The organism is Allobosea sp., assembly GCF_017308015.1.
GTDB lineage: Bacteria > Pseudomonadota > Alphaproteobacteria > Rhizobiales > Beijerinckiaceae > Allobosea.
Genome location: NZ_JAFKFW010000018.1, coordinates 56,992 through 107,484, shown reverse-complemented (window position 1 = coordinate 107,484; position 50,493 = coordinate 56,992). Strand labels below are relative to the sequence as shown.

Genomic DNA, 50,493 nt, shown 5'->3' with positions numbered 1-50,493 from the left:
GCGGAGACGTCGGCGAGCATGTGCTTGCGGCACATGAAATCCATGGCCTGGAGATGGGCGAAGCCCGGGGCCTTGATCTTGCAGCGATAGGGCTTGTTGGTGCCGTCGGAGACCAGATAGACGCCGAATTCGCCCTTCGGGGCTTCGACAGCGGCATAGACCTCGCCGGCAGGCACCTTGTAGCCCTCGGTATAGAGCTTGAAATGGTGGATCAGCGCTTCCATCGAGCGCTTCATCTCGCCGCGCTTGGGCGGCACCATCTTGCCGTCGAGCGAGGAGACCGGGCCGCCGCCATCGGGCGCCAAGAGCTTGTCGCAGCACTGCTTCATGATGCGAACCGACTGGCGCATCTCTTCCATGCGGATGTGATAGCGGTCGTAGCAGTCGCCGTTCTTGCCGACGGGAATGTCGAATTCCATCTCCTCGTAGCACTCGTAAGGCTGCGACTTGCGCAGATCCCAGGGCGCGCCGGAGCCACGCACCATCACCCCCGAGAAACCCCATTTCCAGCAGGTTTCGAGATCGACCACGCCGATATCGACGTTGCGCTGCTTGAAGATGCGGTTGTCGGTGAGCAGGCCTTCGAGGTCGTCGCAGACCTTGAGGAAAGGATCGCACCACTCGGCGATGTCGTGGATCAGCGAGACCGGGATGTCCTGATGCACGCCGCCGGGCCGGACATAGGCCGCGTGCATGCGCGCGCCGCAGGCCCGCTCATAGAAGATCATCAGCTTCTCGCGCTCCTCGAAGCCCCAGAGCGGAGGCGTCAGCGCGCCGACGTCCATCGCCTGCGTGGTGACGTTCAGGAGATGCGACAGGATGCGGCCGATCTCGGAATAGAGCACGCGGATGAGCTGGCCACGGCGCGGCACGCTCACGCCGGCGAGTCGCTCGACCGCGAGCGCGAAGGCATGTTCCTGATTCATCGGCGCGACATAGTCGAGCCGATCGAAATAGGGCACGGCCTGGAGATAGGTCTTGGCCTCGATCAGCTTTTCGGTACCGCGATGCAGCAGGCCGATATGCGGATCGACGCGCTCGACGATCTCGCCGTCGAGCTCCAGCACCAGGCGCAGCACGCCGTGCGCTGCCGGATGCTGCGGGCCGAAATTGATCGAGAAATTGCGGATATTGTGCTCGGTCATGCCGTGCCGCCCTGCTTTGCCGCGACGCGGGCCAGGAACTCGTCCCCGGTCAGCCGTGGCCGCTCGCCGGCAAACGCATAGAGTGCCGGCTTTTCATCGATGAAGATCTCCGCGACGAAGTCGAAGGGCGACGGGTCGTCGAAGCTCTGGAAGGCTACGGCGACATGGCCGTTTCCGCCCTCGCGCAGGCGCCAGAACAGGCTCGACCCGCAGGTCTTGCAGAAGACCCGCTCGCCCCAGTCGGAAGACGGGTAGACGCCGAGCGCCTGCTCGTCCGCCACGGACACGTCAGTGCAAGCCACGGCCATGAAGACGCCGCCGCTCCATTTCCGGCACATGCCGCAATGGCAGACGTCCATCTCCTGCTTCTCGGGCTTCGCGGTGAACCGCACCGCGCCGCAGAGACAGCCGCCGGACAGGGGTTGGTGGCCGGACGCCATCACGCCCCCGTCGCCTTCTCGTCGCCCGGCAGCACGTAATCCGTGCCTTCCCAGGGCGAAAGGAAATCGAAGTTGCGGAATTCCTGGTTGAGCTTGACCGGCTCGTAGACGACGCGCTTCTGCTCGTCGTCGTAGCGGACCTCGACGAAGCCGGTCAGCGGGAAGTCCTTGCGCAGCGGATAGCCCTCGAAGCCGTAATCGGTGAGGATGCGGCGCAGATCCGGATGGCCGGAGAACAGGATGCCGTAGAAATCGTAGGCCTCGCGCTCGAACCAGTTCGCCGCCGGGAAGACATCGACCGCGGAGGGGACGGGCGTCGCCTCGTCGGTCTGCACCTTGACGCGGATGCGGCGGTTATGATGCGGCGCCAGCAAGTGGTAGACGACGTCGAAGCGCTTCTCGCGACCGGGATAGTCGGCGCCGGCAATGTCGGTGAAATTCACGAAGCGGAAGCGCGGATCGCTGTAGAGCGTGCGCAGCACCTCGACGATTGAAGCCGCCTCGGCATGAACAGTCAGCTCCTCGAAGGCGACGACGGCCTGCGTCACCGCGCCGGGGAGCGCCGCCTTGATCTCTTCGCCGAGTTGTACGAGCGCTTCGCTCATCGTCTCACCTTCATCGCCTGCAGCATCGACCGAAAGAGCGCTCAGCGCTCGATCGTGCCGGTGCGGCGGATCTTCTTCTGCAGCAGCAGGACACCGTAAAGCAGCGCCTCTGCCGTCGGAGGGCAGCCCGGAACATAGATGTCGATCGGGACGATGCGGTCGCAGCCGCGGACCACCGAATAGCTGTAGTGGTAGTAGCCGCCACCATTGGCGCAGGAGCCCATCGAGATGACGTAGCGCGGCTCAGGCATCTGGTCGTAGACCTTGCGCAGCGCCGGGGCCATCTTGTTGGTCAGCGTGCCCGCGACGATCATCACGTCGGACTGGCGTGGGCTAGCGCGCGGCGCGAAGCCGAAGCGCTCGACGTCGTAGCGCGGCATCGAGAGCTGCATCATCTCGACGGCGCAGCAGGCCAGGCCAAACGTCATCCACATCAGCGAGCCGGTGCGGGCCCAGTTGATCAGATCGTCGGTCGCGGTGACGAGGAAGCCCTTGTCGGCCAGCTCGTTGTTGATCTCGACGAAGAACGGATCACGCGCCCCCAACGGCTTACCGTCGGGACCGAGCAAACCCCTCGGCGCCTGCGCGAAGAGCGGATCACCACGATCGATCGCTGTGACTGCCATGACCTATCCCTTGTGAACCTTTGCCTGCCGGATCGAATGCGGAGCGCCGCCTCGCAACCCGACAGTCAGTCCCACTCCAGCGCGCCCTTGCGCCACTCGTAGATGAAACCCACGGTGAGCACGCCGAGAAAGACCATCATCGACCAGAAACCATACCAGCCGAGCCCGCCAAAGGCGACGGCCCAGGGGAACAGGAACGCGACCTCAAGATCGAAGATGATGAAGAGAATCGCGACCAGATAGAACCGGACGTCGAACTTCATGCGGGCGTCGTCGAAGGCGTTGAAGCCGCATTCATAGGCCGAGAGCTTTTCCGCATCCGGCTTGGAATAGGCGATCGCGAAGGGCGCGATCAGCAGGGCCAGGCCGATGACCGCCGAGACGCCGATGAACAGCACCAGCGGCAGATAATCGCTCAGAATGGAAGGCACCGAGGCAGCTTGCATGGTCGAACTCATTTCAGACGGCCGTGGCGCGGCTCGCTGTCCCAGTCGCTTAGACCCTCGATTAGAATGAAGCAAGACTCCGCCGCGCCGCACAATCGCCGTATCTGGGTTGAACCCAGCGCAGAATACGGCAAAATCCGGTCACGTCCCGCCATCGCCCTGCGCAGCAGTGGCGAAAATCCGGCAAAACCGCCCGCTTTCGATCTCGGGAACGGCAATCATCCGTTCACCGCGCCGAATCGTCGCCGGCTGTGCGAGCGCTTCCTTCCGAAAGGCCTTCGATGTTTCGTGATTCCTGCCCTGCTCGTCAGCCCTCCTTTTGCGGACACCTGTCGACGCGATGAGCCGGGCCTGCCTCCCGCACGCGCTGGCCATGCCGGCGCTCGCCCTGCTGCTCTCGACAGCCGCAATCTGCGCCGAGGAGGGCGAGCCGATGCGCGCGCCGCTGCCGCCACAGCGCCCATTCGATCTCGACCTCGAAGGCACGCCGAAGCTGCCCCCGATCGTGGTACCGCCGCCGACGCCACGCGCCTCTGCTGCCGACACCCCGGTGCCGGCCTCCTCGGAGGAAACACCCGCCGCGTCGCCGGCTCCGGAAACGCCGCCCGCCGCGGCCACGCCGCCCAATCCGGGCGAGCCGGATGACGACGAGGGCGTCGAATGGCCGAAGCTGACGCCCGGCCAGAAGGCGGGTGCGGAACCCGATTTCGATCCCAACGAGCGGGCGGAGCGGCCGGGCATCTCGACCGACCCTGGCACCTCGACCGCTTGCCTTCCGCCGGAGCTGAAACAGATTCTCGGCAAGATCGCGGACAAATACGGAGCGGTGAAGGTGACTTCGACCTGGCGGCCGCCCTGGCGTGCCCGGCGCGGCTCCTATCACAAGGGCTGCCAGGCGATGGATTTCCGGGTTCCCGGCGTCAGGCCGCGCGCGGTACTGGAATGGGTGCGTGCCATGCCCGAGGTTGGCGGCAACCATGTCTACTGGAACGGACTGATCCATATCGATACCGGGCCGCGCCGGCCCTGGTAGGACGAGCTGCCGTCTCGCCATCGTCGGCCTGCTCCGCGGGACGACCCGCAACCTTCACTGTTTTCGCCGGGAGTTCATGGCGCATGACGGCTCCGGCGGCGGGTCCCTCGACCTGCACAGCGTGGCAGCATCACATCCCGCGCAGGGCCGCCGCTCCGGCCTCGGCGCTGCGCGCGATCTCAACCAGGAGCAGCGCCATCTCGTCGAAGACGGTGCGGTCGCTCTCGGCCTCGGTCAGGGTGTCGAGATCGCGGAGGAAGGACAGGAGCGCCTCGATCCGGATCTTGTGGTCGCGGGCATCGGCGAGGCGTCGCCGCGCCTCCCGCCGCCGCTCCAACTGGTCGAACCGGTCGAGCGCGCCGTCCAGCGTCTCGCGGCAGGCGCAATCGAGTCCCTCGGGCTGGAGCACGCGCCGCAGCCGGCCGATCAGATCGCTTGCCGACGTAGTCCGGCCGGCCTCGTGCTGCGAGGCATCGTCGTAGCTGGCGCCCATCTCCGCCTCCCCTGCGTTCGGCCCCCGGCTGCCCCGAACCGCGGCTCAGACGCTCTTGCGGACGTGCTGATGCCCCGGAACGGCATGCAGAAAGCCGTTGGCCAGCGGTACATCCGGATAGATCGCGCCGAGCCGGCATTCTGCCTCCTCCGCATCCAGCCGCCCGTCGGCAACCTCCCGGAACAGCCCGGCGACGGCGACCATGTCGCAATCCTGCGGCGAGAGTCTGAGTGCTGCAACGCCGGCCTCGCGCAAGGCCGGAATATCGCCGAGCAGGCTGGCGCAACCATGCGACAGGGTCTGCACGCCGTTGATCGAGAGAAAGCCGGCGCCGTCCAGCGTGGCGACCGGCATGCCGTCCGGGTCCTGTTCGCAGACGAAGCGGCAGTTATCCTTGCTGAGCTTGTGCGCGCGGGCATGGTAACAGCGCGCCGAGATCGCCAGCGGCAGCCTGCCGAACGCGAAGACCTCGATCGTGACCCGGGGCAGCGCGGCGGCGATCGACGTAACCGCCGGCAATGGCAATTCAGGCGGAAGGCAGATGCGGCTGGCGCCGCGCCCGGCGAGGAAACCCGCTGCCGCCTCGTTGTAGACATTCACGAAGGGCCCGACCGAGAACGCTCGTTCGCCGAGCGAAGCGAGGCAGGTCAGGTCGTTGATCTCGACCTCCGCCTCGGCGGCCTGCATCAGTTCACGGGTCTGGCGGCGCTCGCGCGGCAGCGAAACCAGGATCAGCGAGGCATGCAGGACCCGCTTGCCTGCCGCCTCCAGCCGCTCGACCACGGCGGGGATGTGATCCTGCTTGAAGGGCGTGCGCTTGGAGCAGACGGCCTCGCCGACCACGACCGTGTCGACCGGCGCCTCGTCGGCGATCCTGAAATAGAAATCGCGCCAGCGTTCCGGCTGCCAATGATAGAGCACGGGACCAAGAGTAAGCTGCATCGTCGTCAATCCCTCAGCGCCAGCCCTTGCGATAGGCGCCGACCGTGCTCGCCTGCCCTTCCGCCATGGCGGCGAGGCCGGGAGTCTGCACCTGGCGCCCTTCGTCAAGCGCGGCGAGGATGCCGCGGAAGGAGCGGACGACGCCCGCGATATAGGCGCGCCCGCGCTGGCGGCCCTCGATCTTGAGTGCGGTGACGCCCGCTTCGCGCAGGGCCGGCAGCATCACCGCGGCATCGAGGCTGACCGGCTCCTCGAAGAGGTAGCCGGAGCTTTTTGGCGAGGCGAAGCGGCCCTTGCACAGGGTCGGATAGCCGGCCGGCTCGCCCTTGCCGAAGCTGTTGATAGTGAAGCCACCGAGCGTCGAGGTGATGCGTCCGTCGCGCTCGGCATAGGCGACATGGCTCGCCGGCGAGCAGACGCCGTTCATGTTCGGTGACTGGCCGGTGGCATAGGAGGAGAGCGAGCAGCGCCCCTCCTCCATCACGCAGAGTCCGCCGAAGACGAAGACCTCGGTCTCGCAGGCGCTTTCACGCGCGATCGAGGCGATCTCCATCACGTTGAGCACGCGCGGCAGCACGACCCGCCGGGCGCCGAAACTCTCGGCGTAGAAGCGGATCGCATCGGGATTGGCGGCGCCGGCCTGGACCGAGACATGCAGCCTCTGCGCCGGATGGCGGCGCGCGGCATAGTCGAGCGTCGCGAGATCGGCCAGGATCAGGGCGTCGGCCCCGGCGGCGGCGGCGGCGTCGATCGCCGCCTGCCAGAGCCCGAAGGAACCGGCGCGCGCGAAGGTGTTGATCGCGACCAGCACCTTGACGCCGTGGCGATGGGCGAAGGCGATGCCCTTCTTCAGTTCCTCGCGCGAAAAATTCAGGCCAGGAAAGTTGCGGGCGTTGGTCTCGTCGCGAAAGCCGCAATAAACCGCATCTGCTCCCGCCTCGACGGCGGCTTCGAGGCTCGCCGGGGTTCCGGCCGGGCAGATCAGTTCCACGAAGAGCCTCCCGCGACGGGCAAAGCCCGCATCCGCTCGCGCACGGCATCGGCGAGGCGCGCCCCCAAAGGCCCGAAGCTGCCGAGCAGAAGCTTGCCGAAATCGATGCGGGCGTCGTCGATGGCGTTGCGCAGAGCGAGCGAGGCCGCGACGTCGCCCTCGACCCGGAGCACACGCGAGAAGAACAGGGCGTCGCCGTCGAGCGTGCCCTCGGCCATGCCGATGAGCCCCGCGAGCGGGCCGTGGATGCTGGCGTCGAGTCCCCCCGGCAAGGTGCGGACGGCCCGCGCCAACGGCCGGGCCGGGCGCGGTTCCAGGACGAAGGCGAAGGGCAGATCGGTCGGATCGATGCCGAAGCGCTTTTCGGCGTGCTCGCCGAGGCGGTCATAAAGCTCCGGATGGGCGCGGCCGATGCGGGCGAGCATCAACGCCAAAGCAGGCTGCAGCGGCGCCAGCGGCAAGGGCGCGACCGCCCGCGACAGCCATGATGGGAGTCGTGGCGGCATCACCCGCAATTCTGTCGTCTCCGCTTCCGGCATCGCTCACCTCCAGCCCGGAAACTAGGCTGGTAGCCGCCGCGCTCGTTGCGCTCGCGCAAAGACGGCGGCGATCGGGGCAGGCCATGGTCCGGCAACCGGAGCCCCTGCCCTTGCCGATCCGCGACCTGCCTCGCTTCCGCGACCTCAACGCCTTTCTCGTCCATCTCGACGCCAACGGGCAGCTCCGGCGGATCGCCGAACCGGTCAGCGTCGTGCACGAAGTCACCGAGATCCATCGCCGCGTCATTGCCGATAACGGGCCGGCGCTATTGTTCGAGCGCCCGTTGCTGCCAGGCGGGACTGTTTCGTCCATCCCGCTCCTGACAAACCTGTTCGGGACGGTCGAACGCGTCGCCTGGGGGTTGGGCGTCGAGCCGGGCAATCTGCCCGCGCTCGGCTGCAAGCTCGCCGAACTGCGCGAGCCGCGGCCGCCGCGCGGATTGACGGAAGCCTGGCAGGCGCTGCCGCTGGCCCGCGCCGCTCTCTCGATGCGCCCGCGCGAATGCCGGCGGGCGCCGGTGCAGGAACTCGTCTTTCGTGGCGAGGCGGTCGACCTGACCACGCTGCCGGTGCAGCTCTGCTGGCCCGGTGAACCCGCCCCGCTGATCACCTGGCCCCTGGTCCTGACCGTGCCGCCCGCGCCTTCCCCCGGAGACGAGAGCAATCTCGGCGTCTACCGGATGCAGGTTCTCGGCCGCGATCGCGCCATCCTGCGCTGGCTGGCCCATCGCGGCGGCGCGCGCCACCATGTGCAATGGCGCCGGCTCGGCCGCGAGATGCCGGTCGCGGTGGTGATCGGCGCCGATCCCGCGACGATCCTCGCAGCCGTGCTGCCCTTGCCGGAGACGGTTCCAGAATTGCGCTTCTCGGGGTTGCTGCGCGGCGAGCGGCCGGTGCTCACACCTTGCGTCAGCGTGCCTCTCATGGTGCCGGCCGAGGCCGAGATCGTGATCGAAGGCCTGGTTTCGCCAGACGAGACCGCACCGGAAGGCCCCTATGGCGACCACACCGGCTTTTACAACTCCGTCGAACCCTTCCCGGTGATGCGGGTCACGGCCGTCACGATGCGGCGGGCGCCGCGCTATCTCTCGACCTTCACCGGCCGCGCGCCTGACGAGCCCTCGCGCATCGGCGAGGCGCTCAACGTGCTGTTCCTGCCATTGCTGCAGCGGCAATTCCCGGAGGTCGCCGATGTCTGGCTGCCGCCGGAGGCCTGCTCCTACCGGATCGCCATCGTCGCCATCGCCAAGCGCTATCCCGGCCAGGCACGGCGCCTGATGCTCGGCCTGTGGTCGCTGCTGCCGCAGTTCAGCTACACCAAGCTCGTCATCGTGGTGGACGACGATATCGACCCGCGCGACTGGGCGCAGGTGATGTGGGCGGTCGCGACGCGCGCCGATGCCAGCCGCGATCTCGTCACGCTCGCGGACACGCCGATCGACTATCTCGACTTCGCCTCGCCGAAGCCGGGCCTCGGCGGCAAGCTCGGGATCGACGCCACCAACAAAATGCCACCCGAGACCGAACGGGAATGGGGGCGGCCGATGGCAATGGACCCGGCCGTCTCCGCCCGGATCGATGCGCTCTGGTCTTCACTGGGGCTGGCGCCTGGCTCGGAGGCGGCGCGATGAGCCGGCCGCTGCGCGTCATCGTGGGGATCAGCGGCGCCTCGGGGGCCGGGATCGGGCTCAGGATACTGGAAAGACTGGCCGAGATGCGGACGATCGAAACGCATCTGGTAATCTCGCCGGCAGCGGAACGGACGCTCGCGACCGAGATCGACCACGGAGCGCCGGCACGGGCACGGAAGCTGGCGGCGCACTGTCACGATCATCGCGATATCGGCGCCAGCATCGCCAGCGGCTCGTTCCGGACGGCTGGGATGATCGTCGCTCCCTGTTCGATGCGCAGCCTCTGCGCCATCGCCTATGGCCAGCTCGGCGATCTTCTGACCCGCGCCGCCGATGTCCAGTTGAAGGAGCGGCGCCGGCTCGTGCTGGTGGCGCGGGAGAGCCCGCTGCATCTCGGCCATCTGCGGGCGATGGCGCAGGTCACGGAATACGGCGCCATCATCGCGCCACCGGTCCCCGCCTTCTACCTGAAGCCGCATGATATCGCGGCGATCATCGACCAGATTGCGCTGCGCGCCATCGGCCTTCTCGGGCTCGACCTCGACGGATTGGCGGCAACGGAATGGCCAGGCGGCGCGGCTGCTGCGGGCGAAGGCCGCGACGATCCAACGAATCGTTCTTAGCGCTCCGGCGCCTGCAAACGCGACGCCCAGCTTTCGACGGCGCGCGTCGCGAGGCGCCGCTCGGCTAGCCGGCGCCAGTTCTCCGGCAGATGCGGCAAGGCGGCCATCGCCGCGAGTTCGTCCCTGTCGAGCGTGTCGACATAAAGCACGCGCCAGAGCCGCTGCAGGGACCAGTCCGGCGTACGGCGATCGAGCAGTTCCAGCGCCGCGCCGGGCGCGACAAGCCCCTCCTCCACGATGCGATAGTACCAGCCCATCCGCCCGCTACGCTGCACGCGCAGTGCCATGTCCGGCTGGTCGAAGCGATGATTCAGCTTCCAGCAGGGCTGGCGGCCCTGCGAGACCTCGATCACCGCACCGCCAAGCCGGAAGACGTCACCGATTGCGATATCGGCCTCGGTCAGGCCGATGGTCGACAGGTTCTCGCCGAAGGCTCCGGCCCGTTCCAGCACATCACGCCGACCGATCTCCTGTCGCCAGGTCGCATAATGCTCGAACGCATAGTGATGAACGGCCTTGTCCGGCCCGCCATGATGACGGCGGTCGCCCTGCCCGTCTCCGAGAAAGCCTTCGCGTCCCAGATGAACCGCGCGGTCGACAGGCGCCTTGGCAATCCCGCTCGGCACCGCATCGGGCCCGAATGGGCGGACGGCTCCGACCAGCAACGCATGCAGCGGCACAGTCATGACGACCGGCAAGCACGCGCTGCCCGCACCAGCAAGCCGGATGCTAGCCCGGCCGATCGGAGACGTGTCATGATCTGCCGTCCTTCTCTGTTGCCTGGAGGGGGAAACGGGGCGGTCCGGCGATGGCAGTCGCCGGGCCGCCTTTTACATGAACCGTAACGCGGCTCCGGTTCCATCGCATCGTCTTCATGCGATCCCGTATCCGCTTCGCAGAAAATCCCCTAGCGCGCCGGCGCGACCTTGCCGGGCAGCGACAGGTTTCCCGACGCGACCTTGAAGACATTGCTGACGCAGAGCAGCGGCGCGTGGAGATTGCCGTCGATCCTCAGCCCGGCGGTGACGCCGTCGAAGGATGCACTCGCAAGCGTCCCGATGCCGGCGAGCGGCACGCGGACCTCGACGGCATCGCCCTTCAATTCGGTCGGATAGGCCGGGCTGTCGATCAGCAGCGGCACGCCCGGCCATGTCTCGGGCAGCCTGGGCTTCGCGCCCTGCGGGATGTCCTTGACCTTCAGCCCGCCGGGGCAGGCCTTGTCCTCGTTCAGCACCACCCAATGCGGATGCCAGACGTCGCGATTCCTGGCGCCGCGCGCGCCATCGTCGAAGTCGGGATGGAAGGTCACCGCCAGCGCGACGATTCCCTCCCCGGTATCGAAGCCGATATCGCCCGAATTGAGCGAGGTCGGCCAGACATAGGCATAGACCTCCGAGCCGGCGAAATTGCCGGTCGTCGCCGGCATCGCCTTGCCCGCATCGGCGCGGACGCGGGTGCGGAAGACGGCCTGGCCTGCTTCCGTGGTGATGCGGGTCTCGACGATGTCGAAGCTCGCGAGCACCTTGTCGTCGCTCTTCGCCTTGATCTCATGAGCCATCGCGGCCGGCGACAGGCCAAGCAGGGCCAACGCCGCGAGGCCGAAGCCTCCGGTTCCCAGTCCGTTCATGCGCATACGTCCTTTTCAGATGTCTGGCTGTGCCTGGAGGGGTGGCCGGCCGTTTTCGAAGGCGATCCAGTTGGCAGACCGGGTCGCCGGGTCGGCCGGTTCATGCTCGCCGCAATCGAGCCGGAGATCCTCCGTCCCAATGGCGGCGTTCACGAAGGCGCAATGATGCGGATGGGCCGCGCCAGGATGGGCGTTCGGCCGGAAATGGCGGCAGGTGACGCAAAGACGCTGGGCCGGAATCGCGCCCGCGAGCTGGAGGCTGCGGACGAGCTTGACCTGCGCCAGCAAGAGGCTCGCCTGCTCGGCCGGCGAGAGTTGTGCCAGCGCCAGCGCAACCTGCGAGGCTGCAGCCGCGATCGCGCGGTTCACGCGCAGTCCCTCGTCCGTCAGCCGCAGCGCGACGGCGCGCGCATCGGCCGGATCTGCCTCGCGCAGGACGAAGCCCTTGCGGTCGAGCGCGTTGAGGGTGTCGGTCACGCTGGCGGCCGAGACTCCGAGATGGGCGGCAATCTCCTTCGGACGAATGCCCGGCGGATGGGCGGCAAGGAAACCGAGCACCTGCGCCTGCGTCGGGTTGAGGCCCACCTCCCCGGCGGCGGTCCAGAGATCCGCGCGCTGGACCAGAGCGATCCGCTCGAAACCCTCGCGTAGCCGCGTAACGATATCGTCGGTCGTTTCCGCCATATCAGATAATTAGGATTCCTAATTAATTTTGTCAACCGAACCCTCGGCCGCCTGCGGGTGCGGGCACTGGCCTTGCTTTCCGGGGTTATGGCGCAGGCATTTCATCGCCGGGCCCCCTTTCGACCGCATGCGAATCGATATTCGTGAAGCGACTGCCACGCCTGCTCGTCGCTTCCGGAAGCGATACGAAGGTCCGCATCGGGCCGGAATCATGCGTGGCGAGGACACCTCACAGAGGGGCCGGCGCGAGCGGATGGCGTCGTTTGCCATGCGGAGCCGAACGGCCTAGCCGGGCCGCGAAGCCGACTATATGACGGTTTGCATGGGCCGTTACGCTGTTACGATCAGGCTTGTCTTCCTTGCTTTGCTGGCTTGCGGCTGGCCAGCCATCGGCATGGCCGAAGGACGGCGAGTCCAGATCATCACCTCGTTCCCGCCTTCCTTCTTCGAGCCTTTCCGCAGCGCCTTCCGCAATCGGCATCCCGACATCGCCGTCGAGGTGGTGCAGCGCAAGACCACCGCTGCCGTCGTAGACATCCGCACGCAGAAGCGGCCGGAAGCCGACCTGTTCTGGGCCTCCGCGCCCGACGCCTTCGAATTGCTGAAGCGGGCAAACCTGCTGGCGCCGGTGCAGCCGCGCCAAACCGGCGCGCCGGAGACCATCGCCGGCTATCCGGTCAACGATCCCGGCCATCGCTATCTCGGCTTCGCGGTCTCCGGCTACGGTCTCGTATACAACCCAGGCTATCTCGCAGCGCGCGACCTGCCTGTGCCGCGCAACTGGGCCGACCTCGCCGCGCCGGTCTATGCCGGCCATATCGGCCTGACCTCGCCCGCCCGCTCCGGAACGACCCATCTGATGGTCGAGGCCCTGCTTCAATCGCTCGGCTGGGAACGTGGCTGGGCGCTGTGGTCGGCGATCGGCGGCAATCTCGCGACGATCACGGCGCGCAGCTTCGGCGTCACCGCCGGCGTGGCCCGCGGCCGGTTCGGCATCGGCATCTCCATCGATTTCCTGACCGAGGCCCGGACGACCAACGGCGAGAGCAACCGCTTCGTGCTGCCGGGCGAGACCCTGTTCGCTCCCGCCAGCATCGCAAGGCTGGCGACCTCGCCCAATCCGAAGGAGGCCGAGCTCTTCATCGACTTCGTGCTCTCTCCGGAAGGGCAAAGGATGCTGCGCGAACCCCGGATCGGACGCCTTGCTGTTTCGCCTTCCGCCTACGGACCGGACGAGACGCCACCGCATCTGTCGGAGACCGAAGGCATCTTCAACCGGACGGGCTTCGACGCCGGCCTCTCCGCCGGACGCTACGAGCTGGTGAACCTGATCTTCGACGAGTGGATCACCCTGCGACGCACCGAACATGCCAGGCTCTGGCGCAGCCTGCAGACCATGGAGGCGGCGCTGCTCGGCCGACCCGACGAGCCGGCGGCGCGGCTGCTGACGCAGGCCCGGGCCGCTCTGACACAGCCGCCGGTCTCGGCTGCCGAACTTGAGGGAGCGGATCGCTTCCGGAACATCGTGCGGGTGCCGCGGGGCCTTGCCGTGCCCGAGCAGCAGGCGCGCCTCGAAGGCGACATCAGGAACGCGATCGTGGCCCGCGCTGCGGAGGCGAGCAACAGCCTGCAGCAGGCCGCCGAACGCCTCACCGCGCTGGGCTGGCGCGACGAGAGCCTGACCGGACCGCGGCCATGACGCCTGCCCTGCCCAGACGGCGCTTCGGCATCGGCGGCCGATTGATCGCAGCTTTCCTCGGCGTCGGCCTCTTCGCGGTCGGCGCCGGCATCGTCGGCGTCATCTCCTATGAGCGATTGAGCAAGGAGCTGGCGGCAATCGCCCGCGAGCATCTGCCGGGCCTTGCCTCAGCGGCGCGGCTGGCAGAAGCGAGCGCCCGCGTCATTGCCGGCATGCCGGAACTCGCCAATGCAGAACGGCGCGATGGCTATGACCGCGGCCGGCGGGTGGTCGGCGAGCGCTTGAGCGAACTCGACAAGGTGCTGTCGGAGCGGGCGGGCAGCGGCTTCGACGCGCCGCAGCTGACGGCCGTGGCGGCCGAGATCCGGCGCAATCTCGGCGCCATCGATGACGTCTCGGGGCGGCGCTTCACGCTGGCCGAGCGCATCCGAGGCGTCAGCGAGGAGCTGCGCTGGCTTCAGGCCGACCTGATCGACGAAATCGAGCCGCTGACCGACGATGCCCGCTTCAACATCGATACCGCGCTCGGCCAGAGCGGCGGCGAAGCGGCATCGGCCAAGCCGAACACGATCCGCGAGGAGACCCGCAAGAGCGAAGCGCTGATGACGCTCAACGCCCAGGCCAACCTGATCGTCGGCCTGTTCGGGCGGCTCGGCACGGTGCAGACCCGCGAGGACATGGAGCAGACCGGCCATGTCATCGGCGAGGCGGTCGACCAGCTCGAGGTCGAGGCCAAGGCGCTGGCGGGCTGGCCCGACACGATCACGGTCCGCCAGATCACGCAGCGCCTGATCGGACTCGCCGACACCACCACCGGCCTGCCCGGCCTCAAGCGTGCCGAGCTCGCCGCGCTCGCCGACGCGCAGCGCCTGATTTCCGAGAGCCGGCGCCTCGTCACGGAACTCGGCACGCTCGTCTCGCAGGAGGTGCAGCGAACTGAAGCAGTCGCCAAGGATGCCGCCGACCGCTCGGCCGAGGCGATCCGGCTTGGCCGCAACCTGCTGCTCGCCATCGCGGCGGCTTCGCTGCTCGGCGCGCTGCTGATCGGCTGGTTCTATGTCCGGCGCCATCTGGTGGCGCGCCTGCGCATCCTGACCGAAGCCGCGACCAGCATCGCCAGCGGCCAGTCCTCGGCCCTGCTGCCGAAAGCGGGCAATGACGAGCTCGGCGATCTCGCCCGTGCACTCGCCGTCTTCCGGCAGACGCGCGACGACCTCATCCAGGCCGCCAAGCTCGCGGCACTCGGGCAGATGGCGGCAGGTCTCAGCCACGAGCTCAACCAGCCGCTCGCCGCGATCCGCTCGCATGCCCATAACGGCGCACTGCTACTGGAGCGCGGGCGGCCGGAGGAAGCGCGGAAGGCCATCGGCCGCATCCAGGCGCTGACCACGCGCGCCGCCGACCTGATCGCGCATCTGCGCCGGTTTGCGCGCAAGCCCGGCGTGGTGTTGGCGCCGGTCGCTGTCGGCGATGTCGTCGAAACCGCGCTGTCGCTGTTCGGGCCGCGCTTCGATGCCGAGCGCGTGGCGCTCGAACGGGATCTGCCGGCGGCTCGCCTTCATGTCCATGCCGAGGAAATCCGGCTGGAACAGGTGCTGGTCAACCTCATCGCCAATGCGCTCGACGCCGTCGCGGGCGCCCGCGATGCGACGATCGCGATCGGTGCGCGGCGCGACGGCCACCGGGTCGAGATCTGGGTCGCTGATAACGGACCCGGGATAGACCGGGCGCATCTGGAGCGGATATTCGATCCGTTCTTCACGACCAAGCCGGTGGGCTCCGGGCTCGGCCTCGGCCTCTCGCTGTCCTACAACATCATCAAGGATCTCGGCGGCACGCTGGCCGTCGCCGAGACCGGCCCCGGAGGCACGCGCTTCCTGATCACGCTCGAAGGGACGACAGCCCACGTCATGGCCCCGCTGGAAATCGACGCATGAGCGCTCCCACGATCGTCCTCGTCGACGACGATGCCGAGGTTCTCGAAGCCTGGCGGCTGACGCTCGAACTCGAAGGCTTCACGGTCCTGCCCAGACGCTCCGGCGACGCGGCGCTCGCGGAACTCGGCCGCGACGCTTCCGTCGTGCTGGTCAGCGATGTCCGCATGCCCGGCCGCGACGGCTTCGGGCTGCTCTCGGCCGTCACCGCGATCGACGCGGAGATTCCGGTCGTGCTGATCACCGGCCATGCCGATGTTCCCATGGCGGTGAAGGCGATCCGCGAAGGTGCCTGGGATTTCGTCGAGAAGCCGGCCGACCCTGTTCGCCTGATCGAGACGATCCGGCGCGCCAGCGAATACCGCCGGCTGATCATCGAGAACCGTTCGCTCAAGGCCGGCGCTCATCCGGAAGACCCCTGGGCGGCGCGCGTCGTCGGGCACTCGCCGGCGGTCGCGCGTCTGCGCAGCCGGCTTGCGCTGCTGGCCGATGCCGATACCGACGTGCTGCTCTTCGGCGAGACAGGAACCGGCAAGGAGGTCGCGGCCCGCGCCCTGCACGATCTCGGCAATCGCCGCGCCGGGCGCTTCGTCGCGGTGAATTGCGGGGCAATCCCCGAGACGATGATCGAGAGCGAATTGTTCGGGCACGAGGCCGGCGCCTTCACCGGGGCGCGCGAGCGGCGGATCGGCAAGATCGAGCATGCCAGCGGCGGCACGCTCTTCCTCGACGAGATCGAGTCGATGCCGATGGCGGCGCAGGTGCGCCTGCTGCGCGCCCTGCAGGAGCGGCGGATCGAGCGGCTGGGCTCCAACAAGGAGATCGCGGTCGATATCCGCATCGTCGCGGCGACCAAGACCGATCTCGCCGCGCTCGCCAAGGCCGGCGGCTTCCGCGAGGACCTGGTCTATCGGTTGAACGTCGTGACGCTGCGCCTGCCGCCCTTGCGCGACCGTCGCGAGGATATTCCGCTATTGTTCCAGCATTTTCTCGCGCTCGCCGCCGCCCGCGTCGGCCGGTCGGCCCCGCCGCTCGGCCGCGACCTGCTGCAGCGGCTGACGCGGCAGGATTGGCCGGGAAACGTGCGAGAACTGCGCAATGCCGCCGAGCGCAGCCTGCTCGGCATGGACGAGGATTTCGAGGACGCGGATGCCAGTGCCTCGACACCCGACGGCGCGGAGCGGACGCTGGAAGAGCTGGTCGCCCTCGCCGAGGCCGATGCGATCGGCGCCGCGCTGAAGCGGCATAACGGACGGATCGGCGTGACGGCTTCGGCGCTCGGCATCACCCGCAAGACGCTCTATCTCAAGATGCGCCGCTATGGCCTGAGCGGTTCCGCGGCGCTCGCGGATTGAGCAACGATGTTACCGCGATGACCCATCCGGGCGGCTGGCAGGTTACCGCCACGCCCCCGAAATTGGATACCTGAAGACCCTGACTCCCGAATTCCGCAACGAAATCAATGCCACCGGCACTTGGCATCGCCATTGCTGAAGAAGATGGCATCGACCTCGACGTCGACCCCAAAATCTGCTTCGGGAGGAAGCCATGTTGAATCGTCGGACCGCGCTCGCGGCCACTCTCGGCCTGTCGCTGAGCGCCTCGTTCATGACCATCGCTCTGGCGCAGGCCCCGGCCGGCAAGGTCACGGTGGTGACTTCCTTCTCCAAGGACGTCACCGATCCCATCAAGAAAGCCTTCGAGAAGGCGGTTCCGGGCGTCACGCTCGAAGTGCAGAACCGCAACACCAATGCCGGCGTGAAATATGTCGAGGAGACCAAGGCCAACAACCAGGTCGACCTGTTCTGGGCGTCGGCGCCCGACGCCTTCGAAGTGTTGAAGGGCAAGAAGCTCCTCACCGCCTACAAGCCCAAGGCAACCGGCATCCCGGAGAAGATCGGCTCCTATCCGATCAACGACCCGCAGGGCTTCTATTTCGGCTTCGCCGCCTCCGGCTACGGCATCATGTGGAACGACCGCTATGCCAAGGCCAACAAGCTGCCCGAGCCCAAGGAATGGCAGGACCTCGCCAAGCCGGTCTTCTACGACCACGTCTCGATCGCGGCGCCGTCGCGCTCCGGCACCACGCATCTGACGATCGAGACGATCCTGCAGGGCGAAGGCTGGGACAAGGGCTGGCGCACCATCAAGGAGATGGCCGGCAATTTCCGCTCGATCAACGAGCGTTCCTTCGGCGTGCCGGAACAGGTCAATTCCGGACAGGTCGGCGTCGGCATCGTCATCGACTTCTTCGCTTTCTCGGCCCAGGCCTCGGGCTTTCCCGTCAAGTTCGTCTACCCGAGCGTGACGACCGTCGTCCCGGCCAATGTCGGCATCGTCGCCAACCCGCCGAACAAGGCGGCGGCCGAGGCCTTCGTCGAGTTCCTGCTGTCGCCCGCAGGCCAGGAAGTGCTGCTCGAACCCGGCATCCGCCGCCTGCCGGTCAACCCGGCGGTCTACGCCAAGGCCGGCGCTGACTATCCGAACCCCTTCACCGACCCCCGCTTCCAGAAGATGATCGGCTTCGATGTCGACAAGTCGGAAGGGCGCACCGCGGTGGTCGACACGCTGTTCGACCAATTGATCTCGTTCCAGCTCGAGGGGCTGAAGGGCGTCAACAAGGTGCTGCACGAGGTCGATGCGGCGCTGGCCAAGAAGCCGAACGACAAGGCCAAGGCGCTGGCCGAGGAAGCCCGCGTGCTGCTTGCCGCCATGCCGGTGAGCGAAGCGCAGGCCGCAAGCCCCGAGCTTCGCGGGGCCTTTATCGGCGGCAAGGAGAAAGGCGCCCGTCAGGCCGAAGTCGAGAGCAAGTGGGCGAGCTTCGCCCGCGACAACTACGCCAAGGCCAAGGCGAAGGCGGAAGAGGCGCTCAAGGCGGCGAAATAAACTCGCCTGTCGTCGTCGTCCTGCGGGTCATACCGTGCGCGCTGCAGCGTGAAACGCTGCGGCGCAGACACGGGACCGCCTGACCAGCAGGCGCCTTTTCCTGACAACGGTCCCGCGTCTGCGCTGCGGCATCTACATGCCGCAGTGCCCACGGGATGACAGCCCGGCCCGCATCCATGACAGCCATTCCGACCTCGGCACCCCGCCCCCGTCGCATCGCCGGCACGCCCGGCCAGATCGCGCTGGCGCTGGCGATCGCCGCCTTCCTCCTGATGTTCCTGGTGCTGCCGGTGGCGACGGTGATCTATGTCGCCTTCACGGAGAAGGGCACCTCGACCTTCACGCTGGTCAATTTCTACGATTTCGTCCGCACCGAGCTGTTCATGCGCTCGTTGTGGAACTCGTTCTATGTCTCTGCGATGTCGGTGGTCTGGGCCTCGGTCTTCGCCCTGCCTCTGGCCTATCTCACCACGCGCTTCGTCTTCCGCGGCGCGGCCATCGTCCAGACGCTGGGCTTCCTGCCGCTGATCATGCCGCCCTTCGTCGGCGCGGTGGCGATGCAGCTCTTCTTCGGCCGCAACGGTTCGGTGAACCTGCTGCTCGACGACTGGTTCGGCTTCAAGATCGACTTCATGGAGGGGCTGAACGGCGTCATCTTCGTCCAGTCCGTCCATTATTTCCCGTTCATCCTGATCAATCTCTCGGCGGCGCTGCGCAATGTCGACCGTGCGATGGAAGAGGCCGCACAGAATCTCGGCTCGTCGGGCTTCAGGCTGTTCCGGCGGATCGTCTTCCCGCTGGCGATGCCGGGCTATCTCGCCGGCGCCTCGCTCGTCTTCGTCAAGGTCTTCGACGATCTCGCGACACCGCTCCTGCTCAACGTCAAGGACATGCTGGCGCCGCAGGCCTATCTGCGGGTGACCTCGATCGGCATCGCCGACCCGATGGGCTATGTCATCTCGGTCGTGCTGATCGTCGCCTCTGTGCTGGCGATGTGGCTCTCGGCGCGGGCGCTCAAGGGCCGCGACTACGCCACGACGCAGCGCGGTGGCGGCGGCCTCGCCAAGCGGGTGATGACACCGATGGAAGCCGTGTTCGGCTACGGCATCGTCATCCTGATCCTGGCGCTGGTGCTGGCGCCGCATCTGGGCCTGCTGCTGCTCTCCTTCGCGACGATCTGGTCGTTCTCGCCCCTGCCCGACGCCTACACGATCGCGCATTACGGGCGCGTCTTCGGCGAGAGCTCGGTCTACATCAAGAACACGCTGATCTATGCCACCATCGCCGGCGGCATCGACGTCGTGCTCGGGGTCGCCATCGCCTATCTGGTGCTGCGCACCAAGCTCGTCGGCCGCGAATGGCTCGACTGGATGGCGACCGCCGCGCTCGCAATCCCCGGCGTCGTGCTCGGCATCGGCTATCTCAGGACCTTCTACGGCATCACCCTGCCGGACGGGACGCCGCTCGCCGCCCTCTGGATCACCATCGTGATGGCGCTCGCGATCCGGCGCCTGCCCTATGCGCTGCGCGCCTGCTACGCGGCGCTCCAGCAGATCTCGGTCTCGCTGGAGGAAGCGGCCGAGAACCTCGGAGCCACCAAGGCGCGCACGGTCCGGCGCATCGTCGTGCCCTTGATGGCGGGCGGCATCCTCGCCGGTTTCGTCACCTCGTTCTCGACGGCGGCGGTAGAGCTCTCGGCGACGCTGATGCTGGTTCAGTCCAACTCCGACGCGCCGCTGGCCTACGGGCTCTATGTCTTCATGCAGTCGGCAGCAGGGCGCGGACCCGGTGCCGCGCTCGGCGTCGTCGCGGTGATCCTCGTCGCGGCCTGCACCTTCCTCTCACATCTCATCATCGAACGCAGCCAGAAGGCCAAGGGAATGGGCCACTGATCATGAACGCAACCGTCTCCCTGACCACGCCCGCCGTCGCCGTCGATATCGAAGGCGTCAACCTCTCCTACGGCACCAACCATGTGCTCAAGGACGTCAACCTGGCGATCAAGCCCGGCGAGTTCTTCGCCTTCCTCGGCCCGTCCGGCTGCGGCAAGACCACGCTCCTGCGCCTGATCGCCGGCTTCAACCATGCCGATACCGGCGAGGTCCGGATCGGCGGCAAGCCGATCACCGACCTGCCACCCTGGAAGCGCGATGTCGGCATGGTCTTCCAGTCCTATGCGCTCTGGCCCCACATGACGGTGCGCCGGAACGTCGCCTTCGGGCTGGAGGAGCGCGGCGTGAAGCGGGCCGAGGTCGAGCGGCGCGTCGAGGCGGCACTGGGCCTGGTCGGCCTCGCCCATCTCGCCGAGCGGCGGCCCTCGCAGCTCTCGGGCGGCCAGCAGCAGCGCGTCGCGGTGGCGCGCACCGTCGCGGTCGAGCCCAAGGTGCTGCTGCTCGACGAGCCGCTCTCCAATCTCGACGCCAAGATGCGCGTGCAGGTGAGGCGCGAGTTGCGCGACCTGCAGCAGCGCCTCGGCCTGACCACGATCTTCGTCACCCACGACCAGGAGGAGGCGAACACGATCTGCGACCGGATCGCCGTGATGAACGACGGCATCGTCCAGCAGGTCGGCACGCCGATGGACCTCTACGAGCGCCCGGCGAACCTGTTCGTCGCCGGCTTCCTCGGCACCGCCAACATCCTCGGCGGGACGCTCACGGGCAGCGGGGCGGATCGCGTCTTCGAGATCGAGGGCGGGGCGCGGGTGCCCGTTCCGGCGGAAGCGACGGTTCCGGCAGGCGCCAAGCTGGTCTTCCGGCCGCAGCATGCCAGCCTCGGTGATGCCGGCGCGGCCGAGGACGGGATGCTCGCCCTGCCCTGCACCGTCGCCAATCGCGAGTTCCTCGGCGCCAGCGTGCGCTATGGCGTCCAGATCGGGACGACGGAGGTGGCGGTCGACGTGCCGTTCCAGTCCGGCAGCGGACTGTTCGAGGTCGGCAGCCGTGCGACGCTCAGGCTGTCGCCGCACGCGCTGTTGTGGCTGGCAGCCTAACGACACCGACACTCGTCATTCCGGGACTTCGCGCAACGAATACCCCGGAATGGCACACGGTTGCGCCTAGCGGCGCAGCATTGACGCCGACTCCTGTTATTCGATCTTGTCGCGCACCGTCGCCCCGGCATCACGCTTCGGGGCCGCGCCATAGCGGTCGTCGTCAGGCATGACGATCTCTACGACCTGGCCCAGTTTTACAGCGCGCGGCCTCCGTCGCAGAGGGAAATGACACCCTCGCCGGCGGCATAAGAGCCGCCCTGCCCATCGCCACCCGCGAATCTCTGGGCCGCGAGGTCAAGCGCCAGTTTGTCGATACTCACGTGCACGGAACGCCCGGCAGACGCGGCGCGGGCCCATGGCCGCCGTGCACCAGCCCTGCCTGCCCGATCCGTCGACGCAGTTCGTTGCGCGGCAGCATCAGCGTGTATCCCAGCTCCGGCACCGTGACCGGGAGAGCCGCCGTGCTTGACTCCGGCGTGAAAGCATCCCTAGCATCCCTTACTACAAGATATATTCTGCAATTATGGATTAATCTTGCAAAGAGGGGTATCGCCAATGAGCGGGACGGATGAAGGCAAGAGGCTTCTTCTGAAGGGTGGAGTAATTGGCGGCCTCGCGCTGGCTGCCGCGGCGAGCACGGCCCGCGAGGCCGCGGCACAATCGGCACCCAACAGCCTGCTGCGCACGGTTCTGGATCGCGGCAAGCTGATCGTCGGCACAGGGTCCACCAATGCGCCCTGGCATTTCGAGGACGAGAAGGGCCAGCTCGTCGGCATGGACATCACCATGGGCCGCATCCTGGCCAAGGGGCTGTTCGACGATGCCAGCAAGGTCGAGTTCGTCCGGCAGGACGCGGCCCAGCGCATCCCCAACATCAATACCGGCAAGGTCGACATCGTCATCCAGTTCATGACCATGTCGCCGGCGCGCGCGCAGCTCATCGCCTTCTCGCGCCCCTATTATGTCGAGGGCATCGCGCTGCTGACCCGGCCGGACAGCGACAAGAAAAGCTTCGACGCGCTGCTCAAGGCCGGCTCCTCGGCGCGTGTCTCGATCCTGCAGAATGTCGATGCCGAGGAATCGGTGAAGAAGGTGCTGCCGCAGGCGACGGTGATGCAGCTCGACAGCCAGGCCAACGTCATCCTGGCGCTCGATTCCAAGCGGGCGGACGCCGCCGCGGTCGATCTCTCCACCGTCTGGTGGCTCGCCAAGCGCCATCCCGACAAATATGCCGACGCCGGCAAGTCCTGGAACACGATGCTCTACGGCGCCGGCATGAAGCAGGGCGATCCCGACTGGGCGCGCTTCGTCAACACCACCTTCGAGATCGCGATCTTCGGTCACCAGAACGAGCTCTACGACGCGGCAGTGAAGGATTATTTCGGCGCCGAGCCGCCGCAGCGCCAGCCCGGCCTGCCGCGCTTCTGACCGTCCCACGCTTCGCAAGCGGAAGGGTGCCACGCGCCCTTCCGCTCCCGACGCCCGGCTGATCCTCGGCATCATGGCGAATTACCATTTCAACTTCGCGATCGTCTGGCGCTATGCCGGCAAGCTGTTCGACGGGCTGCTGCTCAGCCTCGAACTCGCGGCGGCGAGCATCGCGATCGGCATGGCGATCGGCCTCGTGCTGGCGCTGATCAGCCTGGACGGCCCGAAATGGGCGCGCCCGCTGATTGCGGCCTATGTCGAGTTCGTCCGCAACGTGCCGCTGCTGCTGCTGGTCTATCTGGTCTTCTATGGCATCCCCAGCGCCATCGACCTGCAATATGATGCGGTGACCTCCTTCGTGGCCACGCTCTCGATCTATTCCGGAGCCTATCTGGTCGAGGTCATGCGGGCAGGACTTGAGGCCGTGCCGCGCGGGCTTATCGAGGCCGGTAAGGCGATCGGGCTCACGCCGATGAAGGTGCTCTGGCATGTGCGCCTGCCGACCGCGATGCGCATCGCCTTGCCTTCGCTCTCCAACACCTATGTCTCGCTGTTCAAGGACACCTCGATCGCCTCGGCCATCGCCGTGCCGGAACTCGCCTATGGCATGCGCTGGATCGAGACCCAGACCTTCCGCACGGTAGAGGTCTATCTCCTAGCGACGCCGATCTACCTGATCACCAGCTACGCCATCCTGCTGCTGCTGCGCCTCGCCGAACGGCGCTATCGAATAGCGCGGTGACGGCATGGCGACGCTGATCCAGACCCTGCCCTTCCTCGTCGACGGCCTGCTGACGACCTTGCTGGTCTCGGCCTGCGTGATCGTGCTGTCGCTGATCGTCGGCCTGCCGCTCGGCTGCGTGCTCGCCTTCGGGCCGCTCTGGGCACGCGCGCCGATCCGGCTCTATGCTGATTTCGTGCGCGGCGTGCCGATCCTGGTCCTGCTCTATTTCGTCTATTACGGCCTGCCGGCGATCAAGGTGAACCTGCCGAGCCTGCTCGCGGCGATCGTCGCGCTGACCGCGTTCAAATCGGCGCAGATCATCGAGATCACGCGCGGCTCGTTCCAGTCGATTCCCGCCGGCCAGACCGAAGCCGCCAAGGCGATCGGGCTCACCCTGTTCGACCGCTTCACGCATGTTCTGGCGCCACAGGCCGTGCGTCGTTTCCTGCCGCCCTTCGTCAACAGCGTCGTCGACACCGTGAAAGGCTCATCGCTCGTTTCGCTGCTCGGCATCGTCGACCTGATGCTGTCGCTGCAGCAGGTGATCGGGCGCACCCATGTCGCGCTGCCGCTCTATCTCATCGGCGCGCTGATGTATTTCGCCATCAACTTCCCGCTCTCGGCGCTCAGCCGCCGGCTCGAGAAGCGCTTCGTCTGAAAGGAGGCATCCATGGCCGAGACGGATGCCCGTGCCTCCGCCGCGCAACCGGTGATCGCGATCGAGGGCCTGACCAAGTCCTTCGGCACCCATCAGGTGCTGAAGGGCGTCGATCTCCGCGTCGGCAAGGGCGAGGTCGTGGCGATCATCGGCCCCTCCGGCAGCGGCAAGACCACGCTGCTGCGCTGCATCAACTTCCTCGAAGAGTACGATGGCGGCTCGATCCGGATCGACGGCACCGAGGTCGGCTATCGCGACGGCGCCGGCGGCCGCAAGCGCCGCAGCGACCGGGAGCTGGCCGCGATCCGCGTCGATGCGGCGATGGTGTTCCAGCAGTTCAACCTGTTTCCGCATCTGACCGCGGCGCAGAACATCATGCTCGGCCTGATGAAGTCGCGCGGGCGCTCCAAGGCCGAGGCGCGCGCCATCGCCGAGAAATGGCTCGCCCGCGTCGGGCTCGCGGCCAAGGTCGATGCGATGCCCTCGCAGATGTCCGGCGGCCAGCAGCAGCGGGTCGGCATCGCGCGTGCGGTCGCGATGGAGCCGAAGGTGCTGCTGCTCGACGAGATCACCTCCGCGCTCGACCCCGAACTCGTCGGCGAGGTGCTCGCCGTGGTGCAGGAACTCGCCGCCGAGGGCCGCACCATGATCCTCGTCACCCATGAGATGGCTTTCGCACGGGACGTCGCGGATCGCGTCGTCTTCACCGACCAGGGCCGGATCGTCATCGATGCGCCGCCCGCGAAAGTCTTCGGCGAGCAGCCGCATGAGCGACTGCGCTCCTTCCTGTCACGCTTCGCCGGATTCCGCCCGAACCCGGCCTGAGGAACCCATGAACGCAGTCCTGTCCACTCTTCCCGACACGGCACCTTACAAGCGGCTGGCGGAACTCGGCCTTAAGCTTCCCGACTTGCCGCGGCCGATCGGCAATTTCGCCACCCATGTTCAGGAAGGCGGCCTGATCTACCTCTCCGGACAGGGGCCGACGCATGAGGACGGCCGGCTCCATACCGGCAAGGTCGGCCGTGACATCAGCGTCGCCGAAGCCTACGAGCATGCCCGGCTGACCGGCCTCAACCTGCTCGCCGTGCTGCATGAAGCGCTCGGCGATCTCGGCCGTGTCAGGCGCGTCGTCAAGCTGCTCGGCATGGTCAATGCCACCCCGGAATTCAGCGACCATCCGGCCGTCATCAATGGCTGTTCCGACCTCTTCGTCGCCGTTTTCGGCGAGGCCGGGAAACATGCCCGTTCGGCGGTCGGCTTCGGCTCGCTGCCCCGCCAGATCACCGTCGAGATCGAAGCGATCGTCGCCGTTTCATAACCGGGGCCTTAAGCCCCACTGCCCGCCTTTCAGGAGAACATCATGTCCGCTTCCGATATCCGCCCGTCGCTGGGCCTGCGTCCCGTCATCAATGTTTCCGGGACGATGACCTCGCTCGGCGCCTCGATCGTCGTGCCCGAGGCGATCGCCGCGATGGCGGCGATCCTGCCGCAATTCGTCGAGATCGACGATCTCCAGCGCAAGGCCAGCGCCGTGATCGCGCGGCTTTGCGGCAGCGAGGCCGGCTTCGTCACCGCCTCCTGCTCGGCCGGGATCACGCTGGCGATCGCCGGCGCCATGACGGGCGACGATCTCTTCGCCGTCGAGCAGTTGCCGGATGCCAGCGGCCTCCAGGACGAGGTCGTGATCATGATGGGCCATATGGTCGGCTATGGCGCCCCCGTCGACCAGGCGATCCGCCTCGCCGGCGCCACGCCGGTCGTCGTCGGGCAGGCCACCAGCGCCCGCGCCTACCAGCTTGCCGGGGCGATCTCGGAGCACACGGCGGCGGCGCTCTATGTCGTCTCGCATCATACGGTGCAGTACGGGCTCATGCCGCTCGACGAGTTCGCGGCTGTCTGCCACGAGCACGGCGTGCCGGTGATCGTCGACGCGGCCTCCGAATACGACCTGCGCGGCTTCCTCGAGGCCGGCGCCGATATCGTGCTCTATTCCTCGCACAAGTTCCTGGGCGGGCCGACCGGCGGCATCGTCGCCGGCCGCAAGGATATGGTCCGGGCGGCCTATATCCAGAATGGCGGCATCGGCCGCGGCATGAAGATCGGCAAGGAAAGCGTGCTCGGCACGATGGCGGCGCTGGAAGCCTGGGAGAAGCGCGACCATGCCGGCATCCGCGCGCGCGAGCAGCGCGCGCTCGACCTCTGGCTCGCACGTTTCACCGAGCGGCCCGGCGTCACCGCCGTGATCGAGCCCGACCCGACGCATAACCCGCTCGACCGGATGAAGCTCTCGATCGATCCCGAGCAGGCGCATATCACCGCCTGGGACCTCGCCGACGCGCTGGCGCGCGGCCCGCAACCGGTGGTCGTGCGCGATCACGAGGTCGAGCACGGCTATTTTTATCTCGATCCCTGCAACCTGCATCCGGGCCAGGAGGAGATCGTCGCCGAGCGTATCGTCGCCGAACTGGAAACCGCGCGGCGCAGCAACACGATCATCACCAGCCCGCTGATCGAGCGCCGCAACCGGCGCGCCGCCTCGCTGGCGAAATGGCCTGACTGAGCGTCAGCGGCATTGACATTCTCCGCCCAGCAATATTCTCTTATTGAACACTCTATTACATAATAAAAGAATGCGAGGGATTATGAAACGCCTGTTCGGATGCCTGCTCGCCTGCAGCCTGCTCACCGCCCCGTCGTCGCCTTCGCACAGGAGGCGGGCGGCATCGCCACGATCGCGACCGTCGGCGAACCGCCGACGATGGACCCGATGGTCTCGACCGCCGACCTGGTCGGGACGATCACCCAGCATGTCTTCGAGACGCTCTACACCTTCGACAAGAGCTGGAAGGTAACGCCGCTGCTCGCGGACGCGCTGCCAACGGTCAGCCCGGACGGCAAGCGTTACACCATCGCGCTCAGGGCGGGCGTGAAGTTCCATGACGGCTCGGACCTCACCGCCGAGGACGCGGTCGCCTCGCTGAAGCGCTGGATGAAGCTCGCCTCGCGCGGCAAGCAGGCAGCGGGCTTCATCGAGAGCGTCGAGACTGCCGGCCCCGCCTCGCTCACGATCACGCTGAAGGAGCCCTACGCGCCGCTCATGTCGCTGCTCGCCTTCAACAACTCCGCCGCGATCATCATTTCGGCGAAGAAGCAGGACGAGCCGATGAAGGAATTCATCGGAACCGGCCCCTACATGCTCAAGGAGCGCAAGGCCGACCAGTATATCCAGCTCGTCCGCTTCGCCGGCTACAAGCCCCGCGAGGGTGCCGGCGACGGCTATGGCGGCGCGCGGAAGCCGCTGCTGGACGAGGTCCGCTTCGTGCCGGTTCCGGATGCGAACACCCGCATCGAGGCGGCGGTGTCGGGCCAGTATTCCTACGTCGATTCGCTTCCCGTGGAATCCTTCGACCGGCTGAAGGGCGCAGCCTCCCAGCCCGTGGTGCTGAAGCCCTTCGGCTACCCCGTCTTCGTCATGAACACCGCCGAAGGCGCTGCCAAGAACCTAGCGGTTCGCAAGGCGATCCGCACGGCGCTCAACATGGAGGACATGCTGGCGGCGGCGTTCGGAACCAAGGAGTTCTATGCGCTCGACGGCAACATCTACCCGCCGGGCTATGTCTGGAATACCGATGCCGGTGTCGCCGGAAACTACAATATCGGAGACGCCGACAAGGCGAAGGCCGCGGCCAAGGCTGCCGGTTACAAGGGCGAGCCGATCCGCATCCTGACCAGCCGCCAGTACGAATTCCACTACAAGATGGCGCAGGTCGCGGCCGAGTATCTGAAGGCCGCCGGCTTCACCGTCGACCTGCAGGTGGTCGACTGGGCGACGCTGACCCAGCGGCGCACCGACAAGGCGCTCTGGGAGATCTACATCACCCATAGTCCGTTCCTGCCGGAGCCGGCGCTGATCGGCTCGCTTTCGACCAGTTCGCCCGGCTGGTGGGACACGCCGGCCCGCAAGGCCGCCGTCGATGCCTTCACCTCCGAGGCCGATCCGGCCAAGCGCGCCGCGCTCTGGGCCAATGTGCAGAAGACGATCTATGACGAGGTGCCCTTCATCAAGATCGGCGACTTCAACGCGCTCTCGGCGAAATCCGCCAAGCTCGACGGCATCGTGCCGGCGCCCTGGCCGTATTTCTGGAACGTCACCCTGAAGAAGTGATCCCCCCGCCATCCGGCTGCATGATGGCAGCCGGATGGCGGGCAACAAGACAGTCAGGTCATGGTCGGCTACATCCTTCAGCGCCTTTCCGGCATGGTCGCGGTCATGTTGCTCGTCGTCACGATCGTCTTCGTGATCGTGCGCGTCACGCCCGGTGATCCCGCCGCGGTGATGCTCGGCCCCGAGGCGACAGCACAGGACGTCGCCGATCTGCGCACGCGGCTCGGCCTCGATCGTTCGATCATCTCGCAATACGCGATCTATGTCGGGCAGCTGCTGCGCGGCGATCTCGGCCAGTCGATCTTCCTGAACATGCCGGTGACTTCGGCATTGATGGAGCGGGCGGAGCCGACCTTCTTCCTGACGTTGCTGTCGCTGGCGATCGCGAGCGTCATCGCCCTGCCGGTCGGCATCTACGCCGCCTATCGGCGCGGCTCCTTCCTCGACCAGGCGGCGACGACTCTCGCCATGCTCGGCGCCAGCATCCCGGGCTTCTGGCTCGGCCTTATCCTGATGCAGATATTCGCGGTGCGGCTGGGGCTCCTGCCGGTCTCCGGCTATGGCGGCCCCGATACCAGCCTGCTCGAGCGCATCAGGCACCTGATCCTGCCGGCAGTGGCGCTCGGGCTCGTCTCCTCGGCGCTGATCATGCGCTTCACCCGCGCCTCGATGCTCGACGTGCTCGGCGACGACTATATCCGAACGGCCCGCGCCAAGGGGTTGGGCGAGCAGCGGGTCGTCCTCAAGCATGCGCTGAAGAACGCGCTGATCCCGATCCTGACCGTACTCGGCCTCACCGCCGCCGTTCTGGTCTCGGGCGCGGTGGTGACCGAGACGGTGTTCGGCCTGCCGGGCGTCGGCAATCTCGTGGTCTCGGCCGTGCTCCGGCGCGACTATCCGGTGATCCAGGGCGCGCTGCTCGTCATCGCCGGCCTGTATGTCCTGATCAATTTCGCGATCGACATGCTCTACCTGCTGGTCGATCCGAGGGTGCGCTACTGATGACCGATCTCGCCCCCGACGCGCCGATGCCAAGCCGCGGCCGGACCTTCCTGCGCGATCTGCTGAAGCGCCGCATGGTGGCGATCGGCCTCGCGATCCTCATCGTCTTCGTGCTGCTCGCCGCGCTGGCGCCACTGCTCGCACCCTATGCGCCGGGCAAGCTCTCGATCGTCAACCGGCTGAAGCCGCCCTCCGCAACCTACTGGTTCGGCACCGACGAATTCGGCCGGGACATCTTCTCGCGCATGCTCTATGCGGGCCGGCTGTCGCTCTCGGTCGGCGCCGCCGTCGTCGTGCTGTCCTCGCTGATCGGGGTTACGCTCGGGCTGCTCGCCGGGTTCTTCAAGCGGCTGGACACGCCGATCGCACGCCTGATCGACGCGATGATGGCCTTCCCCGACATCCTGCTCGCGATCGCGCTGGTCGCGGCGCTGGGCCCGTCGCTTATGACGGTGATCATCGCGCTCTCGATCGTCTATGCGCCCAGGCTCGCGCGCATCGTTCGGGCCGCGACCCTGGTTATCCGCGAACTGCCCTATGTCGAGGCGGCGCGCGCCTTCGGCAACCCGACCTCGCGGATCATGGTCCGGAATGTCCTGCCGAACATCGTCTCGCCGATCACGGTGCAGGCCACCTTCATCTTCGCCAGCGCCATGCTGGCGGAAGCCGGCCTCTCCTTCCTCGGGCTCGGCGTCAGCCCGGATATCCCGACCTGGGGCACGATGATCTCTTCGGGCCGGCAATATATCGGACAGGCCGACTGGATGACCTATTTCCCCGGCCTTGCCATCGTACTGGCCGTGCTCTCCCTGCAGATGGTGGGCGACGGCCTGCGCGACCTGCTCGATCCGCGCCTGCGGAAGGACCTCTGACATGACACCTGCCACGCGGCAGCCGCTCCTGATCGCCAATGTGAAGCCGGTCGCCTTCGGGCCGGCGATCCCGGCTGCGGCCACTGACATCCTCGTCGGCGGCGACGGCAGGATCGCCGCGATCGGCGCAGGGCTCGCTGCCCCGGTCGATGCGGAGCGCATCGACGGCAAGGGCGCCTTCATCTCGCCGGGCTGGGTCGACCTGCACGTCCATGTCTGGCATGGCGGCACCGACATCTCGCTCCGGCCGAGCGATTGCGGGGCCGAGCGCGGCGTCACCACCATGGTCGACGCAGGCTCGGCCGGCGAAGCGAATTTCCACGGTTTCCGCGAATATGTCATCGAGCCGGCGCGCGAGCGGATCAAGGCCTTCCTCAATCTCGGCTCGATCGGGCTCGTCGCCTGCAACCGCGTGCCGGAGCTGCGCGACATCAAGGATATCGATCTCGACCGCATCATCGAATGCTATGCCGAGAACAGCGAGCACATCGTCGGCCTCAAGGTCCGCGCGAGCCATGTCATCACCGGTTCCTGGGGCGTCACGCCGGTCAAGCTCGGCAAGAAGATCGCCAAGATCCTGAAGCTGCCGATGATGGTCCATGTCGGCGAGCCCCCGGCACTCTATGACGAGGTGCTGGAGATCCTCGGGCCCGGCGACGTCGTCACCCATTGCTTCAACGGCAAGGCCGGATCGAGCATCCTGGAGGACGAGGACCTGTTCAAGCTGGCCGAGCGCTGCGCGGCGGAGGGGGTGCGCCTCGATATCGGCCATGGCGGCGCCTCCTTCTCCTTCAAGGTGGCGGAGGCCGCGATCCAGCGCGGTTTAATGCCGTTCTCGATCTCGACCGACCTGCATAACCGCTGCATGAACTTCCCGGTCTGGGACCTGGCGACGACGATGTCGAAGCTGCTGTCGGTCGGCATGCCGTTCGACGCCATCATCCAGGCGGTGACCCATGCACCGGCGTCGGTGATCAAACTCGACATGACCGACCGGCTGACCGTCGGCCAGCGCGCCGATTTCACGATCTTCGACCTGATCGACGGCGATCTCGAAGCCACCGATTCCAATGGCGACGTCTCGCGCCTGGCCCGGCTGTTCGAGCCACGCCATGCCGTGATCGGCGCGGAGCCGATCACGGCCAGTCGCTATGTGCCGCGTCCGCGCCGGCTCGTCCGGCACAGCCACGGCCTGTCCTGGCGTTGACTTGGCGTTGACTCGGCGAGCAGCAGGTATGAAAGCGCTGGTATGAGCAAGGCTCCGACGACGCAAACAGGCCAAGACGCCCCGGAACCGACCGGGCAGCGGCGCTCGCGCGTCAGCGGCATCGACCGCGCCGTGCAGATTCTTGACCATCTCCAGCAGGAAGGCCGGGCGCTGACAGCCTACGAGATCGCCCGCGCGATCGGCGCGCCGCTCTCGACCGTCTATGCCATCGTCGAGGACCTGCTCGACAAGAGCCTGCTGGCCCGTGCCGGCGACGGCGGTGTCTGGCTGGGACCGAGGCTCTATCACTATGGCCTCGCCTATGCCCGCGATCTCCAGGTCATCAACGTCGCGACGCATGAGATGCATGTGCTCTCGCGCGAAGTCGGCGAGACCGTACAGATCTGCGGCCGCGACGGCGGCATGATGGTGGTCGAGGCCATGGCAGAGGGCCCCGGCCATTTCATCATCACCTCGCGCGTCGGCACCCGCGTGCCGCTGAACTGGACGGCTTCCGGCCGGCTTCTCGTCGCCGGGCTCGACGAAACGGGGCGGAGCGCCCTCTTCCGCAAGAGTGCCAAGGCCTCGCCGACCGGACGTGCCGTCACCGATCCCGCCACCCTGCTCGCCCAATCGCGCGACGCGCTCGCAGCGGGCGTGTCGATCCAGGCCGGCGAGTCGGATTATGCGGTTGCCTGCATCGCCGCGCCCGTGCTGGACGAGACCGGCGCCTGCCCGATCACGGTCTCGATCGTGGTGCCGGAGTTCCGCGTGAACGAGGAGCATGCGAGTTTCGTCGAGGCGGTGAAGAATGCGGCCCGCCGTATCGAGGAGAAGCTCGGCTGGCGCATCGGCCATTTCAGCGCCGGCCGCAAAATCGGCTAGCCTCTCCCTTTCCGAAAGAAACCGGCCCATCTCGGTCGGCACACGGTTTCCCTGGCGCGGGCAGCACCAGGGAAACCGCCGTCCCGACCGGCCTGAGGGCGATCCTGCCGGTCGACCCGGGCAGCCTCAGGTTTCGCGGAAGGCGCGGGCCATGCTGTCCTTCAGCGGCTGCATCAGATACTCGAAAAAGGTGCGCTCGGCCGTCTGGATATACATGTCGGCCGGCATTCCCGGCGTCGGCTGGAAATCGTGCAGACCGACGAGACTGCCCGGATCGAGTCGGGCGCGGACGACGTAGAGGTCCGGTACGGCGGGATAGGCGCGCTGCTTCTCGTCGGGCAGCGCATCGGCCGAAATGTAGATGACCCGGCCGCTGACCATGGGCGTGATACGCTGGTTGAGCGCCGTCAGGCGCACCGTGGCGACCTGGCTGTGCCTGATCTTGTCGATGTCTTGCGGACGCACGCGCGCCTCGATGATGAGTTCGTCCTGCAGCGAGACGATCTCCATGATGTTCTTGCCGGCCTCGATGACGCCGCCGGAGGTGTGATAGCGCAGCTTGACCACCGTGCCCTTGACCGGCGCGGTGATGTTGGAGCGGTCGAGCACGCCCTTCACGGTGTGGATGCGCTCGCGCACATCGTTGAGATCGGCATTGATTTCCTGGAGCTGGTCGGAGGCGATCTTCTGGGCGTTCTTGCGAACACCGTCGATCTGTTCGACCGAGCGCGCGATCCGCTCGCGGGAATCCCCGATATCGCCGCTGATGCGCCCGGCCTCGCCCGCCAGATTGGCGGCCAGGCGTTGCAACGAGAGCACCTCCGGCTTGCGGATGTAGCCCCGCTGCAGCAGGGCCTGCTTGCCCTCCAGCTCTTCCTTCAGCAATTGCGACTGCTGCTGGACACCGGCGAGCTGCACCTTGCTGCCGGCGATCTTCTCCTCCAGCGCATCGATGCTCTTCTGATGAGCCGCGATCTCGCTCGCCATATTGTTCTGCCGGGCGCGGAAGGCCGTGCGCTGCGCTGCGTACAGCACGGCGATATCGGGGTCAGCCCGCTTGTCGAGCAGATGCGGCGGCCCGACGAAATCATCGAGGCCGGCGATCTCGGCCCGGAGCCGCGCCTCGATCATCTCGAGGCGATAGAGCTTGAGCTCATGGCGCCGCAATTCGGCCCGGGCGGAGGTGTCGTCGAGCTTGACCAATGGCTGGCCGGGCACGACGACATCGCCTTCTCTGACGAGAATCTCGCGGATCACACCGCCTTCCAGATGCTGGATCGTCTTGTTCTGGCCGGTGGTGACGAAGACGCCGGTGGCGATGACCGCTCCTGCGATCGGCGCGGTATTGCCCCAGACGCCGAAGCCCATCACGGTGACAGCGACGATGACGGCGCCGCCGATCGTAGCGGCGCGGGTGCTGCGCGGCACATCGCTGTACCAGGGCTGCGAGACCAATTGGACGCTCATGTGCCCACTCCCCAACCTGGCGCTATTGCGGCCGCGGCGCGGCGCCATCGATGCTGCGCTGCCCCACGATCATCGGCAGGATTTCGTCGCGGGTGCCGATGGCCTGCACGGCGCCGTCCTTGATCATCATGATCTTGTCGACACTGCGCAGCAGGGACGGCCGTTGCGTCACGGCGACCACGGTCATGCCGCGCGTCTTGGCCCGCTCGAAGGCGCGGGCGAGAGCCGCCTCGCCCAGCACGTCGAGATTGGAATTCGGCTCGTCCAGCACAACCAGCCGCGGATTGCCGTAGAAGGCCCGCGCGAGGCCGAGCCGCTGCTTCTGCCCGCCCGAGAGCGGAGCGCCATCGATGCCGATCTGCGTCTCGTAGCCGTGGGCGAACTGCGCGATCATCTCGTGGATATCGGCGATCTCGGCCGCCTCGAAGACATCGGCGTCCGACGCGTCCTCCCGCATACGGGCGATATTGGCCTTGATCGAGGCCGGGAAGAGCTGAACATCCTGCGGGAGATAGCCGACATTCTCGCCGAACTGACGCGGATCCCAGTTGCGCTGCTCCATCCGGTCAAGCCGCACCGTGCCGGCCGTCGGCGAGATCGAGCCGACGAGCATGCGCGCGAGCGTCGATTTCCCGCAGCCGGAGGCGCCGACGATTGCGAGCGAATCCCCCGGCTCGAGGCTGAAGCTGATGCCGTTCAGGATGACCTTCTTGTTCGGCGGCGGCACATAGAGGATGCGCTCGACGTCGAGGCGGCCTTTCGGGCTCGGCAGCTTCAGCCGGTCGAGATTGAGCGGCGAGGCCTGGAGCAGCGCCTTGACGCGCTGGAAGGCGGCGCGCGCGTGGATGAAGCTGCGCCAGCCCTCGATCGTGCCCTCCATCGGCGCCAGCGCGCGGCCGGCGACGACCGAGGAGGCGATGACCATGCCGCCGGTCAGTTGACCTTCGAGCGAGAGCATGGCGCCCCAGCCGAGCATCGCGACCTGCGTGCCCAGCCGGAAGAACTTGGAGGCGCCGGTCATCAGGATGTTGCGGTCCTGGGCGCTGACCTGGGCCTTTAGGGATTCAGCCGTCTCGCGGCCCCACATCAGCACGCCCTCCGGGATCATGCCCATCGCATTGATGACCTGCGCGTTGCGCGACATCGCCTCCGACTGGAGATTGGCGCGCGTCGAGAAGGCGCTGGAGCGCGCGAACGGCACGGCGGTGAACTGCTGGTTGAAATAGGCGATGACGAAGAGCACGACCGCCGCAATGGTGACGATGTAGCCAAGATGCGGATGGATCAGATAAACCGCCAGCAGGTAGATCGGGGCCGTCGGCGCATCGAGCATCGTCAGTATCACCGGGCCGGTCAGGAAGCTGCGGATCTGCTGGAGATCGGCCAGCGTCTGGAACTCGCGGTTGGAGCCGGTCTGGGCGGCTTTGGCCGCTGCCGCGAGCACGGGGCCGCCGAGCCGGCTTTCGACATCGACCGCCACCCGCATCAGCATGAAGCGGCGCACCATGTCGAGCAGAACATGCGCCCCGATCGCGACCATGACGATGAGCGACAGCATGATCAGCGTGTCCAGGCTGCGGCTGGTCAGCACGCGGTCCGACATCTGGAAGAGATAGATCGGGACGGCGAGCACCAAAGTATTCACCACGACCGAGAACACCGCCACGATCAGCAGGTTGTGCCGTGCTCCGGAAAGGCCCTGGCCGAGGACCTGCTTGAAATCCCGATCGCCGAGGCGCTGTTCGATCGGCGTGCCGTGGCCGGACCCGCCACCGCCGCCATGACCTCCGCCTCCGCCTTTGCCGCCGCGATCGCCGTCATGGGCAGTCTTCGGCGCCTCGGCATCCGCTTTCGGACGCAACGGAACGGGCTCGGGTAGCGGCTGACCATCGCCACGTGCATCGGCGCGCGGGGTGCCCGCTGCGGGAAACGGGGGCGAGGCGACAGGTGCCAGACCGATGCGGCTGTTGCTGTTGGCCGTAGCGTCGGGCGTCCCGCCCGCCAGGCCGATCGCCTGCGGCAAGCCGATCAGGCGGACCGGTGGCGACCCCGCCGAAGGCGGTCTGGCCGGCGGCAGTGCTTCGCTTTTTTCGCTCATGCCCTTCCCGTCCTGTTCTTTTGACGTCTCGTTGCTGCGCCTCAGGCCATGATGCTCGACGTCAGATGATCCTGCTGGAGATCGACGGTCTGCGCGGGCGGGCAATCGGGCTCCGGCTCCTGCACCGCGTGCTCGGCGAAGGCGACGAGTTCCGGCACCAGCGTGGTCGTGTCATGGATCGTAACCGTGTCGCTGTCGGTCACGATGTCGACCTGGATCAGCACCGCCTCTTCATAGGCCTCGCCACCCAGATAGTTGGAGGTCGAGAGGAGCCCGGGGTCGACGATATAGGCTTCGTTGAGCGCGCTGTTGCCACCTGCGGCAACCCCCTGCTCAGTGCCCGCGCTGGCACTGGCCTGGAGGCTCTGGTCGCCGTCGACCAGGAAGTTCACCTGCGTGACGACGTTGATGTCGTAGTAGTCGCCGGGCACGTAGAGGATCCTGAGCGTGCCCGAAGCACTGCCGTAGAGCTGCCAGTCGGCGTCGGGAATGAGGATGGTGGCCCCATCCGCGAGAAGCCCGAGGAGCTCGTGATGGGCGTCGAGCATCGGCTTGAACGCCGTCGCATCGTAGCTTTCGATGGTGGCCGCGTTGGTCAGGCTGTTGAAGCCTGTGGTGACGGTCGTGTCGTCCCCCTCCCCGCCCGTGCTGTAGAGCTTGGCGTAGTCGGGATCGAGCATGATGTTGTACTGGTAGATCCAGTCCGCGCGATGATAGTCGCCGCCGACGATGATGATGTCATAGTGGTCGGCACCAAAGATCTTGGTCAGATTGATCTGCTGGTTCTCGCCAGTGCCAAGATTGAAATAGGTGCCGGACTCCGCCTGGACCGTGCGGTCGTTGTCGTCGAGCCCGTTGAACTGGACGATCGACTTCACGTCGTAGAAGTCGCCGGGCATCACGTCGACGACCCAATGCGGAGTGGCCGCGGCCCCGCGAACCGCGATCGTCGATTCATGCGTGATGAATTCTGCGATGTTATGAATCTCGTTTCCCGCGGTCTTCACGATGGGAGAGAGATTGCCAGCGACGGCTATGTCGACATGATCGTTATCGGCCAGAATGTTCACCTGGACGATGCCGCGGCTGTAGAAATAATCGCCGCCGACCATCATGGAGCCGGTGGCCTCGTTGGCGTCGACGATTACGGCAGCGTTGATCTGCGTATTCAGGCCGGTTTCGGCCAGTGTCGCGACGCCTCCGGTCGGGCCGGTGAGATCCAGCTTCGCTTCATGGACGAGTTCGACCGGCGCCTCCCCCGGGCGCCAGGGCGCGATGTCGAGCAAAGTCGGCTGGTAAGGATCGGGAGCGCCGACGACCCCATCGACGATACGCCCTTCTGGCGCGGCGCCGGGCGGGCCGCCATCCGCATAGGGGCTCCCGGTCTGGACCCAGACGGCGTCACGACCCGAGATCATGGCGACGATATCCCCGGTCCCCGCCTGGAGCGCCGCCGTCATATCGGGAATGCCTATCGGGGCGACATCGTCGGCTTGTGCCAGGAGGGCGGCGAAATCACCGCCAAGCTGCAGCTCTTCGGGAACCACGAGGCTGCCATCGGCATGGCGGATCGCATCCGAGGTGATCAGATCGCGATCATCCGCGACGTTGCTTTGGCGAATCTGGATCTGGTTCTCGATACCGCCTTCCCGGTACTCGGCGGTGATGACGCGGGGCGTCGCGCGCAGGCCGATGCCATACCCCTCGGCATGGAAGACGACCGGCTTCAGCGGCAGCAGAACAGATGGCAGCGACCGGGCCAGGCCGGCGAGGCTCGCGGGCGACGAAGCATGGCCCAGGCTATCGTGCGCATTCGAAACCGACGCCTCATGGATCGGGGTCGGAATCGAGACGAGTTCGTCGAAGGCAAGGCCGCGCAGCGGCTCCGAGGCGGGATCGTAAAGCCCGGGCAATAGCGGCGGCGGCGGATCGCTCTCATAGAATTCCGGCGCGCGCGCCACGGAATCGGCGAGATGCAGATAACCGATGAAATGCCAGATGGTCTCGGTGATGCCGCCTGCCTGCATGGCACGATCCTCCGCTGCGTCCGGCTGGTGCCAGGCGGGAAAAGTCCAAACGCATGTCGCGCATGAGAAAAGGCATTCCAGAGCGAAAACCGCGCGGGACGAACCCGCGCGGTCCTCTGGATCGATCAGGACTTACAGGGAGTCGAGCGAGTCCCCGCTGCCCACCGTCAGGTCGATCGAGTTGAACTGGATGTTCGCGCCCTGCACGATCGACTGGGTAAAGGCTTCCTGGGAGAGGCTGACCGCCGCTGTGGCCGCGCCGGCGCCGCTGAAGTCGCCGTCATCGCCCGAGAGCGAACCGATATAGGCATCGGCCGTACCACCGGTCGCAGTCGCGGTCATCGAGAAGTCGCCGACCGAGTTCGCATCGGCGCCGCACGGATCGCAGCACGCATCGGCGAGACCGCCAGCGGTGTAGCTCACCGACGGGTTGTTCAGCGTATCGTTGTCGGTCAGGTTGTTGACCTGGTCGATGTTGAAGTTGTTGCCGCAATCGACAGTCTGGCTGACCACGTCCGGCATGATGATCGATTCCTCGATCCCGCAGATCGAATCGATGTCGATCGCGTCGGCATCCGCCGGCCTGCCCAGCGAGCCTTCAAGGTCGAGATCGACCTTCACATCAACGTTCACACAATTGTTGACGGCATTGTTGACCTCGTTTCCGAGGTAATTGTCATTGTAATTGACGTTGCCGTTCAGGTTGCCGTTGGCATTGAGATTGCCATTGCCGTTGAGATTGCCGTTGGCATTCCAGACGTCGGTTTCGACGGCCTGGCCAGCGTACTGGCCGGCATATTGCGCCTGACCCTGAGACTGACCCTGGCCTTGCCCTTGTCCTTGTCCCTGGCCTTGCCCCTGCAACTGGGCCTGAAGTTCGGCCTGCCCCTGAAGCTGGCCCTGACCCTGGGCCTGTGAGGGATCGTTATGCTTCGGCTGATGCTGCTGGCTACCCATGACACGCTCCTGTCCTTCAGGAGACATCGCGGCGTGCCGGTGATGCGCCTCTCTTCTGCGCTGCGCGTTCCGTCACAAACGATGTCGGTTAAATGAAAACGCCATGCATTCTCGGAATTCATCTCGCCGATGCAGCGAAACTTCCTTCCATTTCCGGGTTTCGAGCCCGGGCCAGTGGCGGACTTAAATCATTGGCTTCCCTCCCGACTGCTTGTTGCGGAACAATCATTCCGACTGAATCTTCGGCTCCCGCCTTTCCTCTGAAGCAATCAATCGAAATAAATGAAATAACTATAGAATTTAATGCACTTCATATGATTAATGCGGATTAATATATGAGAAAGACAAAATAATTACGCTTCGCAATCGCCATTGATTACGAATAAATCAGCCTAACAAATTCGCTATGTCGGAATCTAAGCTGGAACGCCTTCTTCGATTTTGTTTCCCTCGAAGGCAATCCGTTGCTATAAAGAGCCATGACGTAGCGAATGCGTCAACGTGTCGAATGACTACCCTGCGTTAACCGTTTGTTGATTTTTACCGACCCAGTGATCGCTTCACTGCTGCACGTCGGAGGCTGGCAATGACGTATGCCGTCCGCCTGCACGACGAACGAGCCGCCTTCCTTTCGCTGGAGGCGTTGATCTGGCGCGATGGTCCGGTTTGCCCCCATTGCGGGGAAAGCTCCCGTCTTGGCCGACTGAGCGGATCGAGTTGCTCGATCGGGACCTGGAAATGCTATGCCTGCCGCAAGCCCTTCACGGTTCGGCACGGCACGATTTTCCAGAACAGCCATGTCCCTATGCATGTCTGGCTGCAGGGCCTCTACCTCCTGATGTCGAGCGGTCATCGCCTGAGTTCGCAGAAGCTCGGGCAGATCCTCGGCATTTCCGTCCGGACGGCCTGGCATCTGAAGGGCAAGATCGCGGCGGCGCTGACCGCGAGAGAAAGCTCTTCCGGCGTTCCGCCGGCGGACACCTGGCCGCCGCTCGATATCCGTCGCCCCCTGCCGGAAGCGGCAGCGCCTCCACAGCCGGGACAGGCGATCTACCGGGCACGCTATGAGCGCTTCCTCAACGCTCTCGACAATCTCGCCTCACCATGCAGCGACGCCGTATTCTTCGACGCGCTGAACCGATTGCTGGCGTTTTCGGCAAGTCGGCCGGGCCCGCGCTTCGAGGCATCCGGTGAGCAGCAGCTCCAATTGAGCCTGTTCGATGACCCCGAACTGCAGATGGGTTGTTGCGGGCAAAACGATGCCCGGTTCTAGCCCGTCCGAGCGACAGCGGCCCCGGTCGCGCACGGCCACGCCTTCAGGGCCCCGAGCGCCTGCCCTGTCCAAACGCAAGCAGATGGCCGACATGCTCCTCCCACAGCAGGGTCAGCGCCGCATCGTCTGCTTCGTTCCCGTCCGGACCGCCGACGCGAACCGACATCGCCTCGAGAAACGCCGCCGCACCGCCGACGCCGGCAACGAAAGCCGGATCGCCCCGGCTGCTCCACAGGCAGATCTCCTCCCCGATCAGTTCGGGTCCGATGCCAGTCACGGCGTTCAGAACATCGGCCTGCACGGCCGCGAGCGCATGGCTGCGCATCCGACCGCAATCGCGCTGCGCGACCAGCGTGACGAGTGTCGCGAGGAAGCCGATGATCTGAGGATGGAGCCAGTCGCCCGCCTGCAGGCCGTCGCTGCTGCCCGGAGCCCCACGCAGAAAGGGTTCGAGCGTGGCGTGAGCCAGCCGCCGCGCCCTGCGGATCCTGAGCAGTTCGAACATGGCGTCCCCACCCGATCCGAAATCTCTCCTTGAAGGGGGTGCTGATGCGCAGGCCCGCGAAGGGATCATCGGTCCTGCCGCCCCGCCCGGATTTCGACGCGCTGAACATCGTTTCCGCGCGACGCTCCTCCACACGCAGGCTAGCCTTCATGAACCTGGCAGGCGACCTGAATCTTGCGTGGTCCAACGACGAGAGCCTGTTCATCTACCTGCTGATGCTGCTGCTCCGCACGGACGAACGCGCTGCGGCCATCGTCTTCGCCACGCTGAACACGACGCGGGCGCGGCTCGATCTGGTGCAGCGTCTCGCCAAGATCGCACCGCTCGGCAAGGCGGTCCGCAGCGAAATCAACGACATCGTCGAACGCTTCTCGGCCGCGACGCGCCTGCGCAACGATCTCAGCCACGCGACCTTCGTCATCGATGCCGATGGCGAGATCACTCATACCCAGCACATGAAGGTGGAGGAGAGCCGCGGCAACCTGCGCTTCGGCCTGCGCAAACCCGTCGACGACAACCGGCTGGAGGAGATTTCCCGGACGATACAGGACCTCCACGCGCTGAACCGCCGGATCTGGGACCTGATGCCCGTACTGGAGGCGGCCATGGACGGGCCAGAAAAATAGACCGGGAGGCGCCGGGATAGCAACGTCCCGGCGCCTCCCGCGACCTCATGTGCGAGCGAGCGCCGCCTCGACACTCGCGGCCATTGCCAGCAAGGCCCGGTCGGCGCCGCGCCGGCCGATCAGCATCATCCCGACCGGCAGCGCGCCTGCCGGAACCGGCAAAGGCAGCGAGAGCGAGGGCGTGTCGAGCAGATTGCCGACGCGCGGATTGCGCAGCACGAGGCCATTGGCCTGGTGGAAGCCGGCATCGTCGGCGACGGATGCCAGCAGCGGCGCCCGGATCGGCGTGGTCGGCAGGAGATAGACCGTATCGTCCGTCATCGCCGCTGCGAAGGCCGCGACTGCCGCCGCCCGCCGGCGCTGCATGCGGACATAATCGACCCCGAGGATGCCGGCGCCCAGTTCGATGCGGGCCCGCGTCTTGGGATCTACCTCGTCGAGGCCGGTCACGCCGAGATCGCGCAAGGTCGCACCCAGTTCGATCGACGGGAAGCCGCCGATCTTGTCGAGCGCCGCGACTGCATCGAGATGCGGGTCGAGCGAACCGTCCACGACGCTGAGGCCGGCACGCCGCAGCCGCTCCAGCCCCGCTTCGAACGCCTCGACGACCTCAGTCTCCATCGCATCGAACAGGCGCCCGCGCGCGACCACGAAGCGGGCCTGCGGCCGCGGCTCCAGCGGGGCCTGTGCCTCCCCGGCAAGAACGGTGTCGGTGACGGCGCAATCGGCGACGCTGCCGGCAATCGGGCCGACCGTGTCGAGCGTGCTGGAGAGGGAGAAGGCGCCAGAGGTCGGAACACGCCCGGAGGTCGGCTTGAAGCCGACCGCGCCGGTCAGGGCCGCGGGAATACGGATCGAGCCACCGGTATCGCTGCCGATCGCGATCTCGGCCATGCCATCGACCACAGAAACCACGGCCCCCGAGGACGAGCCCCCAGGCGCCCGGCTGCGATCATGCGGATTGCCGGCGACCGGATCGTGGGAATTGGTGCCGAGTGCCGAGAAGGCGAACTCCGTCATCTGCGTCTTGCCGACGATGACGGCCCCGGCAGCGCGCAGACGCTGCACGATCGGAGCATCGGCAGCGGCCGGCGGCTGGCGGCGCAGGACAGCCGCTCCGGCGCGCGTGGTCTCGCCCGCCACGTCGAACAGGTCCTTGATCGAGACGATGCGCCCGTCCAGCGGCCCCAGAGGCTTTCCGGCGGCGGCCCGAGCGTCCGAAGCTGCGGCTTCGCGTCGCGCCGAGGCTTCATAGAGCGCCGTGAACACCTTCCCGCCTTCGAGCCTGGGATCGTGGATCCGGGCGAACGCCTTCTCGAGGCGTTCAGCGGCGGACGGGCGAAAACTTTCGGTCATCGGAGCACCTTTTCGAGCAAAGGGGTCCGCATTATCCGGCAAAGGTCGGACGCAGCGGGGAATCGTGGCGAGCGTATCCGTTGGGAGCGCGCCGTAAATGGCCGCCGATGACAGGGAGGCAATGCACGATCGCCAGGGCGGCGGCGGCCACCTCTGCCATGTCGCGGCAAACCGCAGTGTGGCTGCATGTTCCCATGGCGCCACCCGCACAGTAGAAGGGATGCGTGACGCCATCCCCCACAGCGCCTCGCCGCCATGCGCCATGATGATGCGCGGTTGCGCTCTCCCCACCGTATCTGAAAGGCTGAATCATGTCCCAGTGGAGCGATTTCAAGCGCGACGCGATCTTCGTCGGCGGGCGCTGGCTGGACAAGGCCTCGGGCGGCACGATCGACGTCACCGACCCGGCGACCGGCCAATCGATCGGAACGGTTCCCTCGGCCGGGATCGAGGAGACACGCGCCGCGATCGAGGCCGCGCATGCCGCCTTCCCGGCCTGGGCCGCCAAGACCGCGCAGGAGCGCGCGGTGCTGCTGCGCAAGCTCGCCGACGAAATCCTGAAGCACCAGGACGCACTCGCCGAGCTCCTGACCCGCGAGCAGGGCAAGCCGCTGGCCGAAGCCAAGGGCGAGGTCGGCATGAGCGCGGCCTATGTGCTGTGGTTCGCCGAGGAGGCGCGGCGCGTCTATGGCGACGTCATCCCCTCGCCCTGGGCCGACCGGCGCATCATCGTGACCAAGCAGCCGCTCGGCGTGGTCGGCGCGATCACGCCCTGGAACTTCCCCTCCTCGATGCTGGCCCGCAAGATCGGCCCGGCGCTGGCCGCCGGCTGCACCGTCGTCGCCAAGCCCGCTTCGCAGACCCCCTATTCAGCGCTGGCCTGGGGCATCCTTGCCGAGAAGGCCGGCATTCCGGCCGGCGTCGTCAATGTCGTGACGGGTGACGCCCGCACCGTCGGCGGCGAGCTCACCGGCAATCCGCTGGTTCGCAAGATCACCTTCACCGGCTCGACCCCGGTCGGCAAGGTGCTGCTGAAGCAGGCAGCCGAGACGGTGAAGAAGGTCTCGATGGAGCTCGGCGGCAACGCGCCCTTCATCATCTTCGACGATGCCGATCTCGACCGCGCGGTCGAAGGGGCGATCGCCGCCAAGTTCCGCAATTCCGGACAGACCTGCGTCTGCACCAACCGCTTCTACGCGCAGGCCGGCATCTACGACGCCTTCGTCGAGAAGCTGGCGGCCGCGACCCGCAAGCTCAAGCTGGGCTCCGGTCTCGAGGCCGGCGTGACGCAAGGCCCGCTGATCGACGAGAAGGCGCTCGCCAAGGTCGAGGAGATGGTGGCCGACGCCAAGGCCAAGGGCGGCACCGTCGCGACCGGCGGCAAGCGCTCGGAGCTGGGCCTCAGCTTCTACGAGCCGACCGTGATCGCCGGCGCGACCGGCGCCATGCAGTTCGCGCGCGAGGAGATCTTCGGGCCGGTCGCCCCGGTCTTCCGCTTCGAGACCGAGGAAGAGGCGCTGCGCCTCGCCAACGACACCGAATACGGGCTCGCCTGCTATTTCTACACGCGCGACCTCGGCCGCACCTTCCGCGTCTCGGAGGCGCTGCAATACGGCATCGTCGGCGTGAACGAGGGCCTCGTGACCACCGAGGTCGCGCCCTTCGGCGGCGTCAAGGAATCCGGCCTCGGCTCGGAAGGCTCGAAATACGGCCTGCAGGACTATCTCGACGTGAAGTACACCTGCATCGGCGGGATCGGCGCCGGGGCCACGGCGTAACCGGCTCCGCTTCCATGACACGCGACATCGCAGCGCGGCGGCACAACGCCATCCTGGCGAAACTCGACGAGACGGGCTCCGTCACGGTGGAGGAGCTGGCGCAGGCGCTCGATGTCTCGCGCGAGACGGTGAGGCGCGATCTCAAGGCCCTGTCGGCTGGCAGCCTGCTCTCGATCGTCCATGGCGGGGCCATCCGCAACGAGCGCTCGGAAGCTTCCTTCGCCAGCCGTCGCAACGTGAACCGCGCCGGCAAGGAGAGGATCGCCGATCTCGCCGTCTCGCTGCTCGGCGACGGCATGACCGTCCTGCTCGATTCCGGCACGACGACCGAGGCCTTGGCACGCGCCCTGGCCCGATCGGACCGCAAGCGCCTGATCGTGCACACGACCTCGCTGGAGAATGCCCGGCTCGTCAGCCGGCTGGCCGGCGCCCGCGTCCTCCTGATCGGCGGCGAGTTCGATCGCAACGAGGATGCGACCACCGGCCCGGAGACGCTGCGCGCAATCGCGCGGCTCTCGGCCGATTTCGCCTTCGTCAGCGTCGGCGGCGTCGATCCGGACGGGCACCTCACCGACTATACCCGCGCCGGCGCCGCAACCCGAACCGCGCTGCTGAACGCGGCAGAGCAGGGCTTCCTGATGGCCGACAGCGGCAAGTTCGGACTCGTTCTGCCGAGCCGCATCGGCGGGGACCGGCCTTGCGCCGGGCTTCTGGTCGACGTGGCTCCCCCCGCCCCGCTCGCAGCGAAACTGGCCACGCAAGGGGTCCGGATTCGCGCTGGCTGATTTGACTGTTTTTGTGGTTTTTTGTTGTTTTCTGGAGATGACCGGCTAAGCTTCCTTCCATCGCGGAGGCGCTCATGTCCATTCCCACCCAATCCCGTGTCGTCATCATCGGCGGCGGCATCATCGGCTGCTCGGTCGCCTATCACCTGACCAAGCTCGGCTGGCGTGACGTGCTGCTGCTGGAACAGGGGCGCCTCTCCTCCGGCACCACCTGGCATGCGGCGGGCCTTGTGGGGCAATTGCGCAGCCAGTCCAGCATTACGCGGTTGATCCGCTACTCGACGGAGCTCTACGCCTCGCTGGAGAACGAAACCGGGCTCGCCACCGGCTGGAAGCGCTGCGGTTCGGTCTCGGTCGCGCGTACTGAGGAGCGGATGACGCAGCTCCGCCGGACGATCTCGGCTGCGCGTGCACAGGGTGTCGAGATCGAGGAGCTGAGCCCACAGGAAGCCGGCGACAAATGGCCGGTGATGCGCACCGACGACCTCGTCGGCGGCGTCTGGCTGCCCGGCGACGGCAAGGCCAACCCTTCCGACATCACGCAGGCCCTGGCACGCGGCGCCCGCAGCGGCGGCGCGACCGTGCGCGAAGGCATCCGCGTCACCGGGATCGAAACGGAGAAGGGCCGGGTCAAGGCGGTCCAGACCGACCAGGGCCGGATCGAATGCGAGGTGCTGGTCATCTGCGCCGGTCAATGGTCGCGCACCATCGGCCAGATGTGCGGCGTCTCGGTGCCGTTGCATTCGGCCGAGCATATGTACATCGTCACCGGCAAGATCGCAGGTGTCTCACCCGACCTGCCGGTGATGCGCGACCCCGACGGCTATATCTACTTCAAGGAGGAGGTCGGCGGGCTCGTCATGGGCGGCTTCGAGCCGGACGCAAAACCCTGGGGCATGGACGGCATCCCCTACCCGTTCGAGTTCCAGCTCCTGCCCGACGACTGGGACCAGTTCGGCATCCTGATGGAGAACGCGCTGCAGCGCGTGCCCGCGCTGGAGACGGCCGAGATCAAGACCTTCCTCAACGGCCCCGAGAGCTTCACGCCGGACAACAACTTCCTGCTCGGCGAGGCGCCGGAGGTGGGAGGCGTCTATGTCGGCGCCGGCTTCAACTCGATGGGCATCGCCTCGGCCGGCGGCGCCGGACGGGCGCTGGCCGAATGGATTGTCGAGGGCGAGGCGACCAGCGATCTCTGGCCCGTCGACATCCGGCGCTTCGCCGATTTCAACAACAACCCGGCCTGGCTGAAGGATCGCATCAAGGAAACGCTCGGCCTGCATTATGCCATGCCGTGGCCGAACCGCGAGCTCGACACCGCCCGCCCCTTCCGGCGCTCGCCGCTCTATGACCGGCTGGCGGCAAAGGGCGCCGTCTTCGGCTCGAAAATGGGCTGGGAGCGCGCGAATTATTTCGCCCGCTCCCAGGGCGAGCGCACGATCGGCTATTCCTTCGGCCCGCAGAACTGGCTCGAAACCGTCGCAGCTGAACATCGCGCCTGCCGCGAGGCTGCCGGCCTCGTCGACATGTCGAGCTTCGCCAAGTTCCTGCTTCAGGGCCCGCAGGCCGAGGCTGCCCTGCAGCGCCTCGCCGCAAACGATGTCGCCGTGCCGGTCGGCACCTCCGTTTACACGGCGCTGCTCAATGCGCGCGGCACCTTCGAGAGCGATCTCACCGCCGCCCGGATTGCGCCAGATACCTACCTCCTGCTCACCGGCACGGCGCAGGCGACGCGCGACGCGCACTGGATCCGGCGTCAACTCCCAGAAAGCGTGACGCTGACGGACGTGACCTCGTCCTATGCCGTGCTCTCGCTGGCCGGGCCGAAGGTCCCCGAGCTTCTGGCCCGCCTCTCGCCGACCTCCTTCGAGCTGGCGGACTTCCCGGCCAACGCGATCCGCAAGATCACGATCGGCTATGCCACGACCTGGGCCTGCCGCCGCTCCTATCTCGGTGATGGGTTCGAGCTCTATGCCCCCGTCGAGTTCACCGCCGCGATCTACGATGCGCTGCACGAGGCCGGGGCCGATCTCGGGATGGTCGATGTCGGCTATTACGCCGTCGACTCACTGCGCATCGAGAAGGGCTTCCGTGCCTGGGGCCGCGAGCTGACGCCGGACGTCAATCCCTACGAGGCCGGGCTCGGCTTCGCGGTGAAACTCGACAAGGGCGATTTCCTTGGCCGCGAGGCGCTCGTCGCCGCCAAGGCCGCGCCGCGCATGAAACGGCTGATCGCTCTTGTCGGGCCACGCCCGAACGGGCAAATGGCCTGGGGCGGCGAAGCGATCCTGGCTGATGGCAAGCCGGTCGGCGAGATCACCTCGGCCGCTTTCGGCGCAAGTCTCGATGGCATCGTGGCGCTGGGCTGGGCCTCGAGCGACCAGCCGATCGACCAGGCCTGGCTCGATGCCCGAAGCTGGACGATCGACCTTGCCGGCACCAGCGTTCCGGTCAGTGCCAGCCTCGCGGCTCCGCTCGACCGCAAGAGCGTCAAGTCCTGACGCTCTGCTGAACCAGCTCAGGCCAACGCGACATTCCGCGTCTGCGCCCGCAGGCGCGGGTCCTGCGAGCGGATTTGCACCGGCCTGCCGTCCAGAATCTCAAAGCAGCGCGCCAGCGTGTCGTCCGAAAGCCGCCGCATCGCTTCCACCGTGAAGAAGGTCAGGTGCGGGAACAGGATGACGTCGTTGCGGCCGAACAGGGGGCTAAGCGGATGCCCGTATCGGGCGAGCGGCTCCTGGCTGTAGACATCGAGCCCGACGCCTCCGAGCTTGCCCGCCAGCACCGCCTCGACCAGCGCGGCCTCGTCGATCAGCGCGCCGCGCGAGACGTTCACGAGGATGGCATTTCGGTTGAGGCAGGCTAACTCCGCCCGGCCGATGACATGGCGGGTCGCGTCGTTCAGGACGCTGTGCAGCGAGACCAGATCGCATTGCCTGAGCATCGCATGGAGGTCGTCGACCTTCTCGATCCCGGCGGCAGCCATCGTCTTAGCATCGACATGCGGATCATAGCCGAGGATCCGCGCGCGGAATCCCTGCCCCGCCATCCGTGCCATGCTGCGGCCGATCTTGCCCGTACCGACCAGGCCCAGCGTCGCGCCGGCGATGTCGCGGCCGATCCAGTGCTGTGCCGGCCAGATCCAGCCCTTGCCTTCCATCGTCCGGCCGATCTCGGGCATACGCTTCGCCAGCGCGATCATCAGGGCGAAGGCGCCTTCCGCGACCGTCTGCTCGGCGTATTCGGGCACATTGACCACAGGGATGCCGCGCGCAATCGCAGCGGGAATATCGATCGCGTCGATGCCGACGCCGTATTTGACGATGCCTTTGAGCTTGGGCGCCGCCGCGATCACGCGCGCCGTGACCGGCTGGTAGCACATCAGCAGCAGGTCGGCGTCGGCGACCTCCCGCATCAGCGCCTCCTCGGAAATTCCATCGGGGAGCGTGACGAGTTCGACGCCGCGGGCGCGCAGCCCTGCGTCGATCTCCGGGCATTCCAGCTCCCGGTCTGTACGGACGGCCTTCATCATCGCCCCCTCAGCCAGCCAGGATTGCCTGCTCGACGATGGCGAGTGCCCGTTCGAGATCGGCCCGCGCGATCATCATCGGCGGCGACAGAGTCAGCACATTGCCCTGGCTGATCTTGAAGCTGAGCCCCGCTTCGAGGCAGCGGTAATAGACCCGCTCGGCCAAGGCATTGTCCGGCGTCCAGGCATCGCGATCCGAAACAAGCTCGATCCCGAAGAGAAGGCCGCGGCCGCGCACATCGCCGACGGCCGGGCAACTCGCGCCGAAATTTCGCAGGCGCTCTATCGCATAGGCCCCGAGTTCGGCGGCGCGCTCGGTCAGCCCCTCCTCGCGGATGATGTTGATCGTGGTCAGCGCCGCGCGGGTCGTGACCGGGTTCTTCTCATGAGTGTAGTGGCCGATCGCGTAGCCGCCGGCGACATCGAGATCGCGCCGCGCCACCACCGCCGCGATCGGCAGGATGCCGCCGCCCAGCGCCTTGCCCAGCACCACCATGTCGGGCTGCACCTCGTCATGCTCATGGGCGAAGAAGCGCCCGGTCTTGCCGAGACCGGTCGGGATCTCGTCGAAGATCAAGAGCGTACCGTGCCGGTCGCAGGCCTCGCGCACGCTCTTCCAGAAGCCGGGTGCCGGCGGGTATGGCGTCGCGCGCATAGGCTCGGCGACGACGGCCGCGACATCCCCTTCACGCGCCAGCACATAGGCGATCATGCGGGCGCAGGCGCGGGCCGAATCCTCCAGATTGTCACGGCCATAGGCGCAGTTGCGGGTGCCCCAGGGCGCGACATGCTCGGCGCCCGGCAGCAGAGGGCCGGCTATGCCGGAACGAAAGGTGGCCTCGCCGCCGATGCTGGAAGCACCGAAGCCGGCGCCATGGAAGGCATCCCAGAACGACAGCGTCTTGAAGCGGCCGGTCGCGGCGCGGGCGAGCCTGAGCGCCACCTCGATCGCATCCGAGCCGCCGGTGGTGAAAAGCACCTTGCCGAGATCGCCCGGCGCCATCCGCGCGAGCGCCTCGGCCAGCTCGACCGCCGGCTCGCAGGTGAAGCGGCGCGGCGCGAAGCAGAGATCGTCGAGTTGCGCCTTGATCGCCTCCTTCAGGCGCGGGTGACCATAGCCGATATGGTGGACGCTGTTGCCATGGAAATCCATGTAACGGCGCCCCATCGTGTCCTCGATCCAGATGCCCTCCGCCTTGGCGATCGCAGTCAGGCAGGGGCTCGACAGGCTCTGGTGCAGGAAGGCGGCGGAGTCGCGCGCGAGCAGTTCGCGCGTTCCGGCGTCGCCGATTCCCGCCGACCAGTCGCTGCGTGCCGCGGAGGTGTTGGATTCGCCTTCGGTATGGACGATGGCGGCGGTTTCGGCGCGCATGACAAGGCCTCGGTTTGCGCCGGACAGGCGCTTCGAGTTTCAGAATGCCCGCGCCTTCTCGATCTGAAAAATCGCTATTTCATATCCAAGTATAAATTTTGGCGATATCAATCCGGATCAGCTTTTCGAGGCTTCTTCCGCCATGCGTCATGTCCAGCTTCGTGCCTTCCATCAGGTCGCGCTGTCCGGTGGCTTCTCGAAGGCGGCGCTCGCGCTCAACCTGACCCAGCCGGCGATCTCCGATCAGGTCCGCAAGCTGGAGGAGGAATACGACGTCGCGCTGTTCAGCCGCCGCCACCGACAAGTCGTCCTGACACCGGCCGGCCAGAGGTTGCTCGCGGTCACGCATCGCCTGTTCGGGGCCGAGGGCGAGGCTTTGGAATTGCTGCAGGAGGAGCGCTCGTTGCGCACCGGCGCGCTCAGGATCGTCGCCGATT

At 66.7% G+C, this 50,493-nt stretch carries 45 protein-coding genes and 1 pseudogene (1 of these 46 only partly in view); 26 read left to right on the top strand and 20 right to left on the bottom strand.

Annotation, left to right across the window (positions count from 1 at the left end; translation table 11 throughout):
* From J0I42_RS15920 to J0I42_RS15900, 5 genes are all read right to left on the bottom strand, one after another.
* The coding region (locus J0I42_RS15920; RefSeq protein ID WP_291656133.1) for an NADH-quinone oxidoreductase subunit D at positions 1-1,145 on the bottom strand (1,145 nt) is incomplete at its 3' end.
* On the bottom strand, positions 1,142-1,585 hold the full coding sequence (locus J0I42_RS15915) for a GFA family protein (RefSeq protein WP_291656131.1): 444 nt from the start codon (positions 1,583-1,585) through the stop codon (positions 1,142-1,144). The genes J0I42_RS15920 and J0I42_RS15915, both read right to left, overlap by 4 nt.
* Complete coding sequence (locus J0I42_RS15910; protein WP_291656130.1) at positions 1,585-2,190, bottom strand: NADH-quinone oxidoreductase subunit C; 606 nt, start codon at positions 2,188-2,190, stop codon at positions 1,585-1,587. Before J0I42_RS15910 ends, J0I42_RS15915 begins: the two co-directional genes overlap by 1 nt.
* Before the next feature lie 41 nt (positions 2,191-2,231).
* The gene (locus J0I42_RS15905) at positions 2,232-2,816 is read right to left on the bottom strand and encodes a NuoB/complex I 20 kDa subunit family protein (protein WP_291656128.1); all 585 of its coding nucleotides are present in this window, start codon (positions 2,814-2,816) and stop codon (positions 2,232-2,234) included.
* A 65-nt stretch (positions 2,817-2,881) separates the two neighbouring features.
* Positions 2,882-3,262: an NADH-quinone oxidoreductase subunit A gene (locus tag J0I42_RS15900; protein WP_465247686.1), complete on the bottom strand. Its 381-nt coding sequence runs from the start codon at positions 3,260-3,262 to the stop codon at positions 2,882-2,884.
* Positions 3,263-3,602: 340 nt separating this feature from the next.
* On the opposite strand from J0I42_RS15900, the gene J0I42_RS15895 reads away from it, so the two are divergent.
* A complete protein-coding gene (locus J0I42_RS15895; RefSeq protein WP_291656127.1) occupies positions 3,603-4,295 on the top strand; it encodes a YcbK family protein in 693 nt (230 codons plus the stop codon).
* Positions 4,296-4,425: 130 nt separating this feature from the next.
* Here the strand turns inward: J0I42_RS15895 and J0I42_RS15890 are convergent, their stop codons facing one another.
* The 4 genes from J0I42_RS15890 to ubiT are packed head-to-tail and all read right to left on the bottom strand — an operon-like array spanning position 4,426 to position 7,260.
* Positions 4,426-4,788: a hypothetical protein gene (locus J0I42_RS15890; protein ID WP_291656126.1), complete on the bottom strand. Its 363-nt coding sequence runs from the start codon at positions 4,786-4,788 to the stop codon at positions 4,426-4,428.
* A gap of 45 nt (positions 4,789-4,833) precedes the next feature.
* A complete protein-coding gene (gene ubiV / locus J0I42_RS15885; RefSeq protein WP_291656125.1) occupies positions 4,834-5,730 on the bottom strand; it encodes a ubiquinone anaerobic biosynthesis protein UbiV in 897 nt (298 codons plus the stop codon).
* A 13-nt stretch (positions 5,731-5,743) separates the two neighbouring features.
* Positions 5,744-6,721 (bottom strand): ubiquinone anaerobic biosynthesis protein UbiU, encoded by a 978-nt coding sequence (ubiU, locus tag J0I42_RS15880; protein ID WP_291656124.1) that lies wholly within the window; start codon positions 6,719-6,721, stop codon positions 5,744-5,746.
* Positions 6,712-7,260, bottom strand: coding sequence for a ubiquinone anaerobic biosynthesis accessory factor UbiT (ubiT, locus tag J0I42_RS15875; protein ID WP_291656122.1), 549 nt, complete (start codon positions 7,258-7,260; stop codon positions 6,712-6,714). The genes ubiU and ubiT overlap by 10 nt, the downstream gene beginning before the upstream one ends.
* An 83-nt stretch (positions 7,261-7,343) precedes the next feature.
* Here ubiT and J0I42_RS15870 point away from each other — a divergent pair, with 83 nt between their 5' ends.
* Positions 7,344-8,891, top strand: a complete 1,548-nt coding sequence (locus J0I42_RS15870; protein ID WP_291656120.1) for a UbiD family decarboxylase — start codon at positions 7,344-7,346, stop codon at positions 8,889-8,891.
* The gene (locus J0I42_RS15865) at positions 8,888-9,514 is read left to right on the top strand and encodes a UbiX family flavin prenyltransferase (RefSeq protein ID WP_291656118.1); all 627 of its coding nucleotides are present in this window, start codon (positions 8,888-8,890) and stop codon (positions 9,512-9,514) included. The genes J0I42_RS15870 and J0I42_RS15865 overlap by 4 nt, the downstream gene beginning before the upstream one ends.
* Here the strand turns inward: J0I42_RS15865 and J0I42_RS15860 are convergent.
* The 3 genes from J0I42_RS15860 to J0I42_RS15850 all read right to left on the bottom strand — a co-directional run bounded on the left by J0I42_RS15860 (position 9,511) and on the right by J0I42_RS15850 (position 11,825).
* Entirely contained in the window at positions 9,511-10,200 is a 690-nt protein-coding gene (locus J0I42_RS15860; protein WP_291656116.1) for an MOSC domain-containing protein, read from the bottom strand. The two genes, J0I42_RS15865 and J0I42_RS15860, sit on opposite strands and share 4 nt — an antisense overlap.
* A gap of 221 nt (positions 10,201-10,421) precedes the next feature.
* Positions 10,422-11,141: a hypothetical protein gene (locus J0I42_RS15855; protein WP_291656114.1), complete on the bottom strand. Its 720-nt coding sequence runs from the start codon at positions 11,139-11,141 to the stop codon at positions 10,422-10,424.
* 15 nt (positions 11,142-11,156) lie between these two features.
* The gene (locus J0I42_RS15850) at positions 11,157-11,825 is read right to left on the bottom strand and encodes a MarR family winged helix-turn-helix transcriptional regulator (RefSeq protein WP_291656112.1); all 669 of its coding nucleotides are present in this window, start codon (positions 11,823-11,825) and stop codon (positions 11,157-11,159) included.
* Between the two features lie 322 nt (positions 11,826-12,147).
* Here J0I42_RS15850 and J0I42_RS15845 point away from each other — a divergent pair, with 322 nt between their 5' ends.
* The 17 genes and pseudogenes from J0I42_RS15845 (at position 12,148) to J0I42_RS15765 (ending at position 32,283) form a co-directional block, all read left to right on the top strand.
* A complete protein-coding gene (locus tag J0I42_RS15845; RefSeq protein ID WP_291656109.1) occupies positions 12,148-13,524 on the top strand; it encodes an ABC transporter substrate-binding protein in 1,377 nt (458 codons plus the stop codon).
* Entirely contained in the window at positions 13,521-15,461 is a 1,941-nt protein-coding gene (locus tag J0I42_RS15840) for an ATP-binding protein (RefSeq protein ID WP_291656107.1), read from the top strand. The genes J0I42_RS15845 and J0I42_RS15840 overlap by 4 nt, the downstream gene beginning before the upstream one ends.
* A complete protein-coding gene (locus tag J0I42_RS15835) occupies positions 15,458-16,813 on the top strand; it encodes a sigma-54-dependent transcriptional regulator (protein WP_291656105.1) in 1,356 nt (451 codons plus the stop codon). The genes J0I42_RS15840 and J0I42_RS15835 overlap by 4 nt, the downstream gene beginning before the upstream one ends.
* 193 nt (positions 16,814-17,006) lie before the next feature.
* The gene (locus J0I42_RS15830; protein WP_291656103.1) at positions 17,007-18,344 is read left to right on the top strand and encodes an ABC transporter substrate-binding protein; all 1,338 of its coding nucleotides are present in this window, start codon (positions 17,007-17,009) and stop codon (positions 18,342-18,344) included.
* Positions 18,345-18,520: 176 nt separating this feature from the next.
* Positions 18,521-20,236 (top strand): ABC transporter permease, encoded by a 1,716-nt coding sequence (locus J0I42_RS15825; RefSeq protein WP_291656101.1) that lies wholly within the window; start codon positions 18,521-18,523, stop codon positions 20,234-20,236.
* Between the two features lie 2 nt (positions 20,237-20,238).
* Positions 20,239-21,336 carry an ABC transporter ATP-binding protein gene (locus tag J0I42_RS15820; protein WP_291656099.1) on the top strand — a complete coding sequence of 366 codons (1,098 nt, stop codon included), beginning with the start codon at positions 20,239-20,241 and terminating at the stop codon, positions 21,334-21,336.
* A gap of 558 nt (positions 21,337-21,894) precedes the next feature.
* Positions 21,895-22,767, top strand: a complete 873-nt coding sequence (locus tag J0I42_RS15815) for a transporter substrate-binding domain-containing protein (protein ID WP_291656097.1) — start codon at positions 21,895-21,897, stop codon at positions 22,765-22,767.
* A gap of 73 nt (positions 22,768-22,840) precedes the next feature.
* Entirely contained in the window at positions 22,841-23,509 is a 669-nt protein-coding gene (locus tag J0I42_RS15810; protein ID WP_291656095.1) for an amino acid ABC transporter permease, read from the top strand.
* A gap of 4 nt (positions 23,510-23,513) precedes the next feature.
* Positions 23,514-24,149, top strand: coding sequence for an amino acid ABC transporter permease (locus J0I42_RS15805; protein WP_291656093.1), 636 nt, complete (start codon positions 23,514-23,516; stop codon positions 24,147-24,149).
* Between the two features lie 12 nt (positions 24,150-24,161).
* Positions 24,162-24,974 carry an amino acid ABC transporter ATP-binding protein gene (locus J0I42_RS15800; protein ID WP_291656091.1) on the top strand — a complete coding sequence of 271 codons (813 nt, stop codon included), beginning with the start codon at positions 24,162-24,164 and terminating at the stop codon, positions 24,972-24,974.
* Between the two features lie 7 nt (positions 24,975-24,981).
* Positions 24,982-25,470, top strand: a complete 489-nt coding sequence (locus J0I42_RS15795; RefSeq protein ID WP_291656089.1) for a RidA family protein — start codon at positions 24,982-24,984, stop codon at positions 25,468-25,470.
* Between the two features lie 42 nt (positions 25,471-25,512).
* Positions 25,513-26,712 (top strand): aminotransferase class V-fold PLP-dependent enzyme, encoded by a 1,200-nt coding sequence (locus tag J0I42_RS15790; RefSeq protein ID WP_291656087.1) that lies wholly within the window; start codon positions 25,513-25,515, stop codon positions 26,710-26,712.
* Between the two features lie 82 nt (positions 26,713-26,794).
* A pseudogene (locus tag J0I42_RS15785) lies at positions 26,795-28,317 on the top strand (ABC transporter substrate-binding protein).
* A gap of 60 nt (positions 28,318-28,377) precedes the next feature.
* Positions 28,378-29,319 carry an ABC transporter permease gene (locus J0I42_RS15780; protein ID WP_291656085.1) on the top strand — a complete coding sequence of 314 codons (942 nt, stop codon included), beginning with the start codon at positions 28,378-28,380 and terminating at the stop codon, positions 29,317-29,319.
* Positions 29,319-30,191 carry an ABC transporter permease gene (locus J0I42_RS15775; RefSeq protein WP_291656084.1) on the top strand — a complete coding sequence of 291 codons (873 nt, stop codon included), beginning with the start codon at positions 29,319-29,321 and terminating at the stop codon, positions 30,189-30,191. Before J0I42_RS15780 ends, J0I42_RS15775 begins: the two co-directional genes overlap by 1 nt.
* Position 30,192: 1 nt before the next feature.
* Positions 30,193-31,398 (top strand): amidohydrolase/deacetylase family metallohydrolase, encoded by a 1,206-nt coding sequence (locus tag J0I42_RS15770; protein WP_291656083.1) that lies wholly within the window; start codon positions 30,193-30,195, stop codon positions 31,396-31,398.
* 42 nt (positions 31,399-31,440) lie between these two features.
* A complete protein-coding gene (locus J0I42_RS15765) occupies positions 31,441-32,283 on the top strand; it encodes an IclR family transcriptional regulator (RefSeq protein WP_291656081.1) in 843 nt (280 codons plus the stop codon).
* Positions 32,284-32,409: 126 nt separating this feature from the next.
* On the opposite strand, the gene J0I42_RS15760 is transcribed toward J0I42_RS15765, so the two are convergent.
* The 4 genes from J0I42_RS15760 to J0I42_RS15745 all read right to left on the bottom strand — a co-directional run bounded on the left by J0I42_RS15760 (position 32,410) and on the right by J0I42_RS15745 (position 38,832).
* A complete protein-coding gene (locus J0I42_RS15760; RefSeq protein ID WP_291656079.1) occupies positions 32,410-33,750 on the bottom strand; it encodes an HlyD family type I secretion periplasmic adaptor subunit in 1,341 nt (446 codons plus the stop codon).
* A 22-nt stretch (positions 33,751-33,772) separates the two neighbouring features.
* Positions 33,773-35,848 (bottom strand): type I secretion system permease/ATPase, encoded by a 2,076-nt coding sequence (locus J0I42_RS15755; RefSeq protein WP_291656077.1) that lies wholly within the window; start codon positions 35,846-35,848, stop codon positions 33,773-33,775.
* A 41-nt stretch (positions 35,849-35,889) separates the two neighbouring features.
* The gene (locus J0I42_RS15750) at positions 35,890-37,875 is read right to left on the bottom strand and encodes a hypothetical protein (RefSeq protein ID WP_291656075.1); all 1,986 of its coding nucleotides are present in this window, start codon (positions 37,873-37,875) and stop codon (positions 35,890-35,892) included.
* Between the two features lie 132 nt (positions 37,876-38,007).
* Positions 38,008-38,832: a hypothetical protein gene (locus J0I42_RS15745; protein ID WP_291656074.1), complete on the bottom strand. Its 825-nt coding sequence runs from the start codon at positions 38,830-38,832 to the stop codon at positions 38,008-38,010.
* Between the two features lie 586 nt (positions 38,833-39,418).
* On the opposite strand from J0I42_RS15745, the gene J0I42_RS15740 reads away from it, so the two are divergent.
* The gene (locus J0I42_RS15740; RefSeq protein WP_291656073.1) at positions 39,419-40,105 is read left to right on the top strand and encodes a transposase; all 687 of its coding nucleotides are present in this window, start codon (positions 39,419-39,421) and stop codon (positions 40,103-40,105) included.
* A 43-nt stretch (positions 40,106-40,148) separates the two neighbouring features.
* Here J0I42_RS15740 and J0I42_RS15735 read toward each other — a convergent pair whose 3' ends face one another.
* Positions 40,149-40,610 carry a hypothetical protein gene (locus J0I42_RS15735; RefSeq protein ID WP_291656072.1) on the bottom strand — a complete coding sequence of 154 codons (462 nt, stop codon included), beginning with the start codon at positions 40,608-40,610 and terminating at the stop codon, positions 40,149-40,151.
* A gap of 149 nt (positions 40,611-40,759) precedes the next feature.
* Between J0I42_RS15735 and J0I42_RS15730 the strand changes: the two genes are divergently transcribed.
* The gene (locus J0I42_RS15730) at positions 40,760-41,236 is read left to right on the top strand and encodes a hypothetical protein (RefSeq protein WP_291656071.1); all 477 of its coding nucleotides are present in this window, start codon (positions 40,760-40,762) and stop codon (positions 41,234-41,236) included.
* 45 nt (positions 41,237-41,281) lie between these two features.
* On the opposite strand, the gene J0I42_RS15725 is transcribed toward J0I42_RS15730, so the two are convergent.
* Positions 41,282-42,592, bottom strand: coding sequence for an amidase family protein (locus J0I42_RS15725; protein ID WP_291656069.1), 1,311 nt, complete (start codon positions 42,590-42,592; stop codon positions 41,282-41,284).
* A gap of 311 nt (positions 42,593-42,903) precedes the next feature.
* Between J0I42_RS15725 and J0I42_RS15720 the strand changes: the two genes are divergently transcribed.
* From J0I42_RS15720 to J0I42_RS15710, 3 genes are all read left to right on the top strand, one after another.
* The gene (locus tag J0I42_RS15720; RefSeq protein WP_291656067.1) at positions 42,904-44,370 is read left to right on the top strand and encodes an NAD-dependent succinate-semialdehyde dehydrogenase; all 1,467 of its coding nucleotides are present in this window, start codon (positions 42,904-42,906) and stop codon (positions 44,368-44,370) included.
* A 14-nt stretch (positions 44,371-44,384) separates the two neighbouring features.
* Entirely contained in the window at positions 44,385-45,155 is a 771-nt protein-coding gene (locus J0I42_RS15715) for a DeoR/GlpR family DNA-binding transcription regulator (RefSeq protein WP_291656066.1), read from the top strand.
* Between the two features lie 74 nt (positions 45,156-45,229).
* The gene (locus tag J0I42_RS15710; RefSeq protein ID WP_291656065.1) at positions 45,230-47,656 is read left to right on the top strand and encodes a GcvT family protein; all 2,427 of its coding nucleotides are present in this window, start codon (positions 45,230-45,232) and stop codon (positions 47,654-47,656) included.
* A 17-nt stretch (positions 47,657-47,673) separates the two neighbouring features.
* Here the strand turns inward: J0I42_RS15710 and J0I42_RS15705 are convergent, their stop codons facing one another.
* Together J0I42_RS15705 and pbfA are read right to left on the bottom strand one after the other, a co-directional pair.
* On the bottom strand, positions 47,674-48,687 hold the full coding sequence (locus tag J0I42_RS15705) for an NAD(P)-dependent oxidoreductase (RefSeq protein WP_291656064.1): 1,014 nt from the start codon (positions 48,685-48,687) through the stop codon (positions 47,674-47,676).
* A gap of 7 nt (positions 48,688-48,694) precedes the next feature.
* A complete protein-coding gene (gene pbfA / locus J0I42_RS15700; protein WP_291656063.1) occupies positions 48,695-50,056 on the bottom strand; it encodes a (R)-1-hydroxy-2-aminoethylphosphonate ammonia-lyase in 1,362 nt (453 codons plus the stop codon).
* A gap of 142 nt (positions 50,057-50,198) precedes the next feature.
* Between pbfA and J0I42_RS15695 the strand changes: the two genes are divergently transcribed.
* On the top strand, positions 50,199-50,493 hold the 5' end (the start) of the coding sequence (locus tag J0I42_RS15695) for a LysR substrate-binding domain-containing protein (protein WP_291656062.1). 575 nt of this gene lie beyond the right edge of the window; 295 of the gene's 870 nt are visible here — the first part of the coding sequence; it begins with the start codon at positions 50,199-50,201; its stop codon lies off the right edge, out of view.

Coding starts and splice junctions, on each gene's coding strand:
- J0I42_RS15860 (WP_291656116.1), bottom strand. CDS start 10,200: ATGACTGTGCCGCTGCATGCGTTGCTGGTCGGAGCCGTCCGCCCATTC.
- J0I42_RS15745 (WP_291656074.1), bottom strand. CDS start 38,832: ATGGGTAGCCAGCAGCATCAGCCGAAGCATAACGATCCCTCACAGGCC.
- J0I42_RS15725 (WP_291656069.1), bottom strand. CDS start 42,592: ATGACCGAAAGTTTTCGCCCGTCCGCCGCTGAACGCCTCGAGAAGGCG.
- J0I42_RS15705 (WP_291656064.1), bottom strand. CDS start 48,687: ATGATGAAGGCCGTCCGTACAGACCGGGAGCTGGAATGCCCGGAGATC.
- J0I42_RS15770 (WP_291656083.1), top strand. CDS start 30,193: ATGACACCTGCCACGCGGCAGCCGCTCCTGATCGCCAATGTGAAGCCG.
- J0I42_RS15820 (WP_291656099.1), top strand. CDS start 20,239: ATGAACGCAACCGTCTCCCTGACCACGCCCGCCGTCGCCGTCGATATC.
- J0I42_RS15850 (WP_291656112.1), bottom strand. CDS start 11,825: ATGGCGGAAACGACCGACGATATCGTTACGCGGCTACGCGAGGGTTTC.
- J0I42_RS15910 (WP_291656130.1), bottom strand. CDS start 2,190: ATGAGCGAAGCGCTCGTACAACTCGGCGAAGAGATCAAGGCGGCGCTC.
- J0I42_RS15840 (WP_291656107.1), top strand. CDS start 13,521: ATGACGCCTGCCCTGCCCAGACGGCGCTTCGGCATCGGCGGCCGATTG.
- J0I42_RS15790 (WP_291656087.1), top strand. CDS start 25,513: ATGTCCGCTTCCGATATCCGCCCGTCGCTGGGCCTGCGTCCCGTCATC.
- J0I42_RS15735 (WP_291656072.1), bottom strand. CDS start 40,610: ATGTTCGAACTGCTCAGGATCCGCAGGGCGCGGCGGCTGGCTCACGCC.
- J0I42_RS15740 (WP_291656073.1), top strand. CDS start 39,419: ATGACGTATGCCGTCCGCCTGCACGACGAACGAGCCGCCTTCCTTTCG.
- J0I42_RS15890 (WP_291656126.1), bottom strand. CDS start 4,788: ATGGGCGCCAGCTACGACGATGCCTCGCAGCACGAGGCCGGCCGGACT.
- J0I42_RS15720 (WP_291656067.1), top strand. CDS start 42,904: ATGTCCCAGTGGAGCGATTTCAAGCGCGACGCGATCTTCGTCGGCGGG.
- J0I42_RS15905 (WP_291656128.1), bottom strand. CDS start 2,816: ATGGCAGTCACAGCGATCGATCGTGGTGATCCGCTCTTCGCGCAGGCG.
- J0I42_RS15760 (WP_291656079.1), bottom strand. CDS start 33,750: ATGAGCGTCCAATTGGTCTCGCAGCCCTGGTACAGCGATGTGCCGCGC.
- J0I42_RS15870 (WP_291656120.1), top strand. CDS start 7,344: ATGGTCCGGCAACCGGAGCCCCTGCCCTTGCCGATCCGCGACCTGCCT.
- J0I42_RS15865 (WP_291656118.1), top strand. CDS start 8,888: ATGAGCCGGCCGCTGCGCGTCATCGTGGGGATCAGCGGCGCCTCGGGG.
- J0I42_RS15810 (WP_291656095.1), top strand. CDS start 22,841: ATGGCGAATTACCATTTCAACTTCGCGATCGTCTGGCGCTATGCCGGC.
- J0I42_RS15830 (WP_291656103.1), top strand. CDS start 17,007: ATGTTGAATCGTCGGACCGCGCTCGCGGCCACTCTCGGCCTGTCGCTG.
- J0I42_RS15730 (WP_291656071.1), top strand. CDS start 40,760: ATGAACCTGGCAGGCGACCTGAATCTTGCGTGGTCCAACGACGAGAGC.
- J0I42_RS15715 (WP_291656066.1), top strand. CDS start 44,385: ATGACACGCGACATCGCAGCGCGGCGGCACAACGCCATCCTGGCGAAA.
- J0I42_RS15895 (WP_291656127.1), top strand. CDS start 3,603: ATGAGCCGGGCCTGCCTCCCGCACGCGCTGGCCATGCCGGCGCTCGCC.
- J0I42_RS15855 (WP_291656114.1), bottom strand. CDS start 11,141: ATGAACGGACTGGGAACCGGAGGCTTCGGCCTCGCGGCGTTGGCCCTG.
- J0I42_RS15750 (WP_291656075.1), bottom strand. CDS start 37,875: ATGCAGGCAGGCGGCATCACCGAGACCATCTGGCATTTCATCGGTTAT.
- J0I42_RS15795 (WP_291656089.1), top strand. CDS start 24,982: ATGAACGCAGTCCTGTCCACTCTTCCCGACACGGCACCTTACAAGCGG.
- J0I42_RS15825 (WP_291656101.1), top strand. CDS start 18,521: ATGACAGCCATTCCGACCTCGGCACCCCGCCCCCGTCGCATCGCCGGC.
- J0I42_RS15915 (WP_291656131.1), bottom strand. CDS start 1,585: ATGGCGTCCGGCCACCAACCCCTGTCCGGCGGCTGTCTCTGCGGCGCG.
- J0I42_RS15780 (WP_291656085.1), top strand. CDS start 28,378: ATGGTCGGCTACATCCTTCAGCGCCTTTCCGGCATGGTCGCGGTCATG.
- J0I42_RS15775 (WP_291656084.1), top strand. CDS start 29,319: ATGACCGATCTCGCCCCCGACGCGCCGATGCCAAGCCGCGGCCGGACC.
- J0I42_RS15845 (WP_291656109.1), top strand. CDS start 12,148: ATGGGCCGTTACGCTGTTACGATCAGGCTTGTCTTCCTTGCTTTGCTG.
- pbfA (WP_291656063.1), bottom strand. CDS start 50,056: ATGCGCGCCGAAACCGCCGCCATCGTCCATACCGAAGGCGAATCCAAC.
- J0I42_RS15765 (WP_291656081.1), top strand. CDS start 31,441: ATGAGCAAGGCTCCGACGACGCAAACAGGCCAAGACGCCCCGGAACCG.
- J0I42_RS15805 (WP_291656093.1), top strand. CDS start 23,514: ATGGCGACGCTGATCCAGACCCTGCCCTTCCTCGTCGACGGCCTGCTG.
- ubiT (WP_291656122.1), bottom strand. CDS start 7,260: ATGCCGGAAGCGGAGACGACAGAATTGCGGGTGATGCCGCCACGACTC.
- J0I42_RS15815 (WP_291656097.1), top strand. CDS start 21,895: ATGAGCGGGACGGATGAAGGCAAGAGGCTTCTTCTGAAGGGTGGAGTA.
- ubiV (WP_291656125.1), bottom strand. CDS start 5,730: ATGCAGCTTACTCTTGGTCCCGTGCTCTATCATTGGCAGCCGGAACGC.
- J0I42_RS15800 (WP_291656091.1), top strand. CDS start 24,162: ATGGCCGAGACGGATGCCCGTGCCTCCGCCGCGCAACCGGTGATCGCG.
- J0I42_RS15755 (WP_291656077.1), bottom strand. CDS start 35,848: ATGAGCGAAAAAAGCGAAGCACTGCCGCCGGCCAGACCGCCTTCGGCG.
- J0I42_RS15835 (WP_291656105.1), top strand. CDS start 15,458: ATGAGCGCTCCCACGATCGTCCTCGTCGACGACGATGCCGAGGTTCTC.
- J0I42_RS15900 (WP_465247686.1), bottom strand. CDS start 3,262: ATGCAAGCTGCCTCGGTGCCTTCCATTCTGAGCGATTATCTGCCGCTG.
- J0I42_RS15710 (WP_291656065.1), top strand. CDS start 45,230: ATGTCCATTCCCACCCAATCCCGTGTCGTCATCATCGGCGGCGGCATC.